49 protein-coding genes and 4 tRNA genes (1 of these 53 running past the window's edge) are annotated in these 57,671 nt (G+C 66.6%); 31 read left to right on the top strand and 22 right to left on the bottom strand.

Features of this window, described 5'->3' with window-relative positions; genetic code table 11:
• The 19 genes from FJY73_02255 to FJY73_02345 all read left to right on the top strand — a co-directional run.
• Positions 1-3,091: S8 family serine peptidase (locus tag FJY73_02255; protein MBM3319481.1), on the top strand; the 3,091-nt coding region annotated here is incomplete at its 5' end.
• 26 nt (positions 3,092-3,117) lie between these two features.
• The gene (locus tag FJY73_02260) at positions 3,118-3,765 is read left to right on the top strand and encodes a tetratricopeptide repeat protein (GenBank protein MBM3319482.1); all 648 of its coding nucleotides are present in this window, start codon (positions 3,118-3,120) and stop codon (positions 3,763-3,765) included.
• Positions 3,766-4,111: 346 nt separating this feature from the next.
• Positions 4,112-4,188 (top strand) — tRNA-Pro (locus tag FJY73_02265).
• 55 nt (positions 4,189-4,243) lie between these two features.
• The gene (locus FJY73_02270) at positions 4,244-4,927 is read left to right on the top strand and encodes a glycosyltransferase family 2 protein (protein ID MBM3319483.1); all 684 of its coding nucleotides are present in this window, start codon (positions 4,244-4,246) and stop codon (positions 4,925-4,927) included.
• The gene (gene surE, locus FJY73_02275) at positions 4,915-5,673 is read left to right on the top strand and encodes a 5'/3'-nucleotidase SurE (protein ID MBM3319484.1); all 759 of its coding nucleotides are present in this window, start codon (positions 4,915-4,917) and stop codon (positions 5,671-5,673) included. Before FJY73_02270 ends, surE begins: the two co-directional genes overlap by 13 nt.
• The gene (locus FJY73_02280; protein MBM3319485.1) at positions 5,670-6,470 is read left to right on the top strand and encodes a protein-L-isoaspartate(D-aspartate) O-methyltransferase; all 801 of its coding nucleotides are present in this window, start codon (positions 5,670-5,672) and stop codon (positions 6,468-6,470) included. Before surE ends, FJY73_02280 begins: the two co-directional genes overlap by 4 nt.
• A 124-nt stretch (positions 6,471-6,594) precedes the next feature.
• Positions 6,595-6,671, top strand: a tRNA-Pro gene (locus tag FJY73_02285).
• Positions 6,672-7,003: 332 nt separating this feature from the next.
• Complete coding sequence (locus FJY73_02290; GenBank protein ID MBM3319486.1) at positions 7,004-7,453, top strand: TIGR00725 family protein; 450 nt, start codon at positions 7,004-7,006, stop codon at positions 7,451-7,453.
• Complete coding sequence (locus tag FJY73_02295; protein MBM3319487.1) at positions 7,450-7,734, top strand: acylphosphatase; 285 nt, start codon at positions 7,450-7,452, stop codon at positions 7,732-7,734. Before FJY73_02290 ends, FJY73_02295 begins: the two co-directional genes overlap by 4 nt.
• 32 nt (positions 7,735-7,766) lie before the next feature.
• Positions 7,767-8,795 carry a sigma-70 family RNA polymerase sigma factor gene (locus FJY73_02300; protein ID MBM3319488.1) on the top strand — a complete coding sequence of 343 codons (1,029 nt, stop codon included), beginning with the start codon at positions 7,767-7,769 and terminating at the stop codon, positions 8,793-8,795.
• Positions 8,796-8,882: 87 nt separating this feature from the next.
• A complete protein-coding gene (locus tag FJY73_02305; GenBank protein MBM3319489.1) occupies positions 8,883-9,404 on the top strand; it encodes an adenine phosphoribosyltransferase in 522 nt (173 codons plus the stop codon).
• Positions 9,405-9,411: 7 nt separating this feature from the next.
• Positions 9,412-9,485 (top strand) — tRNA-Arg (locus FJY73_02310).
• Positions 9,486-9,506: 21 nt separating this feature from the next.
• Positions 9,507-9,869, top strand: a complete 363-nt coding sequence (locus FJY73_02315) for an STAS domain-containing protein (protein MBM3319490.1) — start codon at positions 9,507-9,509, stop codon at positions 9,867-9,869.
• A 34-nt stretch (positions 9,870-9,903) separates the two neighbouring features.
• Entirely contained in the window at positions 9,904-10,092 is a 189-nt protein-coding gene (locus FJY73_02320; protein MBM3319491.1) for a hypothetical protein, read from the top strand.
• Positions 10,093-10,308: 216 nt separating this feature from the next.
• A complete protein-coding gene (locus FJY73_02325; protein MBM3319492.1) occupies positions 10,309-11,604 on the top strand; it encodes a nucleotide sugar dehydrogenase in 1,296 nt (431 codons plus the stop codon).
• Between the two features lie 51 nt (positions 11,605-11,655).
• Positions 11,656-12,636, top strand: coding sequence for an SDR family oxidoreductase (locus tag FJY73_02330; GenBank protein ID MBM3319493.1), 981 nt, complete (start codon positions 11,656-11,658; stop codon positions 12,634-12,636).
• Positions 12,633-13,778, top strand: coding sequence for a PAS domain-containing protein (locus FJY73_02335; GenBank protein ID MBM3319494.1), 1,146 nt, complete (start codon positions 12,633-12,635; stop codon positions 13,776-13,778). Before FJY73_02330 ends, FJY73_02335 begins: the two co-directional genes overlap by 4 nt.
• A gap of 37 nt (positions 13,779-13,815) precedes the next feature.
• Positions 13,816-15,168, top strand: a complete 1,353-nt coding sequence (locus FJY73_02340; GenBank protein ID MBM3319495.1) for a sigma-54-dependent Fis family transcriptional regulator — start codon at positions 13,816-13,818, stop codon at positions 15,166-15,168.
• Positions 15,078-15,674 (top strand): LptE family protein, encoded by a 597-nt coding sequence (locus tag FJY73_02345; protein ID MBM3319496.1) that lies wholly within the window; start codon positions 15,078-15,080, stop codon positions 15,672-15,674. The genes FJY73_02340 and FJY73_02345 overlap by 91 nt, the downstream gene beginning before the upstream one ends.
• 475 nt (positions 15,675-16,149) lie before the next feature.
• Here FJY73_02345 and FJY73_02350 read toward each other — a convergent pair whose 3' ends face one another.
• Positions 16,150-16,851 carry a hypothetical protein gene (locus FJY73_02350; GenBank protein ID MBM3319497.1) on the bottom strand — a complete coding sequence of 234 codons (702 nt, stop codon included), beginning with the start codon at positions 16,849-16,851 and terminating at the stop codon, positions 16,150-16,152.
• Positions 16,852-17,102: 251 nt separating this feature from the next.
• On the opposite strand from FJY73_02350, the gene FJY73_02355 reads away from it, so the two are divergent.
• Positions 17,103-19,631 (top strand): SpoIIE family protein phosphatase, encoded by a 2,529-nt coding sequence (locus FJY73_02355; GenBank protein ID MBM3319498.1) that lies wholly within the window; start codon positions 17,103-17,105, stop codon positions 19,629-19,631.
• Positions 19,632-20,203: 572 nt separating this feature from the next.
• Here FJY73_02355 and FJY73_02360 read toward each other — a convergent pair.
• The 11 genes from FJY73_02360 to FJY73_02410 all read right to left on the bottom strand — a co-directional run bounded on the left by FJY73_02360 (position 20,204) and on the right by FJY73_02410 (position 29,503).
• The gene (locus FJY73_02360) at positions 20,204-20,512 is read right to left on the bottom strand and encodes a hypothetical protein (GenBank protein MBM3319499.1); all 309 of its coding nucleotides are present in this window, start codon (positions 20,510-20,512) and stop codon (positions 20,204-20,206) included.
• A gap of 134 nt (positions 20,513-20,646) precedes the next feature.
• Positions 20,647-21,399, bottom strand: coding sequence for a hypothetical protein (locus tag FJY73_02365; GenBank protein MBM3319500.1), 753 nt, complete (start codon positions 21,397-21,399; stop codon positions 20,647-20,649).
• A complete protein-coding gene (locus FJY73_02370; GenBank protein ID MBM3319501.1) occupies positions 21,396-22,256 on the bottom strand; it encodes a FliA/WhiG family RNA polymerase sigma factor in 861 nt (286 codons plus the stop codon). The genes FJY73_02365 and FJY73_02370 overlap by 4 nt, the downstream gene beginning before the upstream one ends.
• Positions 22,257-22,695: 439 nt before the next feature.
• Positions 22,696-24,081, bottom strand: a complete 1,386-nt coding sequence (locus FJY73_02375; protein MBM3319502.1) for a sigma-54-dependent Fis family transcriptional regulator — start codon at positions 24,079-24,081, stop codon at positions 22,696-22,698.
• A complete protein-coding gene (locus FJY73_02380) occupies positions 24,078-24,746 on the bottom strand; it encodes a PilZ domain-containing protein (GenBank protein ID MBM3319503.1) in 669 nt (222 codons plus the stop codon). The genes FJY73_02375 and FJY73_02380 overlap by 4 nt, the downstream gene beginning before the upstream one ends.
• Positions 24,747-24,827: 81 nt before the next feature.
• Positions 24,828-25,007 carry a hypothetical protein gene (locus tag FJY73_02385; GenBank protein ID MBM3319504.1) on the bottom strand — a complete coding sequence of 60 codons (180 nt, stop codon included), beginning with the start codon at positions 25,005-25,007 and terminating at the stop codon, positions 24,828-24,830.
• 172 nt (positions 25,008-25,179) lie between these two features.
• Complete coding sequence (locus FJY73_02390; protein MBM3319505.1) at positions 25,180-25,638, bottom strand: tetratricopeptide repeat protein; 459 nt, start codon at positions 25,636-25,638, stop codon at positions 25,180-25,182.
• Between the two features lie 346 nt (positions 25,639-25,984).
• Positions 25,985-26,854: a sigma-70 family RNA polymerase sigma factor gene (locus FJY73_02395; protein MBM3319506.1), complete on the bottom strand. Its 870-nt coding sequence runs from the start codon at positions 26,852-26,854 to the stop codon at positions 25,985-25,987.
• Between the two features lie 359 nt (positions 26,855-27,213).
• Positions 27,214-27,606: a PilZ domain-containing protein gene (locus tag FJY73_02400; protein MBM3319507.1), complete on the bottom strand. Its 393-nt coding sequence runs from the start codon at positions 27,604-27,606 to the stop codon at positions 27,214-27,216.
• 173 nt (positions 27,607-27,779) lie between these two features.
• A complete protein-coding gene (locus FJY73_02405) occupies positions 27,780-28,358 on the bottom strand; it encodes a hypothetical protein (protein ID MBM3319508.1) in 579 nt (192 codons plus the stop codon).
• Between the two features lie 140 nt (positions 28,359-28,498).
• The gene (locus tag FJY73_02410; GenBank protein MBM3319509.1) at positions 28,499-29,503 is read right to left on the bottom strand and encodes a hypothetical protein; all 1,005 of its coding nucleotides are present in this window, start codon (positions 29,501-29,503) and stop codon (positions 28,499-28,501) included.
• Positions 29,504-29,771: 268 nt separating this feature from the next.
• Here FJY73_02410 and FJY73_02415 point away from each other — a divergent pair, with 268 nt between their 5' ends.
• From FJY73_02415 to FJY73_02445, 7 genes are all read left to right on the top strand, one after another.
• Complete coding sequence (locus FJY73_02415; protein MBM3319510.1) at positions 29,772-30,818, top strand: hydroxymethylglutaryl-CoA synthase; 1,047 nt, start codon at positions 29,772-29,774, stop codon at positions 30,816-30,818.
• Positions 30,819-30,827: 9 nt separating this feature from the next.
• Positions 30,828-31,985: a thiolase domain-containing protein gene (locus tag FJY73_02420; GenBank protein MBM3319511.1), complete on the top strand. Its 1,158-nt coding sequence runs from the start codon at positions 30,828-30,830 to the stop codon at positions 31,983-31,985.
• Between the two features lies 1 nt (position 31,986).
• A complete protein-coding gene (locus FJY73_02425) occupies positions 31,987-32,376 on the top strand; it encodes a Zn-ribbon domain-containing OB-fold protein (GenBank protein ID MBM3319512.1) in 390 nt (129 codons plus the stop codon).
• A 142-nt stretch (positions 32,377-32,518) separates the two neighbouring features.
• Positions 32,519-34,066: a methylcrotonoyl-CoA carboxylase gene (locus FJY73_02430; GenBank protein ID MBM3319513.1), complete on the top strand. Its 1,548-nt coding sequence runs from the start codon at positions 32,519-32,521 to the stop codon at positions 34,064-34,066.
• Positions 34,067-34,094: 28 nt separating this feature from the next.
• A complete protein-coding gene (locus FJY73_02435; protein ID MBM3319514.1) occupies positions 34,095-34,886 on the top strand; it encodes an enoyl-CoA hydratase/isomerase family protein in 792 nt (263 codons plus the stop codon).
• Between the two features lie 41 nt (positions 34,887-34,927).
• Positions 34,928-36,424, top strand: a complete 1,497-nt coding sequence (locus tag FJY73_02440) for an acetyl-CoA carboxylase biotin carboxylase subunit (GenBank protein MBM3319515.1) — start codon at positions 34,928-34,930, stop codon at positions 36,422-36,424.
• A 9-nt stretch (positions 36,425-36,433) separates the two neighbouring features.
• Entirely contained in the window at positions 36,434-36,937 is a 504-nt protein-coding gene (locus tag FJY73_02445; GenBank protein MBM3319516.1) for a hypothetical protein, read from the top strand.
• A gap of 217 nt (positions 36,938-37,154) precedes the next feature.
• On the opposite strand, the gene FJY73_02450 is transcribed toward FJY73_02445, so the two are convergent.
• The 6 genes from FJY73_02450 to FJY73_02475 form a co-directional block, all read right to left on the bottom strand.
• A complete protein-coding gene (locus FJY73_02450; protein ID MBM3319517.1) occupies positions 37,155-37,322 on the bottom strand; it encodes a DUF1931 domain-containing protein in 168 nt (55 codons plus the stop codon).
• A gap of 236 nt (positions 37,323-37,558) precedes the next feature.
• Entirely contained in the window at positions 37,559-39,511 is a 1,953-nt protein-coding gene (locus FJY73_02455; protein MBM3319518.1) for a CPBP family intramembrane metalloprotease, read from the bottom strand.
• A complete protein-coding gene (locus FJY73_02460; GenBank protein MBM3319519.1) occupies positions 39,508-40,251 on the bottom strand; it encodes an ATP-binding cassette domain-containing protein in 744 nt (247 codons plus the stop codon). The genes FJY73_02455 and FJY73_02460 overlap by 4 nt, the downstream gene beginning before the upstream one ends.
• On the bottom strand, positions 40,248-41,507 hold the full coding sequence (locus FJY73_02465; protein MBM3319520.1) for an ABC transporter permease: 1,260 nt from the start codon (positions 41,505-41,507) through the stop codon (positions 40,248-40,250). Before FJY73_02465 ends, FJY73_02460 begins: the two co-directional genes overlap by 4 nt.
• A 121-nt stretch (positions 41,508-41,628) precedes the next feature.
• Positions 41,629-41,910 (bottom strand): MGMT family protein, encoded by a 282-nt coding sequence (locus FJY73_02470; GenBank protein MBM3319521.1) that lies wholly within the window; start codon positions 41,908-41,910, stop codon positions 41,629-41,631.
• Between the two features lie 1,318 nt (positions 41,911-43,228).
• Positions 43,229-44,623 carry a sigma 54-interacting transcriptional regulator gene (locus FJY73_02475; protein ID MBM3319522.1) on the bottom strand — a complete coding sequence of 465 codons (1,395 nt, stop codon included), beginning with the start codon at positions 44,621-44,623 and terminating at the stop codon, positions 43,229-43,231.
• A 255-nt stretch (positions 44,624-44,878) separates the two neighbouring features.
• Here FJY73_02475 and FJY73_02480 point away from each other — a divergent pair.
• Positions 44,879-44,955 (top strand) — tRNA-Glu (locus FJY73_02480).
• A gap of 110 nt (positions 44,956-45,065) precedes the next feature.
• Here FJY73_02480 and FJY73_02485 read toward each other — a convergent pair.
• Positions 45,066-46,094 carry a 6-phosphofructokinase gene (locus FJY73_02485; protein MBM3319523.1) on the bottom strand — a complete coding sequence of 343 codons (1,029 nt, stop codon included), beginning with the start codon at positions 46,092-46,094 and terminating at the stop codon, positions 45,066-45,068.
• A gap of 203 nt (positions 46,095-46,297) precedes the next feature.
• Here FJY73_02485 and FJY73_02490 point away from each other — a divergent pair, with 203 nt between their 5' ends.
• A complete protein-coding gene (locus FJY73_02490; protein MBM3319524.1) occupies positions 46,298-46,993 on the top strand; it encodes a hypothetical protein in 696 nt (231 codons plus the stop codon).
• A gap of 62 nt (positions 46,994-47,055) precedes the next feature.
• On the opposite strand, the gene FJY73_02495 is transcribed toward FJY73_02490, so the two are convergent.
• A complete protein-coding gene (locus FJY73_02495) occupies positions 47,056-48,390 on the bottom strand; it encodes a DUF512 domain-containing protein (GenBank protein MBM3319525.1) in 1,335 nt (444 codons plus the stop codon).
• Positions 48,391-48,706: 316 nt separating this feature from the next.
• On the opposite strand from FJY73_02495, the gene FJY73_02500 reads away from it, so the two are divergent.
• Positions 48,707-48,943: a hypothetical protein gene (locus tag FJY73_02500; protein MBM3319526.1), complete on the top strand. Its 237-nt coding sequence runs from the start codon at positions 48,707-48,709 to the stop codon at positions 48,941-48,943.
• Between the two features lie 103 nt (positions 48,944-49,046).
• Here FJY73_02500 and FJY73_02505 read toward each other — a convergent pair whose 3' ends face one another.
• Together FJY73_02505 and FJY73_02510 are read right to left on the bottom strand one after the other, a co-directional pair.
• Positions 49,047-51,983: a T9SS type A sorting domain-containing protein gene (locus tag FJY73_02505; protein MBM3319527.1), complete on the bottom strand. Its 2,937-nt coding sequence runs from the start codon at positions 51,981-51,983 to the stop codon at positions 49,047-49,049.
• Between the two features lie 145 nt (positions 51,984-52,128).
• Positions 52,129-53,817 (bottom strand): sulfatase-like hydrolase/transferase, encoded by a 1,689-nt coding sequence (locus tag FJY73_02510; GenBank protein MBM3319528.1) that lies wholly within the window; start codon positions 53,815-53,817, stop codon positions 52,129-52,131.
• A 276-nt stretch (positions 53,818-54,093) separates the two neighbouring features.
• Between FJY73_02510 and FJY73_02515 the strand changes: the two genes are divergently transcribed.
• Positions 54,094-57,671 carry the 5' portion of a T9SS type A sorting domain-containing protein gene (locus tag FJY73_02515; protein MBM3319529.1) on the top strand. It continues 1,204 nt past the right edge of the window, so the window shows 3,578 of its 4,782 coding nt (coding positions 1-3,578); its start codon is at positions 54,094-54,096; its stop codon lies beyond the right edge, outside the window.

Consider the following 57,671-nt stretch of genomic DNA (forward strand, 5'->3'; position numbering starts at 1 on the left):
GCGGCACCTCATGATGCAAGGCACCAGCATGGCCGCCCCACACGTCACGGGCGCCGTCGCTCTCCTCCTCGAGCTCGACCCCACCCTCGACGCTGCGGAGATCAAGCAGATCCTCCAGCAGACGGCCAGGCAGGACGCGTTTACGGGAGCGGTGCCGAACAACAAGTGGGGATACGGAAAGCTGGATATCATGGCCGCCTGCGACAAGGTGGCGCCTCCGGGGCCGGTCACAGGGTTCACGGCAACCCCCGGAACGGGGGCCGCCACTCTTTCGTGGACGAATCCCCTGAGCGGTGACTTCGCCCGTACGGTCATTCGGTTCTCGACCACGTCCTACCCTGTCGGCCCGACCAACGGGAGCCCGGTTCCGAACGGTGCCGGCGGATCCTTCAGCGGGTCGCCGGGCTCGGCGGGCTCATTCACCCACAATGGTCTCCAGGATGACCTCACCTACTACTACTCGGCCTTCGCCTACGACTCGGATGCAAAGCACTCGATCGCGGCAAACACGTTCGTGGTTATCCCCGATGTGACCCCTCCGGCGCCGGTGACGCAATTCACGGCTCACGCGGGAGACTCGACGATCACGTTGACCTGGCTGAATCCGGCCACGGCCGACTTCCAGGGTGTGTACATCGCCTACTCGACGAGCACGTATCCAAACACGATCCTTGATGGGATCCCTCTTCCGAACGGGAACAACGGTTTCATTCCCGGAGTTCCGGGGGAGCGCGACACGGTCTACGGGTCAGGCCTTCCGAACGGGGTGACGCACTACTTCTCCGCCTTCGCTTATGACGAGGTCCCGAACTACTCCACGAAGGCGACAACGTTCGGAACCCCTCAGGATGTCACGGCTCCGAGCCCCGTTCTCTCGTTCACGGCGGTGTCGGGAAACGGCCAGGCCACCCTTTCCTGGGCGAACCCGTCCGATCCGGACTTCACCGGAACCGTGGTCCGGTTTTCGACCAGTTCCTATCCCTCGACCCCGACCGCGGGGACGGCCGTTCCGAACGGCAGCAACGGGGACTTCGCCGGGGCCCCCGGATCCAACGGGTCCTTCACCCACACCGGGCTCGCGAACGGGACCACTTACTACTACTCGGCCTTCGCGCATGACGAGGTCCCCAACTACTCCGCCGCGGCGAACGCTCAGGCTGTCCCGGGTGACGCGACCCCTCCGGACCCTGTGACCGCGTTCACGGCACGGAAGGGGGACAGGGAAGTACTGCTTTCCTGGACCAACCCCTCCACGGCGGATTTCAGCGCGACGACGATCCGGTTCTCGACGAGCGCCTATCCGTCCGGGCCGACCGATGGCACCGCCGCCCCGAACGGCAGCTCGGGAGTCTTCTCCGGCAGTCCCGGCTCGGCCGGGTCCTTCACCCATTCGGGGCTGACGAACGGAACAACGTACTACTACTCGGCGTTCGCCGCGGATGTATCGAACAACTACGCCTCCGCCGTCCAGGCGAGCGCGATCCCTGCGGACACGCTCGCGCCTTCTGTGGTCACGAACTTCCAGGCCCAAGCAGGCGACGGGCAGGTAGCGTTGAGCTGGAGGAACCCGAGCGACTCCGATTTCGCGGGGACCCTCGTTCGGTTCTCGACGACCTCGACTCCTGCAGGTCCGACGAGCGGACAGGCGGTCCCGAACGGGAACGAGGGAAGGTTCACTGGGTCGCCGGGCTCAAACGGCACCTACACGCATGCTGGGCTCACCAACGGAACGGTTTACTACTACGCGGCCTTCGCCTACGACGAGGTCCCTAACTACGCATCGGGCGCCTCGGGGACTGCGACACCGCAGGACGTGACCCCTCCAGGCGCCCCGACCTCCTTCACGGCTACAGCGGGAGAGGGAGAGGTCAAGCTCCGCTGGAATCACCCGGCCGACGCGGATGTCGCCGGAACCCTTATCCGCTTCTCGACAGTCGGCACCCCCGCGAGCCCAACCTCCGGGTCCCCCGTGCCCAACGGAAGCGACGGGAAATTCACGGGCTCCCCGGCCGCCGCCGATTCGTTCGCCCACACGGGGCTCACGAACGGAACTACTTACTACTACGCCGCCTTTGCCTACGACGAAGTCCCGAACTACTCGACGGCCGCCACGGCCTCGGCTTTGCCCCAAGACACCGTCGCGCCCACCCTCACCATTGGTGTTCTCCAGAACCCCTACTTCACGGCGAACCTGGATCTCTACCTGGTCGCTTCCGAGCCCCTGAACTCGGGGAGCGTGTCGATGACGGTGGGAGGCGCGCCGGTGGGCCTTCAGCTGAACGACTCGGAGGAGAACGTCTGGAAGGGGGACTACGCCATCTTGGGGAGTGGGGTGATCGCGCTGGCGGCAAGCGCCGAGGACCTGGCCGGCAATCAGGCGAGCGTGTCCGGCAGCTTCACGGCGAAGATGCTCCTCGCGCGGGTGGGGGGCACGGTCACCAGCCCGGACGGGGTGATGGAGCTTAGGATCGGGCCGGGTGTTCTGGGGGCGGACGCCTGTTTCCTCATGATCCCGAGCGGGCTGACGGCCGGGGCTGGGAAGGCGACGATCCGTTCGCTGAGACCGGGATCGTACGAAGTCTATCCGAAGATCGAACTCCGGGGACGCGAAGCGGAGGTCGTGTTCCGCTACCGTGTGGCGGGTCTTGCCAGCGAACAGGCGGATCGTCTGTATGTCCGGGATGATCAGACCGGACGCGCCCTCCCGTCCTTCGTCGACCTCACCGTGGGGACGGTGTCCGCCGGCATCACCGAGATCAGCACGTACTCGCTGCAGATCGGCCAGCCCGGTTCGAGCGTGCCGGCAGACCCCTCCTACGCGCTTCTCGAGCAGAACCGGCCGAATCCGTTCAACCCGGTGACCACGATCGGCTTCGAGATCCGCGCGTCCCAACTCGTTCGTCTGGATATCTTCGGGATCACGGGCGACAAGACCTGCACGCTCGTCGATTCCTACCTGCCAGCGGGCACTCACTCGGTGAGTTGGGACGGCACCGATGAGAGTGGGGAGGCGGTCCCGAGCGGTGTGTACTTCTATCGCTTGCGAACTCAACGAACCATGGACACCAAGAAGATGCTTCTGATCCGCTAGTACTGAGGATGGAGGGGGAGAAAGTCATGAGGGGAACCGGACTCAGGACGAGGGCCGCATGGTTCGGGGGCGCGACGACCGTGTTGGGCGTGCTCCTCACGCTTGGATGCGGCGGAGGGGGAGGAGGCGGTGGTGGAACCGGGCCGACGAACGAGGACTTGGCCGCAGAATACACAGCGGATGGATGGGATGCTTTTGAGCAGGGGAACTACGCGGCCGCTCGTGGGCACTTCGAGGACGCGCTCGAGAAGGTGGGTACTTACGGACAGGCTTATCTCGGGCTTGGGTGGTGCCAGGCGGCCGCTGGGGAGTACCTCTCGGCGAAGACGAGCTTCGATCAAGCCATCTCCAACGGTGTGACTGGAGCCGACCCCTATGCGGGGAAGGCGGCCGCTCTTCGCGACGCGAACCCTCCCGACTACTCGGGCACGATCTCGGCCGCGTCTGCGGCTCTCAGCGCCGCTCCGACCTACCAGTTCAGCCACGACACGTCCTTCGACTGGCGGGATCTTCGGCTGATCATGGCTCAGTGCTACTTCGCACTCGGCGAATACGAATCGGCGAACGAGCAGGTCGGGCTCCTCGGCGGGGACGAACAGGACGAGCAGTCCCCGACGTTCGTGGAAAACCTACTGGCGGAGCTGGAGAATCTGGGGTCCGCGATCCGCTCGTAGAGGCAGGGTGCGCTTTCGGTTGTTCCTCATTCTCGACCCGATCGAGAGGGACTCCGGGCTTTGGTGGGAGTCGCTGCGGATCGAGCTCAACGATCGAGAGCTCTGCCTGCCCGATCGGGCAGGTCTTCGATAGCACTTGAACCCACGCCGTTCTCCGCTCTGAACGAGATGCGGGCCTGGATCGAGACGACTCTGGATGCGGATTCCCCCGTTTCTCTACCCGGTCTTTGCTGCGCCCGGAGAGCACGTTTCGATCCTTGCCGCGCTCCGGACGCTTTGCTATACTGCGCGCGAAGAGCACGCTCGGCCGCGTTCGCCGGCGTGAGAAACCCGCGTCCGTAACGGTCGGGGCGTGGGGCAGTCCGGTAGCCCACTAGCATGGGGCGCTAGGAGTCGCTGGTTCAAATCCAGTCGCCCCGACCATCTCCTCTCGCGCCTCCGCGGAAGCCGGGCCGCGGTCTCAAGGAATCGAACCGCGATGCGCCTTCTCGTTCTCATCCCCGCCTTCAACGTGGAACGATCGCTCGCCGGCGTGCTTCGCGAGGTTCGGCGAGCGGCGCCGGAGGCGGATGTTCTCGTCGTGGACGACGGATCGACCGACCGGACCGCCGCCGTCGCGAGCGAAGAGGGGACGCGCCTCCTCTCCCACGGGACGAACCGGGGGAAGGGAGCCGCGCTTCGAAGCGGGTTCGACGTCGCGATCCGCGAGGGGTACGATGCGGTCGCAACGCTCGACGGGGACGGGCAGCATCCTCCGGAGTGGATCCCGGGGTTCATCCGGAAGGTGGAGGAGACCGGAGCGGATCTCGTCGTCGGATCCCGCCGCGGCGATCACGAGCGGATGCCGCCCCTCCGGCGCCTCTCGAACCGCCTCACGACGTGGCTCGCCTCCCGCGCGGCGGGCGCGCGTCTTCCGGACAGCCAGTCCGGGTATCGCCTGATCCGGACCGGCGTGCTCCGAGCGGTCCCTCTCCGGACCGCGCACTACGAGACCGAAACCGAGCTTCTCGTCGGCGCGGCCCGGAAGGGCTTCCGCATCGACTCAATCCCGATCCCCGCGGTCTACGCCGACGAGACGAGCCACATCTCCGTCTGGCGGGACACGATACGCTTCCTCAAGCTGCTCGCCTCGATGCGAAGGAGAGACGATTGGAAATCCTGATCACGAACGACGACGGCCTCGATTCCGAAGGGCTCCAGGTCCTCGCGCGCGCGGCCGCGGCGCTTGGGAACGTCACCGTGGTCGCCCCCGAGAAGGAACAGAGCGCCTCGAGCCACGCGATCACGCTCGGCGCCCCGCTTCGCGCGCGAAGACGCCCCGACGGCCGGATCGGCGTGAGCGGCACGCCGACCGACTGCGTCTTTTTAGCGATGAACGGTCTCGTTTCGAATCGTCCTGATCTCGTTCTTTCAGGCATCAATCACGGCGCGAACATGGGGGACGACATCACTTACTCGGGGACCGTGGCCGCCGCCATCGAGGCAACCCTGATCGGCGTCCCCGCGATCGCCTTCTCGGTCGCCGCGCGGAGCGGGCATCTCTTCGAGGCGCCCGAGCGCCTCATCGGAGGGATCGTCGAGAAGATGATCGCCGATCCTCCTCCCCGAAGGACGTTTTGGAACGTGAACTTCCCGAACCTGCCGTTCGAAGAGATCCGCGGGATCCGCGTCACGGTGCTCGGGACCCATCGCTACCAGAACGCGCTCGTCCGCGAGCCCGCGTCGGCGGGCGAGGAGATCTACCGCGTCGGGGGCGGGGAGCTGATGTGGGAAGAGAACCCGGAGGCGGACTTCACGACCGTTCTCCGCAACCGCTCGGTCTCCGTGACCCCAGTTCATTTGGACCTCAATCATTACGAGATGATCCACGAGATGCGCCGCTGGCGGTGGGACGGACCGGAACGATGAGGCCCTATCGGGGCGCGGAGGAATACCGGACCGCGCGCGAGCGGATGGTGCGAACCGAGGCGATCGAGAAGGGGATCCGGGATCCGCGGGTGCTCCGGGCGCTTCTCGAGGTCCCGCGCCATCTCTTCGCCGAAGAGGCGCTCGCCTCGCGCGCCTACGGGGCCCATGCGCTCCCGATCGGCCGCGGGCAGACCCTCAGCCAGCCCTATATGGTCGCGCGGATGACCGAGGCGCTCGAGCTCCGGGGAGGAGAGAAGGTCCTCGAGGTGGGGACGGGGAGCGGCTACCAGGCGGCGGTTCTCGCCCGAGCCGGCTGCCGCGTCTTCTCGGTCGAGCGGATTCCCGAGCTCGCGCAGCGCGCGCGAAAGATCCTCGACGCGATCGGGGCGGCGAACGTCGTCGTGCGGATCGGCGACGGGTCGGAAGGGTGGCCCGAGTTCGCTCCGTTCGATCGCATCCTTCTGACGGCGGGGGGGCGCGCGATTCCTACATCCCTCAAGGATCAACTGGGGGAGGGGGGCATCGTCGTGGCCCCGGTGGGAGAGCGCCGTCAGGAGCTCCTGCGCGTTCGGAAGGAGAGAGGAGGGGAGCGGGTCGAGACGCTCGGCCCCTGCCGGTTCGTTCCCCTCGTGACCGGAGAGGGCCGGCGGCGAAAGACGGATCGAGCGGAGCCGGCGGGGGAGACGGATTCTCCCCGGCGCCCGCAGGACCTCCCGGCGCCGAGAGGGGCGGCGGACTTCCGAGCGCGAAAAAAAGGGAAACTGGGGGGTTTTCACCCTCCCACGAACCCGCTATAATCCCTTCGCTCCCGGCTGTCCGCCGCCGGGACCTCGCGCGCCGGGCCATCGACCCGCCCGCGGAGGTCCGGGCGCGCGGAGCCTCCCCGAGGAGGCAGGCCGGCGACGACGCGAAAACTCGGGTCGGGGCGTAGCGCAGCCCGGTAGCGCACCTGCTTCGGGAGCAGGGTGTCGGAGGTTCAAATCCTCTCGCCCCGACCACCTTTCCGTGCCCGAGAATGAAACGGGGTCGAGGAGGTTCCGTTCCGACAGGGGTCGATGGAGGGCCGAAGGCCCGACAGCGACTCGAATCGATTCGCCCCGCCGGAGCGGAAGCGGAGGCGGGGAAATCCTCTCGCCCCGACCACCTCCACTCAACGATCGTTTCGACATCAAGAACTTGGTCGCGGCGGCCGGGATCGAGAATCGAGGAAGGCCGGGAGGAGTTTCGGCTCCCGCCGATCCGCCCGCCGCGAGCAGACACTCCGCGCGAGCCGCTTCGCAGAACGAGCCCAGGCGGCGGACGTCCCGGGAGGCGAGGAGGCGGACGGACGATGCAGGTCGGCGTGATCGGGGCGGGACGCTGCGATGCGGCGACCGCCGAGAAGGCGGAGAGGGTCGGGCGTCTCCTCGCGCGGAGAGGCGCCGTCCTCGTGTGCGGAGGGATGGGCGGGGTGATGGAAGCGGCGTCGAGAGGAGCGCGGGCGGAAGGGGGGATCGCGGTCGGCATCCTTCCCGGGCGGAATCCGGCCGAGGGGAACGCCCACCTCACGGTCCGCATCGCCACCGGGTTCGGGGACGGCCGGAACATCCTCATCCCGCAGTCGTGCGACGGGGTGATCGCGATCGCGGGCTCTTACGGCACCCTCTCCGAGATCGCTTTCGCGAGGAAGCTCGGGATCCCCCTGGTCGGGATCTCCACATGGGAACTAGACGGTTCCTTCCCCGTGACGGATGATCCGGAGGAGGCGGTCGAGCTCCTGCTCGGGAGGATCGGCGGATGAACGAACGAGAAGTCCGCAAGCGCGTGATCGTCTCCGGGCGCGTCCAAGGGGTCGGTTTCCGCTACCACGCGAGGCGCGCGGCGGAGAACCACGACGTGTCCGGCTTCGTCCGCAACCTCGACGACGGATCGGTCGAGGTCGAGGCGCAGGGTCTCCCCGCGGAGGTGGATGCCTTCCTCGCGGAGGTGCGGAGAGGCCCGCATGGCTCGCGCGTGATCGACTTCCGAGCGGAGCCGGCGCCGCTCGAGCCTGAGGCTCGCGGGTTCCGAATCCGCTACTGATTCCGATGACACGCATCTCGAAACGTAAGCACTTGGAAGGCCTCGCGAAGGAGAGCCGGAATCTCCTCCGCCGCGGGGCGGAGCGCGGCTTCCTCCGCTCCGAGGAGGTGGACGACCTGGCCTCCTCGGGGCGTCTGGAGGAAGGAGAGCTCGAGTCGTTCCTCGATGCGGTCGACACGCTCTCCATCCCGATCGAGGATCAGGAGAAGGAGGAAGAGCGCGAGCTCCGCCCCAAGGCGGCCGCCGAACCGCTCCGCATCTATCTCGACGAGATCGGGAAGATCGCTCGGCTCACGCCGAGCGAAGAGGTGGTGCTCTCCGCGCGCGTACGCCAAGGAGACGATGAGGCGAGGAAGCGGATGATCCTCGCCAACCTCCGGCTCGTGGTGACGATCGCCCGCCACTACTGGAGCCGCGGCCACTCGTTTCTCGACCTCATCGAGGAAGGAAACATGGGGCTCATCCGCGCGGTGGAGAAATTTGACGGATCGAAAGGTTATCGATTCAGCACCTATGGGTCGTGGTGGATCCGACAGGCGATCTCGCGCGCGATCGTGAACCACGGGCGGATCATCCGGATCCCGATCTACGTCATCCAGCTCGTCGGGCGATACGAGCAGGCGCGGCGCCGGCTCCTTCACGCGAAGAAGAGGGAGCCCGGAGTCCGGGCGGTCGCGCGGGAGCTCGGCATCTCCGAGAAGAAGGCGCGGATGATCGCTCACCTCATCGAGAACGTCCGCGCGCTCGATTCGGTGGCGAGCGTGGAGACGATGCAGCGGATCGTGCACCAGGTTCCGGACCGGAGAGAGCCGTCGCCGTACGATCTCGTCGATCTCCATCTCGAGCACGAGCGCCTCGGCCGGCTGCTCCAGCGCCTCTCCTCGCGCGAGCAGGCGATCCTCCGGATCCGCTTCGGGCTCGACACCGGCCTCCCGAAGTCGCTCTCGGAGACCGGGGACGAGTTCGGCCTCTCGCGGGAGAGGATTCGCCAGATCGAGAGGCGCGCCCTCGGGAAGCTCCGCCGACTTCTCGAGGTGGGAGGCGGGCGACCGCCCCAGTGACGCGGGCGCCGCCCCGCGCGGACCCCGGGCCGAACCCCTTGTCCCGGCGGCGGTCCGGTGCTATCGTCCCGCGGGGATGGGAGCTGGATGGACCTCAAGAGCCGCATCCGAAACGTCCCGGACTTCCCCAAGCAGGGGATCGTCTTTCGGGACATTACCACGCTCCTCGAGGACGCCGAAGCGTTTCGGGCGGCGGTCGACGCGCTGGAGAAGCTCCTCGCGGGGCGGCCGGTCGAGAAGGTGGTCTGCGTCGAATCGAGGGGGTTCCTCTTCGGCGCGCCGCTCGCGCTTCGCCTCGGGTGCGGCCTTGTTCCGCTCCGGAAACCGGGCAAGCTCCCCGCGGAGACGATTCGCGAGACCTACTCACTCGAGTACGGAACGGACGCGATCGAGATGCACCGCGGCGCCGTGAAGAAGGGAGAGCGGGTCGTGATCGTGGACGACCTCCTCGCCACCGGCGGCACCGCGGCGGCGGCGGCTCGGCTTGTCGAGTCGGCCGGAGGCCGCGTCGCCTGCATGCTCTTTCTCGTCGAGCTCGCTTTCCTCGGAGGGAGAGAGAAGCTGAAAGACCGGGAGGTCCTCGCGGCGGTCCGTTATGATTCGGAATGAGGAACGAGCCCCCGTAGCTCAGTCAGGATAGAGCGCCGGTTTCCTAAACCGGGAGCCCAAGTTCGAGTCTTGGCGGGGGCATTCTCGATTGGAGGACGTTCGTTGAAGCTGAACCGGGGGGAGAGAGACGGGGTCGTGATCCTCGACCTCGAGGGGAAGGTTCTCGGCGGGGAGGAGTCGGAGGTTCTACGCCAGGCGATCGACCGCGCGGTGAGGGAGAAGACGCCGGCGCTCCTTCTCGATCTTCGGGGGGTTCCCTGGCTCAACAGCTCGGGGCTCGGCATCCTGCTCTCCGGATATCTTCGCCTCAAGGAGGAGGGGGGAGAGCTGAAGTTCCTGCGCCCGGCGGAACGCGTCCAGGGGATTCTCGCCACGACCAAGCTCATCCATGTCCTCGAGGTGTTCGATGATGAGGAGAAGGCCGTTCGAAGCTTCATCCGAAGAGGATCCGAATCGGTCCCATAGACCCTCCAGCCCGCTTGCGGCGTGGATCCGCCTCGTGCTCTTCCTCGCGGGGGCCGGCATGCTCGCCTACGCTCTTGTTTTATATGTTAAGGTGATTCACCCCCACCTCCCCAGGTCCCCGCTCCGCCCGCTTCTTCCCGGGGTGTTCCTCCTCGCGGCGATCTGGTTCCTCTGGGGGGCTTTCAAGGAGATCCGAAGAACGCGCGGAAACGCCGGCCGATGATCGGAGCCCGATCCGAGATCCGCGGCGCGCCGGTCGCCCCCGCCGTGCGCCCCGGGGGCGGGGGAGAGGGCGGCTCCAGAAGAGCGCCCGGCGAGTCGAGAAGAAGGGGTAGAAGATCCCGCGGGGCGCTGCGGCCGCGCGCGGAAGACCGCGGAGCGCGGGAAGCAAAAGGCGGAAAGGATGCGGCGCGGAGCCGCTCCCCCGTTAGGTGATGGTATGACGCTCAAGGAAAAGCTGCAGGCTCGCGAGGCGAAGGTGGGCGTGATCGGCCTCGGGTATGTCGGCCTCCCGCTGGCGATCGAGTTCGCCCGCGCCGGCTTCTCGGTCACGGGGATCGACACGAACGAGAAGAAGATCGCGCTCCTTCGCGAGGGACAATCGTACGTGCGCGACGTTCCGGACGCGGACGTGCGGGAGGCGGTCCGCGCGGGACGGCTCCACGCGACGACCGATTTCGACCGGTTGTCCGATCTCGACAGCATCAACATCTGCGTTCCGACCCCCCTCAGCAAGACCGGCGACCCGGATATCTCCCACATCCACGCGGCGGTCCATGAGATTCAGTCGCGCCTCCGCGCGGATCGGCTCGTCATCCTCGACAGCACGACCTATCCGGGCACCACCGAGGAGGTGATCCTCCCGATCCTCTCCTCGGGGGGACTTCATGTCGGCAAGGACTTCTATCTGGCCTTCTCTCCCGAGCGGGTCGACCCGGGGAACCCGATCTACAAGACACGCAACATCCCGAAGGTCGTCGGCGGGGTCACGCCGGCCTGCACCGAACACGCGATGGCGCTCTACGGCGCCTGCATGGAACGCCTCGTCCCGGTCTCCTCGACGAAGGTGGCCGAGATGGTCAAGCTTCTCGAGAACACCTTTCGAAGCGTGAACATTGGGCTCGTCAATGAAATCGCTCTGATGAGCCACACCCTAGGGGTCAACGTCTGGGAGGTGATCGACGCCGCGAGCACGAAGCCGTTCGGCTTCATGCCGTTCTATCCGGGACCCGGCCTCGGCGGCCACTGCATCCCGATCGATCCGTTCTACCTCTCCTGGAAGGCGCGCCAATACGGGTTCGAAGCCCGGTTCATCGAGCTCGCCGGCCAAATCAACGGGTTCATGCCGCACTTCGTCGTCTCCCGCGTGAGCGACGTCCTGAATGACCGGGAGAAGAGCCTGCGAGGGTCGAGAGTTCTCGTTCTCGGGGTTACGTACAAAGCGGACACCGACGACATCCGGGAGTCCCCCGCCCTCGACGTCATCTCCCTTCTGCTCCGAAAGGGGGCCCGGGTGGAGGCGTGCGACCCGCACCTCCTTCCGGAGGACGAGGCGGCGGTCGGGTGCCCGATCCGGGAGTTCTCCGCGGAGGCGCTGCGCGAGGCCGACGTCGCGGTCGTCGTCACGAACCACGCGGTTTTCGACTACGCGACGATCCTCAAGGAAAGCGCGGAGATTGTCGATACGAGGAATGCGTTCAAAGGCTTCTCGTCCAAGAAGATACACCTCCTCTAGGGCTCGCGCGGCCCCTGGAGGAACCCGCGGGGGCCCCGCGCCGGAGTGAGGATGTCCAGATACCTGATCACGGGAGGGGCCGGGTTCATCGGGTCCCATCTCGTCCGGGCGTTCGCCCGAGACGCCGAATGGGTCCGGGTTCTCGACGACTTCTCCACGGGCCGAATGGAAAACCTCCGGGGAGCGGGGGAGAGGGTCGAGATCGTCCGAGGGGATCTTCGGGACCTCGATACGGTCCGCCGCGCCGCCCGGGGGGCCGAGTACGTTCTTCATCACGCGGCGGTCGTCTCCGTCCCCCTCTCGATCGCCGACCCGATCCGGACGAACGACGTGAACGTCGGCGGGACGATGAACGTCCTTCTCGCCGCGCGCGAGGAACGGGCGAAACGGGTCGTCTTCGCCTCCTCCACCGCCGTCTACGGCAACTCGGACCGCCTCCCGAAGCGCGAGGAGGATCCGTGCCACCCCTTCTCTCCCTACGCGGCCACCAAGCGGGTCGGCGAGGTGTACGGGGATCTCTTCCACCGTCTCTGGGACGTCCCGTTCGTCGCGCTCCGCTACTTCAACGTCTTCGGCCCGGGGCAGGACGAGAACTCCCCCTACGCCGCCGCGATCCCGCTCTTCATCCGGGCGCTCCTCCGCGGGGAGACGCCCGTGATCTACGGAGACGGCAGGCAGACGCGCGATTTCGTTTACATCGAAGATGTCATACAGGCGAACCGTCTCGCTCTGCATTGTCCAAATGCCGTCGGTCATGTATTCAATATTGCAAACGGCATCGAAATCGATCTCAATCATCTGGTCGCCGTGTTGGGCCGGTTGATCGGATCCCTCCGGAAGCCCCGCTATGCCGAGCCGCGGCCGGGAGACATCCACCGCTCCCTCGCCGACATCCGGCTCGCCCGCGAGGTCCTCGGCTTCGCCCCGGCGGTCGGTCTCGAGGAGGGGCTTCTCCGCACGATCGAATGGTACCGGGAAGCGCGGAGCGAGGAGCCCGCGCGCTCCCCGCGGCGGGAGGAGGGACGCGGATGAGCCCTTCGCGCCGCCCAGCGCTCGCCGAGCGCGTCCGGACCGAGCCGCCGCTGATCGACGCCCTCCACGTGGGGATCCTCGTGTTCGACCCGAGCGGGCGGCTTCTCGACATCAACCGGCAGGCGGCCTCTCTCTTGGAGATCCCGCGGGAGGCCGAACCGGAGGCCGTTCGGTCCGGCGAGCTTCCGCCCGGGAGCGTCGTGACGCTCGTCGCCGAGAAGACCCTGCGCGACCGCCGTCCGGTGCCGGAGACGATCGGTCCTCTCCTCGGGGACGGAAGCAACCGTCTCGCGCGCTGCACGAGCTCCGCGGTCCGCGACGCCGCCGGAAAGATCCTGGCGTTCGTCCTGGAGTTCCAGGACGTCACCGCGGTCGTCCGAATGGAGCAGGAGGTTCGTCAGCTCGACCGTCTCGCGACCGTCGGACGCTTCGCGTCGGCGATCGCCCACGAAATCCGCAACCCGCTCACCGGAATCTACGCGGGCGTTCAGTTTCTCGAGAAGACGCTTCCCGAAGGAAACGAGCAGCAGAAGATGACCTTTCGGATCGTGCGCGAAGAGGTCGAGCGGCTGAACCGGATCGTCGAGGACATGCTCGGATCCGCGCGGCCTCCGGTCCCTCGCTTTGAGAATGCCGACCCGAACGCGCTCGCGCGGAAGGCGTGCCGTCTTCTGGAGGAAGAGGGGAGGAGGCGCTCCGTCCGCATCGTGTTCCGGTGCGATGAGACGCTCCCCCCGATCCGTCTCGATCCGGATCTCATCGAGCAGGTCCTCCTCAACCTGGGGCGGAACGCGATCGAGGCGAGCCCGGACGGGGGAGAGGTTCTCCTGGAGACCTCCGCCTCGCAAGGATCGCCATTGAGGGGCGCGATTCCCTGCGTCGGCGGGCCCGGCGTCGAGTTCCGCGTGAGCGACCAGGGGCCGGGGGTCGCCCCGGGGGAGAGGGAAAGGATCTTCGAGCCGTTCCGGACCTCCAAGAAGCGCGGCACCGGGCTCGGGCTCTACATCTCGTTCCAGATCATGGAGAGGCACGGGGGAGCTCTCTGGCTTCGCACTGAGGGGGGGAAGGGGGCGGAGTTCTCCGCCTGGGTCCCCTATCGGATCCCCGGGGAAGGACCGGCCAGTGACCGCGCTCCAAGGTAGCGTGCTCATCGTCGACGATCAGGATTCGGTCCGCGAGATGCTCGCCCGCTGCCTCGAGGCGGACGGGCACGCGGTCGAGAGCGCCGCGAGCGGGGAGGAGGCGCTGCGCCTCTTCCGCGACAAGGATCCCGACATCGTTCTCTTGGATCTTGGGCTCCCCGACGCGGCCGGTCTCGACGTTCTCGACGAGATCCGGCGGATCCGCGAGGACGCGGCGGTCATCATCGTGACCGCAGAGAACGACCTCCGATCCGCCGTCGAGGCGATGCGGCGGGGGGCGTTCGACTATCTCGCCAAGCCGGTCGACACCGACTATCTCTCTCTCCAGCTCGAGCGCATCCTCCTCGCCGACCGGAAGACGCGAGAGCTCGACCACCTCAGGCGAAGCCGGCGCAAGGAGTACGGGATCGACTTCGTGATGAGCCCGAAGAGCCGAATGGCGGCGGTTCTCGGGATCGTGCGGCAGGTCGCGGAGAGCGACTCGACGAGCATGCTCATCGAGGGGGAGAGCGGCACGGGGAAGGAGCTCGTCGCCCACATCCTTCACAACTTGAGCGCGCGCGCGTCCGGACCGTTTCTCGACATCAACTGCGCGTCGCTCCCCGAGCAGCTTCTCGAAAGCGAGCTCTTCGGCCACGAGAAGGGGGCCTACACCGATGCGCACGCGCAGAAGAAGGGGCTCCTCGAGCTCGCCGACGGCGGGACCCTCTTCCTTGACGAAGTAGGGGAGATGAGCTTGACTATCCAAGTCAAGCTCCTGCGCGTGCTCGAGAAGAAATCGTTCCGGCGCGTCGGAGGGGTGAAGGATATTCAGGTCGGCGTCCGGATCGTCTCGGCGACGAACCGGGATCTTTCGGAGGAAGTGCGCGCGGGACGCTTCCGCGAGGATCTCTACTACCGGCTCAAGGTGGTCCCGCTCCGGCTGCCGCCCCTTCGGGAGAGGCCCGAGGACATCCCTCTTCTCGCGGCGCACTTCCTCGGCGTCTTCAACGCGCAGTTCCGGCGATCCTTCCGCGGGTTCTCGCCGGAGGCGGCGGAGGCGCTCCGGCGCTACCCGTGGCCCGGGAACATTCGGGAGATGCGGAACGTCCTCGAGCGGACGGTCCTGCTCGGGAGGGGGGAATGGATCGAACCGGGAGACCTTCATCTGGACTCCTCTCCGGGGAGCTCCGGAAACGGGCTTCTCGCGCGGCTCGGCGAGGCGCTGGAGGGGCGGATCGGCGAGGAGGGCTTCCCCCTCGAGGAGACGCTTCAAGAGATCGAAAAATGGATCATCCTTCAAGCATCGGAACGAACCCGTTGGAACCAGACGTCCACCGCCCGGCTCCTCCGCATGAATCGGGACAAGCTCCGCTATCGGATGAAGCAGCACGATCTCGCGCGCGACTAGTCCCGTTCCCCGCGTCCGCCGTTCTTCTCGCGGCTCTTCTCGCGACTCTTGCCTGCGGGTACGGGCTCTCCGCCCGAACGAACCCGCACATCCGCACGATCGCGGTCCCGCTCTTCCAGAACGACACGCTCGAAAAGGGGATCGAGGAGAAGCTGACCGCGGACATCATCGATGTCCTGCAGGAGAACCGGGCTCTCACCCTCACGAACGAGCGGAACGCCGACTCGGTCCTTCTCGGCAAGATCATCGAATACCAGCGCACGCCCTCGTCCTACGACCAGAGCGAGAACGTGCAGGAGTACAAGGTCACGATCATCCTCGCCGTCGACTACGAGGATCGCGTCAAGCGTCGCACGCTCTGGAGCGAGCCGCGCCTCCTCGGTTGGTCGACCTACTTCGTCGTCCCGACCCCCGGCCACGAGGCGGAGGAAGAGGAGGACGCTCAGGCCCGCGCGATCCGCAAGCTCGCCGAGGACATCAAGACCCGCACCGTCGAGGGCTGGTAGGCTCGCGCCCCCCGCACGTCATCTCTCCAGACGTCTTTCCCCGCGAGCGCTCCCGGCCTCCAGTACTATCGCCTCGCCGAAATCCGCTTCTCGTCCCGAGGCACCCCCTGGCATCCCCCGGCGGGGGGGAAGATCCTCTTGCCACCATCGGCCCCCGGGAGCCTATCCACCGTGTTTCCACACCACCCGCAGGTTTACATAATATCGATTATGCGACATACAAGATCGGGTCGATCCTGTGGATAACCGAGGGCGAGCCAAACGCGCCGCGACGGCGGGAAAGCGCGCGTGCGTGGGCTCTCGCCAAGCGAATCGTTGGGTTCTCGTAATGGATCGGGGGAGCGGCGGGCCGGACCCTCGCGCCTCCCTCCGGATGGATCACGCGGGATGTTCTCTCGGCCGAGCGCGGCAGGGTACGCCCGATCGCTCGATCGGACCGCGCGGCGTGAACGATCGACGGAACGTGATCGAGCGATCAGTTGGGAGCGGCGACGCCGGCCCGCGCGAAGTCGATCGCGGTTTTCAGAACATCGAGGTTTGCCTGATCGATCGGATCGAGCAGGGACGGATCGAGGGTTTCGAGCATCTCCGCCGCCTTCTCGACCTCTCCACCCTGGCGGTACGCGCGAGCCGCGGAGAACGCCATGTGGGCTCGGGCCGCGGCGGGCTCCTGGATCTGGGCAAGCTCCTCGTATGCGCGAGCCGCCTCCAGGGGACGACCGAGCCCCTCGGCGACCGAAGCGAGACCGGCCCGGGCAGCGAACCAGACCTCGCTTCTTTCCTTCGACTTCTCCAGCGCGAGACGATAGTGTCGGCCCGCTTCCTCCCAGCGGCTCATGTAGAAGTGGGCGTCCCCGGCGAGAAGCGCGGCGTAGGCGGCGTCCTTGTGGCGGGGGTGCGACTCGACGAACGCGGAAAGCTGGAAGGCGGCCTCCGAATAGTTCCCCGCCTGAAACATCCCGGCCCCTCGGCTCAGCTGAAGGTTCACGTCTCGGCGGGAGCCGGCTTGAAAGCGAGTGAAGAGCGCGACGACCGCGAAGAGGAAGAGAATGCCCGCGACGACGAGGGTCGCCTGGTTCTTGTGCCGCTGAAAGAAACCCGCGATCTGAAACGTCCGCGTGACGAACTGGTCTTCCTTCAGCTGGTGTTTTTTGATTCTTCCCGTTTTCGTGGCCACCGCAGCGCTCGCTCCTTTCGGTTGTCGTGACTGGGGAACGCTATCACAGGAAGCCGAATCGGGCAACCCGATCTCTCGGGCGGGTGGCGGGACCGGGGAACGCCGGCACTCCTCCGAGGTCGCGGGAGGGCGCATCGCGATTCCGCTTGACATCTCGTCGTGCATCTCCTTAGCATTTCGACACTTCGCCTGAGTGGGACGACGAGTGGGCTGCGGCCCGCGCGGGCCGCGAGCGGCGAAGGGAGGGGACTATGGACGAAGTCCGCCGGCCCCGAGGCGGCATCCTTCATCTTCTTCTCCTCCTTCTCTTCCCCCTTCTTCTCCTCTATGCCCTGCTCAGCTTCCTCGCGCTCGGACGCGCTCCCGACTTCGGGATGTCGCAGCGCCTTTTCGAGATCACGAAGATCGTCCCGAACGGTCCGGCCGCGCGCGCCGGCTTCCGTCTCGGAGACCGCGTCGAGAGCGTGAACGGCATCCCCGTGGGCGAGACGGTCCGTCTCTTCAAAGACCACGGGCGGATTCGTTCGGGACACACGGTCGCGTTCACGGTCCGACGAGGGAGCGAGACCCTCGACCTCTCCGTCACGGCCGGTGAGAAGCTCCGCGTGGAGAGGCTCCGCGATCTCGCCCGAACGGTCGTCGGTCTTTGCTTTCTTCTCGTCGGTCTCGTCGTCTACAGGAACCGCGCGGACACGGCCGCGACCGCGTTCTACCTGGTGGGCGTTCTTTTCGCGTTCTCCCTCATCGAGCCCCCCGCGACCGGAGATGTCCGCGTGCAGGCGCTCATCAAGATTGCCCGAGACGCTTCGGTTCTCTTCCTCCCCCCTCTTTTCCTCCAGTTCGTTCTTCTTTTTCCCCACGAGAAGAAGATCCCGAGGCGGCTCTTCCTTCTCCGTCCGATCCGCATGCGGGGACGCACGCTTCTCCGCTTCCCCCTTCACGCGGTCAGCCTTGCGATCTTCGCGGCGACCGCGCTGATCACCTTCCGGATCTACACGACCGGCCGGATGAACCCGGGGCTCCTCTCGCTCTTTCAGCTCCTCGCCGCGTTCTACCTCATGCTCTGCTTCGTCGGCGGCGTGGCCGCGTTCATCCATAGCTACGCGCACACCGCGAACCTCGAGATGCGGAAGAAGCTGCGCGGTGTTCTTCTCGGAACGACCGCGGCCCTCCTCCCGATCGGCGTGTACAGCGCGCTCCGCCAAGTAAACACCGGCTGGGAAGTCCGATGGGACCCGGTCCTCACGCTCCTCGTGGCTCTCCTCCCGCTCAGCTTCGGTCACGCGATCATTCGGTATCGGCTGCTCGACTTCGAGCTGATTCTGAAGAGGGGGGTCTTCTACACGCTCCTTACGGCGTTTCTGGCGACCGTCTATCTCGTCCTGGTCGATCTCGCGAGCCGCGTCCTCCGGGGCCTCGTCGCGGGAAGCGACATCCCCGCCACCCTCCTCTCGCTCTTCTTCATCGCCCTTCTCTTCTCTCCGGCCCGAGACGCGATCCAGAAATGGGTCGATCGAACGTTTTATCGTGAAAAATACGAACATCGAAAGACCCTCCACGAGTTCAGCGCGGCCCTCACGACGATTCTCGATCGGGAGACCTTGCTCCGGCTCCTCGTCGACCGGATCTCCTCCGCGCTTCATATTCCGAAGGTCGCCGTCTTCCTCCGCGATCCGAAATCGAAGGGGCTCCTCCTTCGGGCGGAGACCGGGCCGGGAGCGCTCGACGGGGGGAGCGCCCTCTTCGCGGGAGCCGAGGGACCGCGGCTTCCCGACTTCCTCCGCGAGCAAGCGGGCGTCCTTCCGATCGAGCGGATCGCGGCCGGAGGATCGGGGTGGCTCACGGACGCGGAGCGGGACGAGCTCCGGAGGCTGGACACCTCCCTCCTCCTCCCTCTCGTCTCGGGAGAGGAGACGGTCGGGATCATCTCCCTCGGGCGGAAGCGTTCCGGAGAGCTCTACTCGCACGAGGACCGGCAGCTTCTCAAGACGCTCGCGAACCAGGCGGCCCTCGCGATCGAGAACTCCGATCTCCACCACAGCGTGATCGAGAAGGAGAAGATGGAGCGGGAGCTCCGTCTCGCCCGCGAGATCCAGCTCGGGTTCCTTCCGCGCCGCGCGCCCGAGCTTGCGGAGGTCGCCATCGGCGCGCTCAACGCTCCCTGCCGCACGATCGGAGGAGATTACTACGACTTCCTCGTCACGCGCCCGCGCGGACTCGGCATCGCGATCGCGGACGCCGCGGGGCACGGCGTCCCCGCCGCCCTCCTCATGGCGAACCTCCAGGCGACGTTTCGGGTCGAGGCGCTCACGCACTCCTCCCCCGCGGAGGTCCTCTGCCGCGTAAACGCCTTCGCCGCTCGCCAGAGCCAGGAATCCCACTTCGTGACCTGCTTCTACGGCCTCATCGACCTTCGGAGCGGCATGTTCCGGTTCGCGAACGCGGGGCACATCCCGCCGCTCCTCGTCGGGGCGGACGGCTCCTGCCGCCGGCTCGAGGACTCGGATCTCCTCCTTGGCGTCGAGGACGGGATCGTCTACCGCGAGCACGCGGTCGACCTCTCGCCGGGAGATCTTCTCGTGCTGCACACGGACGGGGTGACGGACGAGCCGAACCGGAACGACGAGAGCTTCGGCTCGAAACGGTTCGAGGAGTGTGTCGTCGCGAACCGCCGTCTCGACCCTTCGGATCTTTGCAGTCTCATTCTTCGAAACGTCATGGAGTTCATGGGGGGCGAGCCGGGCGACGACATCACGCTCGTCGCCGTCCGCTACTTGTAGCGCGGCCGTCCCCCGCGCCTCCCCGCGACGACCGGGCGCCCAACCCAGGCGGGAAATCAACCGTTCGGTCAAGAAACGAGCATCTCGTCCACTTCTCTCCGCGCATCGCCTTCGACGTAATTCCCGCGTTTTCCGTCAGTTCGCGAGAATCACGCGGTTTGGCATCCAACATGCGAAAGAAAGACCGCGCGGCGCAAGGCCTCTTACGAAAATCGGGATCCTGCCGATTCTTGGAGCGGACCGTGCCGCGGGCTTCGGGCCAGAGAACGATCGAAACCCCGAAGGGGGTGAGGCCTATGGACAGCACGAGGCGATCCTCGATTCCCTGAGAAACGGGAAAGGAGGTGACCCGTGCTCCCGTTCCTGTTCACGTTCTGGGCGCTTTCGGACATTTTCTACTGGATGCACTAGGAAGGGTTCGGCGGAGCATCCGAACCCGCCTCAAGGGGGTCTCCGGTGAGATACTGGGCAGCCATGATCGGAATCAGCATCCTCGGGTTGCTGAGCATGGGCTCCGGGCTGTGGCACTGGTTCGCACGAGGCTTTCCAGGGAACTCAGCCGGGCTTCTCTTCTAGTTCTTCGTACGGCCGGGGAGGCCGAAGTCGATCGAGCGATCGCGCCCCTTCCCGGCCGCATTTCTTTGCGGGCCGCTCCTGGGCCGGCCGCCCCGATCCTCTTCGTTCGCCCCGCGCGCGTCGATGCGCGCAAGCACGAGAAAGAGACGCCGCACCGCCTCCTCCAAGGATTCCGACGCGAGGCGCGAGGCGGCGTCTAGCTCCCGGGCCGCCTCGTCCCACCGCCCCAGAAGGCGCAGCGTCCGATAGCGCCGGAGCCGGCCCTCCAGAAGGGACCCCATCTCGTCGATCGGTTCCGAATCCATCCGTTCGCCTGCGGGGGGCTCGACAGGTTGAACGCAAGGAACGGGCCGGAAGACGTTCCCACAAGTCGGGCTCGAACATGTTGATTCAAAAGGCGATGCGAGGCAAGGGCCCGCGTGTGGAGCCGTCGAGGGGGTCAAACCCCCCGGTCGGGCCGGGGATCTCCTCGATCGGTCGGGGCGGCGGGGAACAGGATCCGCCATTCTCCAAGGCCGACCGCGAGGTCGGCACCTTGACGGGCGAGGAGAGCGCGGGCGAGCGCGGCAGCCGCCTGTCGGCGCGTCGGTTCGCAGGCCCGCCCTCCCTCCCCCCGCACGCCGATGCGAACGAAGGCGCCCCCCTCCGCATCTCCGCAGGAGATCTCGACCCGGCTTCCCGGACGGGCGGCGCGGAGGCGCTCGCGAAGGACGTACCGGAGCGTGGCGCGGGTGCGGCATCTCCCCCCGTGCACGCGGAGGGGGCGATCGGGCAGGGAGAGATCGAGGCCCACCCGCTTCCGTTTCGCGCGTCCGGCGAGCTCCTCCACGGCATCCCAAAGAGCGTACCGGACGTCGAACTCCTCGGTCGGGTCGCTCCTTCCCGCTTCTTCCCTCTCCGCGCAATGGAGGAGGGCGACGAGGGCGGAGAGGAACCCCGCCGCTTCCGAGGCGGCGGCCAACTCCTCGCGCTGAGGGTCGTCGAGGGGACCGCGGTCGCCGGCCAGCAGGCTTCCGATCCGCTCCTCCAGCTCGCGGGCGGGGCCGGCGAGATCCTCCGCCAGACCGCGCGCGGTCCCGTCGTCCGGCGCCGGAGAGGGGACCGGCCGCGGGCGGGGATTCCCCCACCGGCTCTTGGGGCGTCCTCCCCCGTCGATCAGCCGAAGATCGCGAAAGCCGGGTTGCTCGTTCACACGATCCCCAACGCGGCCCGTGCAAGCTCCCGCTTCTTCTCCTCGCGTTCGTTCGGCAGGCTGGCGAGCGCGTGCGGCTCGTCCTCCGCCGCCTCGAGAACCTCGGTCTCGTGCCGGAGACGCGCCCGGAGACGCATGACCGCCTTCGTGTGGATTTGGGAGACGCGGGACTCGGAGACGCCGAGGATCGCGCCGATCTCCTTCAGCGTCATCTCTTCGTAGTAGTAGAGAATGAGCACGAGGCGCTCGCGGTCCGGGAGGTGATCGAGCGATTCATCGAGGACCTTGCGCATCTTCTGAACTTCGAGAACCGCGATCGGATCGACGCAGTTCGTGTCTTGGACGGTCTCGTGGATCTCGCTTGCCGACTCCTCGTCCCCCGTCGAGCAGTGCTCGTTCAGCGAGAGAAGGGTCGCCCCGCGCACGTCCTCGAGGAGTTGGAAGTACTCGCGGAGCTCGATCGACATCTCGCTCGCGAGCTCATCGTCGCGTGCCGGGCGCCCCTGGACGCTCTCGATGCGCGCATGGGCATCCTCGAGCTGCCGGGCCTTGCGGCGGACCGAGCGGGGAACCCAATCCATCGCGCGAAGCTCGTCGAGCATCGCCCCGCGGATCCGCGAGATCGCGAAGGTCGAGAACTTGTTGTCGAGGCTCGGGTCGTAGCGCTCGACCGCGGACATCAGCCCGAGGGTGCCGGAACCGATCAGATCGTCGATTTGGACGCTGGACGGCAACCCGACGGCCAGCCTCCCCGCCACATACTTGACAAGGGGCATGTACTCGAGAACGAGCCGGTCTCGGACCCTCTTCGTCCGGCGCTTCTGATACTTCCTCCACACGACCTCGATCGAATCCATCCGGTTTCCTCCTGGCCTCGCCCCCGACGCATCCGGGCTCCCCGCCTCCGCGGAGCGGCGCTCGGCGGACGCGAAGGAACGCTCCTTCGCCCCGGGATCCGGCTCGCTCGTACGAGGGGGGTTCTTCGTCGTCTTGGGCATGTTCTCCACCTGCTCCCCGGCCACGCGGGGCGGGACAGGCAAGAGCAACGGGCATGCCACGGATCGGACGCGGCAGGATCCGCACGAATCCGTTGTGAAATCGGAAGTTAAGCGAATTCCTCGTGGGGCCTCCCGGAGAGGAGGTTGGGAAGGACCGGAGCAGTCGATCGGAAGGAACTGAACAATTCGTTGCAATCGCAGAAGATACAGGGACAGATCGGGTTGATCAGTTTTCGACCAGCGGAAAGAAAGGAGCCGTGGCCCTCGCGCGGTCGGGCGGCCGCGGTCCGGAATCCGGTCAGCTCGAGGCCCGACCCGCTTCGTACTGGCGCAGCTTCTCCCGCAAAGTCTGCCTCGAGATCCCCAGCGTGCGGGCGGCCTTCGTCTTGTTCCCCCGGGCCCACTCGATCGTCTTCAGGATCTGGACCCTTTCCGCCTCGGAGAGCGGGACGGGGACGAAGTCCTCAGGCTCCTCCATCTCGAACGACTCGACCATCCCCGCGGAGATTTCCAGCGGCAGATGCTCGAGGAGGATGAGGTCCTCGCTCTCGAGAAGGATCGCGCGCTCGATCACGTTGCGAAGCTCGCGCACGTTTCCCGGCCAGTTGTACTCCTGAAGCCGCGCCCGGGCGGACGGGGAAAGGCCGCGGATATTCTTTGAAAGATCTTTATTAAAGACATCTATAAAATAACTCGCAAGAACCGGAAGATCCTCCGGGCGCTCTCGGAGGGGCGGGACGTGGATCGGCACGACGTTCAGGCGGTAGTAGAGATCCTTGCGAAACCGCTTCTCCGCGACCGCCTTTCGAAGATCCTGGTTCGTCGCCGCGATGATGCGGAGGTTCACCTCGATATCCTCGGTTCCTCCGACGCGCTTGAACCGCTTGGTCTCGATCACGCGAAGAAGAACCGCCTGCAGCTCGATCGGCATCTCTCCGATCTCGTCGAGGAAAAGCGTCCCCCCCGTCGCCGTTTCGATCAGCCCCTTCTTCAAGGTCTTCGCGTCGGTGAAGGCTCCCTTCTCGTGCCCGAAGAGCTCGCTCTCGAGAAGGCTGGCGGGGAGCGAACCGCAGTTGATCTCCATGAACGGGCCGCTCCGCCCCGGCGTTCCATGGTGAATCGCCTTGGCGATCATCTCCTTCCCCGTCCCGCTCTCCCCTTCGATCAGCACGGTGGCGCGCGGGCTCGCGGCGACTCGCTCGACGATCCGGTAGACCTCCTGCATCTTCTTGCTTCGGCCGAGGATGAGCCGGTCGCTCTGGCGGTTCCCGACGACGATCGGCTCGATCCGCTGCACTTCCTGCCGGATCTCGGTGTCGGCGAGAAGGTTCATCGCCATCGCGGCAAGCCTCTGCGGGTTGATCGGCTTTTCGAGAGAATGACAACCGCCGAGGCGCGACGCCTCGGAGACGGCCTCGCGAAGGCGCGGGGGAACGAGAAGAAGGATGAGGACATTCGGATCCGCCTCGCGGATCCGCCGGACGCAGTCCATGACGGGAAGATCGGCGAGCTCCGCGTCGAGGACGACCAGGGCGGTTGAGCGATCACGGGCGGCGGCGATTCCCTCGCTCCCTTCCTGCGCCTCCTCCACCGAGTAGCCGGCCTCGATCAGGGCCGCCCCCACCCCCCACCGAAGCCTCTTCTCGCCGCCGATCAGAAGGACACGGGACGATACGCCGCTCACTCGGCCTCCCCGGGGCCGAGGCCCCCGCGCTCCTCGGCCTCGGCTCCGCGAGGGCTGAGCAGCGTGCGAAGAAGACGGCGCTCGGTCGCCCCATCCAGGTTCTCGATCCGAAAATCCAGGGCGTATCGCGACCCGTCCTCCGGATCGCGACGCACATGCCGGACCCGTCCCTCGAGGGACAGAGGCTTCCCGTCGCAGTCCTCGATCTCGATCCGGAGGCACGTTCCCGGGTCGATCGGCTCGGGAACCCGAAAGAGCGCCAGGAGGCTCTCCCCGTTCCCCTCTTCCGCGTCGGCCGGGTGGATCGGCGGCGCCACCTTGAGAACGTAATTCGCCCGGAGCTCCGCGCGCACGCGCGCACGCGCCTCCCTCCGAAGCGGCTCGAGACTCGAGGGATGGCGGATCACGAGATACGGAGAGGAATCCTTGAAATGCTCGGCCAGCTTCGATGCGCCGAGGTGCGGCTCGCCTTTCCATGTCGTGCGAAGCGTCACGCCGGTTCCCTTGAGGAGATCGACGAAGCCCAGCGGATCGAAACCCGGGACGTGAAGGACCAGATGATGATCGTCCACCTGCGCGACCTGGGCCCGATACAGCCGATTGTCGATTCGCTCCCCGACCGCGATCTCGAGGATTTGGCCGGTATGGAACGGTTCCCGTTTCATTCTCCTACCGACCTCGTTCGGGGGGACGCTGTCTATCGGCATTCTAGTGCCGGGCCATCCGCGGGTCAACGGGAATTCCGCCTAAGGCACTCGGCGGGGTCCGTTCCCGAGAAGCGCGTCCAAGATCGATTCGACGATCTCGGCGCGGATCTCCGGTCGGTCGTAGTAACCTTTGTCGATTCTTCGTTGGATTCGACGGATTCGCCAGAGGGTCTCTCTCGCCTTCCGGCTGCGGCTCAGCCGGGCTTCCGCTTCCGCCATGATGTTCCCCTCGCGAGCTCGCGGATTCGAGCGGGCCGCTCCGCCGCGCGCCGTCTCGTCCGTCCGCACAGCGGACGAAGAACAGGCGGAAAGCGGCGACGGCCTCCACCACCCGGGGAGAGCTACCCCACCTGAGGATCGTCGGCGAACGGAAATGCTTGAGGCCGGCCGATCAGCCCTCCGCCCCCTCGCAGAGTCGCATCACCCTCCGGACGCGACTCCTCAGGAGACGGCTTTCCGGACGGCAGGAGAGCGCGCGGATGTAGGCGTCGGCGGCGGACCAGAGGTAGCCCTGGCGAAGAAGGCAGTCCCCCATGCGGACGTATCCGCGCGGGCTCGTGGGGCGTAGGGCTTGGTAGCGCTCGCAGAAGCGGACGGCGTCTTCGTGACGGCCGAGGATCGCGAGCCATTCGGCTGCACGGAGAAGGAGCGCCGGCTGGGCAGGATCGACCGTCAGGCTCTCGAAGACGCACTCCAGCGCTTCCTCGAAACGTCCCTCCGCCGCGAGGCACTTCGAGAGGCTCCTGAGCAGGCGGGGCGCCGAGCGGTACTCGATGAGCGCCCGCCGGAATCGGTCGTGCCGGTCCGGCGCGCGCAGCGAGTCGTCTCTTTGGTTCGTCTCGGCCGACATCGCCCCGACTCCTCCTTCTTGCCTTTGGTGCTTTGCATGGGGCATGCCACCGACGGGCGCTCTGCTTCCCGCGCGCCGGGCCGCGCGCGTTCGCCCGAACCGAACCGGGTTTCCGCGCCTTGCGGCGGAACGATCCGCGTGTCCCCCGCGCGCACCCCGCGGGAGCCCGTCCGATTCCTAGCCGGCGAAACGGAATCGGCCGCTCCTCGTCTGGATGGTGCATGCGTTTTCGTCGCGACAAGATCCAAGCGCGCCACGGGTCCCGGCTCGAGGAAGCGGCGAAGGAAGGAAGGACTCTTGAGGCCGAGATCCAAGGCCGCAGTAGGAAACGCGCGCATCATCGAGACTAGGAAGCGAGGTAACTCTTCAGGGCGTCTCCGCGGGCCGACTGCCGCAACCGGCGGATCGCCTGATCCTTGATCTGTCGTACTCTCTCACGCGAGAGCTTCATCTTCTTACCGATTTCCTCGAGCGTCTGCTTCCGATCCGAATCGAAGCCGAAGTACGAGCGGAGAACCGCCTCCTCGCGCGGCCCCAGGGAACGGAGCGCGCGCCCCACCTCCCTCCGGAGTCCCGTCTCGATCAGCTCCGTGTCCGGCGCCGGGCTCAGCGTGTCCTCCAAGAAGTCGCGCAGGGAGGACTCTCCGTCCGGCCCGTTCTCGGGGGCGTCGAGTGAGCGCATGCGGGAGGCCGCGTTCAGCGTCTCGCGGATCTCCGCCTCCGAGAGGGCGACCGCCTCGGCGACCTCGCGGTCGGTCGGCTCGCGGCCGAACGCCTGGCGGAGCTTCTCCGTCTCGCGAAGGATCCGCTGGACCGTTCCGGCGCGTCCGAGGGGAATGCGGATCATCCGCGCCTGCTCCGCGAGCGCCTTCAGGATCGACTGCTTGATCCACCAGACGGCGTACGAGATGAACCGGTTCCCCCTCCGCTCGTCGAAACGGCGCACCGCCTCCAAGAGCCCCAGGTTCCCCTCGTCGATCAGATCGGAAAACGAAAGCCCCTGGTTCCGATACCTCTTCGCGACGGAGACGACGAAGCGGAGGTTCGCGCGCACGAGCGCCTCGCGCGCCTCGGGATCCCCCTCTCGGCTCCTCCGCGCCAGATCGACCTCCTCCTCCCGATCGAGGAGCGGGACCTTCGCGATCTCGCGGAGGTACAGATGGAGGGATCGACCCTCGTCCATCCCGCCGATCGAACCTCCGGACCTTTCGTCCATCTCGTTCTCCTTGAACCCGATCCCCTCGCCGCCTTCGTCGGGTTCTCCTCTACCTCTCAAGACTCGTACCAACATCGATCGAAAGAGGGGAGATTGTATCCGCTTGTCGCTCTTTGAGTTGCGCGTTCACCTCCGGGGTTCCTCCTTTCCGGGAACCCTGGGGGCGCCCTTTTCATGCCATTTTGGCGGATTGGTTCCCTCAGAGACGCCGCGAGGCCGGAGCGGAAAGCGGGAGCGAGGCCCGGAAACGGTGACAGACACCGTGCGACGCAAGGGGGATCGACGCCATGTCCGCGGGGCACCGCCTTGCCCCGGGCCCCGACCGAGAACACACCCGTCGAGTTTCTGTCGACTTGAGCTTACACGCGCGCGCCCTGGCCGGCGTGGTTCAGGTAGCGTTGAAGAAGAAGCTTGCTCGGCTCTTCCAGGAAGAGAAAGGAACAGCCGATCTGATACGAACCGCAGCCGGGGATCTCCGACTCGGGATCCGTCCAGACCACGATCATTTCCGTATCAAGGATCTCCTCGACCGGTGCGCCCCCTTCGGCGGGGGGGATCGGGAGGACGAGGGTTCCTTTCAGCTTGGTCATCACGGGGACGAAATGCGGGACTCGGCAGTAGATTCCCCCGAGGCTGATGTTGAGCCCTTCGGCGGCGATCGCGTCGCGCCCGGGGACTCCTTCCGCGCCGAGCCGGAGCCCGAACCGCGAGTCGGTCCGCCGGTGTCTTCTCCGCTCCTCATGTTTCGGCATCGTGTCCTCCTGCGCTCGATCGACGCCTGTATTCTGCCATCTCGGCTCGCGCGGGTCCACTCTTTCTTTCGGCCCGCGGGATGAAGACCGGCCACCTCTGTTTCTTACCAAGAGAATGAGCCCGCCGGCGTGCGGCGGGCTCGAGTCGTTCGTGTCCGTGCTCCGGTCGATCGCTAGCCGACGGCCGCCGTTAGGGAAACGGCGTCCAAGAGGCACTCCCCTTCCGGTGTCGCGAGGAGGCATCCCCCCTCCCCCTTCTTCGCGGTCTCCTGCCAGGAATGGACCATCTTCTTTGCGGTCTTCCCGTCGACGTCCATGTAGAGACCGTCGGTCGCCTCACCGATCCTGCTCTTCACGTGATGCTCGGCGTCGAGGATCCGGGCGCTCTTCTCGAGAAAGCCGCGCCCTGTCTCCTTGCACCCGAGCGCATAGAGGCGGAAGCCGGACTTCGTCTCGACCACCTGCACCGTCAGGAGGACCTTCCCCGAGGTCGGGCAGAGGATCGCCTGACCGGACTTCGCCTTCTCGCCGGTCGCGTGAAGACAGCCGGCCGAGGCGGCGGAGGCTCCCTTCATTCCCGCGCACCCGGGCGTGGCGCTCGCCTTCATCATCGAGGAGCAGCCGGAAGAGGCCTTCGCCTTCTGGACTCCGCTCTTGGCCCCCTCGCACGCTCCCGCGGGTCCCGCCCCCGCGACAAGCAGGAAAGCAAGCCCGACCGCCGACCATGCCGCTCGAACCGCGAAATGCCTCATGAACTCAACTCCTTGTTGTCAGGGTTTCTTTCGTCCGCCGGCCAGGGGAGCAGGCCGCCGGATAGCGTAACGACACTCCGTTCTTAATAAGAGAATCAGCCGGAGTCAAGTCCACCGGCCGATTCTCCTTGCATCGACTCTCAGCGCCCTCTCGGCTGCTTCGCCCCCGCCGAACCGGACGATCGGCTCGATGAAGGCGGCGCGGAGGATCGGGACGCGCTCGGCGCCGGCGAGGATCCCCTCGTCGCGTGCGACCGGCTCGGCGCGATTCGCTCCGAGGAACGCGTGCTCGAGGGAGCGGAGACCTGCGGCGAGGCGGCTTCGCTCCGAACCCGCTTCTTGGTCGGGGAGACCGTGCTCGCGCTCGGCGCGCGTGCCTCGCTTCCGTGAGGCGATCCGCGGGTCTTCTTCTGCGACACGGTCGACGCGGCCGGAGCGCGCTCGGCCCCTCGATACCGCGCGGAACGGTACGCCGGCGCATCGGCCTCCGCGGAACGCACCGTCGTCTTCTTCTTCCAGTAGCTCTCCCGAGCCGCGGCGGTGCTGTACGTATGGCGATAGTCCCAATAATGGTGCCCGCGATGGCCGCACCACCAATACCGGTCGTGCCAGTAGCCCCACGAGTACGGGCTGTGCCACGCCCACGCGAAATGCCAGCCGGGGCGATACCAAGGATAGTAACGATAGGAAACGTAGAAATACGAATCCCACCACCACGGGTCCCAGAACCAGGGATCCGAATCGACGTACACGTACGCCATGCTCGGAACCGACCACGGGACCATGCGCACTTGGACGTACCGGGGATGGCTGTAGCGCAGGAAACCGAGGTGCGAGGGGACGACCGCCGCAACGGCCCCCTCCTCCTCGTACCCCTCCTCGGTTTCGAGCGAACCGTACCCCGACCCGCTCCGAATCATCGCCTCGAGGATCCTCTCGCTCACGCCCATCTCCTCGAGACGGACGATCTCGGAGGTCGTGAGGCCGAAGTCGGAGCCGCTCTCCTCGATCTGGGCGAGGATCACTCGCTCGCTGACACCGGCCTCGAGAAGATCGAGGACATCGTCGACATCCATCGGCGTCCCGGCGAACGCGACGGGCGCGAAAAGAACCAGCAACAGTGCGGGGAATCTCGCTCGGCCCATGACGCGATCCTTTCCTTGAGGGGAGAGGAGTCCCTTTCGAATACCCACTCCTCTCTTAGATTACCCCAGATCCGCATCCTTGACAACCCGATCCGCTTCGTCCGGTTCCGGGGCGGCCGGCGCTTCCCGGCGAGGGGGACGCGCCTCCGACGGATCCAGAAACCCTTGCCCGACCGGCCGCCGGTGTGATACTTCTTATTCTATCGGGAACGGGCATTCTCGTCGAACTGTCAGGTCAGAGCATCATCTGCAAGGAAGGAGAACCGGCATGGTAGGCGTGATCGGTTACGGTGCCTACATCCCTCGGTACCGGATTCGCGTGGAGGAGATCGCGAAGACGTGGGGAGCGGACGCTCCGAGCTACAAGCGCGGCCTCCTCCTCAAGGAAAAATCCGTCCCTGCGCCCGACCAGGACACGATCACGATGTCCGTCGAGGCCTCCCGGTACGCCGTGCGGCGGGCCGGGATCGATCCGACGCGGATCGGCGCGGTCTACATCGGCTCGGAGTCGCACCCGTACGCGGTGAAGCCGAGCGGAACCGTCCTCGCGGAGGCGCTCGGCGCCACGCCGGAGGCGCACACGGCCGACTTCGAGTTCGCGTGCAAGGCCGGCTCTGAGGGGATGTTCGTCGCGATGGGTCTCGTGCGGGCCGGGCTCGTCGAGTACGGCCTGGGGGTCGGCGCCGACACCTCGCAAGGGGCGCCGGGGGATGCGCTCGAGTACTCCGCCTCGGCCGGCGCTGCCGCCTTCCTTTTCGGCACGGAGAAGGTCCTTGCGGAAGTCGAGGAGACCTACACGTACATGACCGACACTCCCGATTTCTGGCGGCGCGAGCACCAGTACTACCCGCAGCACGCCGGCCGCTTCACCGGCGAGCCGGCGTACTTCAAGCACACGCTCGGCGCGGCGAAGGGGATCTTGAAGAAGGCGGGCGCGACCGCGAAGGATTTCGCGTTCGCCGTCTTTCACCAACCGAACGGGAAGTTCCCGCAGAAGGTGGGCGAGATGCTCGGCTTCACCAAGCAACAGTTCGAGACGGGACTCCTCTCCCCCACGCTCGGGAACACCTACTCCGGCGCCTCTCCGATCGGGCTCACCGCGATCCTCGACGTCGCCAAGCCGGGCGACCGGATCCTGATGGTCTCCTACGGATCGGGCGCGGGGAGCGACGCGTTCATCTTCCGCGCGACCGACCTCCTGCCGAAGGCCCAGGATCTCGCGCCGAAGACGCGTCCCCAACTGGACGAGAACAAGTTCTACCTCGATTACGGCACCTACGCCAAGTTCCGCGGCAAGATCCGCAAGGCCGGATAGGAGGAAGCGATGAGAGAAGTCGCAATCGTGGGCGTCGGCATGACGCGCTGGGGCGAGCTGTGGGAGAAATCCCTGCGCGACATCTACGTCGAAACCGCTCTTCTCGCGATGGAGGACGCCGGCGTCGACAGGATCGACTCGATGGTCGTCGGGTGCATGTCGAGCGGTCTCTTCGTCGGGCAAGAGCACCTCGGTTCGGTCCTCGCGGACTACCTCGGCCAGGCTCCGGTTCCGGCGACGCGCGTGGAGAGCGCGTGCGCCTCGGGCGGCCTCGCGATCCGGACTGGGTTCATGGAGGTCGCCTCGGGAATGAGCGACATCGTGCTCGTCTCCGGCGTCGAGAAAATGACCGACGTCGACGGAGGGGACGCGACCTACGCGCTCGGGACGGCGGCGGATCAGGAGTACGAGTGCTACCACGGGATCACGTTCCCGGGGCTCTACGCGATGATGGCGCGGGCGTACATGCATCAGTACGGCCTCACGCGCGAGGAGCTCGCCGCGGTCGCGGTGAAGAACCACGAGAACGGATCGAAGAACCCTCTCGCACAGTTCCCGATGCAGGTCACGATCGAGCAAGTGATCGGATCCGTACTGGTGGCCGATCCGCTTCGCATTCTCGACTGCTCGCCGATCACCGACGGCGCGGCGGCGATCATCCTCTGCCCCCTCGACCAGGCGAAGAAGATCTCGAAGAACCGTCCGGTGAAGATCATCGGAAGCGGCCACGCGACCGACAGCATCGCGTACCACTCGCGCGAGGATCTCACCTCTCTCGAGGCGGTCGCGAAGGCGGCCGAGCGGGCGTACAAGATGGCCGGCGTCGGCCCGGACGCGATCGACGCGGTCGAGGTCCACGACTGCTTCACGATCGCCGAGATCCTCGCGATCGAGGCGCTCGGTCTCGTGGAGCGCGGGAAGGGACGGACCGCCGCCTCCTCGGGGCTCACCGCGATCGGCGGAAAGATCCCCGTGAACCCGAGCGGCGGCCTCAAGTCGAAGGGACACCCGGTCGGCGCCACCGGCGTCGCCCAGGTGATCGAGCTCGTCAAGCAGCTTCGCGGCGAGTGCGGCGAGCGACAGGTGAAGAACGCGCGCCGCGCGCTCGCGCAGAACATGGGCGGTTCCGGCGGATCCTCGATCGTGCACATCCTGGAGGTGGGCTAACATGTTCTCGTCCCGATATTGGAGAGAGATCCCGCAGCGCTACCGAATGGAAGCGGCGAAATGCTCAGGCTGCGGAACCGTTTCCTTCCCTCCCCGGCTCATCTGCCCGAAGTGCAAGGGGCGGACATTCGAGAAGGTTCGCCTTCCCGACCAAGGGAAGGTCCTCACGTACACGGTGATCCACGTCCCGGCGACCCCGTTCAAGGACGAGGTCCCCTTTGCGATCGCCGTGGTCGAGCTGGATGGAGGCGTCCGGATCACGTCGCAGGTCGTCGATTGCGACCCCGCGACGATCCGGATCGGCCAGCGCGTGCGGACCGAGTTCCGCAAGCTGCAAGAGGTCGGCGACGCCGGGGTTCTCTGTTACGGATACAAGTGCGTTCCGGCTTAGCCTGGATCATGCACGCGTCTCCTGCTGCGGACGGACGCAGGACGCGTGGCCACGAGACGGACGGAGGGGATGGAATCGCGTGTACAGAATCGAAAGCCGAGCGGACGTCAAGGGAGACGCCTTTCGTGAGAACCGCGAGTCGATGCTTCGCCTCGTGGAGCAGCTTCGATCCGTTCTCGCCGAAGCGAGGAAGGGAGGACCGCCCGAGGCGATCGAGCGCCACAAGAAGCGCGGCAAGCTGACCGCCCGCGAAAGGCTCGACCTCCTCTTCGATCGCAACACCCCGTTCCTCGAGCTGAACGCTCTGGCCGCGTGCGGCATGTATGACGACCAGGCGCCCGCCGCCGGCATGGTGACGGGGGTCGGCGTGGTGCACGGCCGCGAGGTCGCCGTCGTGGCGAACGACGCGACCGTGAAGGGCGGGACCTACTTCCCGATGACGATCAAGAAGCACATCCGCCTTCAGGAGGTGGCGCTTCAGAATCGCCTGCCGTGCATCTATCTCGTCGACTCGGGAGGCATCTTCCTCCCCGAGCAGGCGGGCACGTTCCCCGACAAGGAGCATTTCGGGCGGATCTTCTACAACCAGGCGCGCCTCTCCGCCGAGGGGATCGCGCAGATCGCGATCGTGCAGGGATTCTGCACCGCGGGGGGCGCGTACGTTCCCGCGATGAGCGACGAGACGGTGATCGTGCGGAAACAGGGAACGATCTACATCGGCGGCCCTCCGCTCGTGAAGGCGGCGACCGGCGAGGTCGTGAGCGCGGAGGAGCTCGGCGGCGCGGATGTCCACTGCCGGATCTCCGGCGTCGCGGATCACTACGCGGTCGACGACAAGCACGCCCTCGGCATCGCCCGGAACATCATCGAGAACCTCGACCCGCCCCGGCGCTTCGCGCTCGAACGCCGCGAGCCGGAGGATCCTTACTACGACCCGGAGGAGATCTACGGCGTCGTGCCGAGCGATCTCCGCCGGCCGTACGACGCGCGCGAGGTGATCGCGCGTATCGTCGACGGGAGCCGCTTCCACGAGTTCAAGGAGCTCTACGGGACGACGCTCGTCTGCGGCTTCGCGCACATCCTCGGCTATCCGGTCGGGATCCTCGCGAACAACGGGGTTCTCTTCTCGGAGTCGGCGCTGAAGGGCGCCCACTTCATCGAGCTCGCGACGATCCGCAAGATCCCCCTCCTCTTTCTGCAGAACATCACCGGCTTCATCGTCGGAAAGCAGTACGAGCATGGCGGGATCGCGCGCGACGGCGCGAAGATGGTGCACGCGGTCGCGAACGCGGACGTCCCCAAGTTCACGGTGGTCGTCGGCGGATCGTACGGCGCGGGGAACTACGCGATGTGCGGCCGCGCATACAACCCGCGCCTCCTCTGGATGTGGCCGAACGCGCGGATCTCGGTGATGGGGGGCGAGCAGGCGGCGAACGTCCTTCTTCAAGTCAAGATGGAGCAGATGGCGGCGAAGGGGGAAACCCCGATGGGCGAGAAGGACCAAGAGGAGTTCAAGAGGCCGACCCTCGAGAAGTACGAGCGGGAAGGGAGCCCCTACTACAGCACGGCGCGCCTTTGGGACGACGGTATTCTCGACCCGCTCGACACCCGGAAGGCGCTCGCGCTCGCCATCGCCATGTCCTTGAACGCGCCGATCCCGGACCAGAAGTACGGCGTGTTCCGCATGTAGCCGATCGGTCGCGAAGCGGAGGGGGACGATGACGAAGGAGTACAAGAACCTGACGCTTCACGCGGCGGACCGCGTCGCCACCCTGACGCTGAACCGCCCGGAAGTTCACAACGCGTTCGACGACGCCATGCTCGGCGAGCTTCAGGACGCCTTCGAACGGCTCGCCGGCGACGAGAGCGTGCGTGTGGTGGTTCTCACCGGCGCGGGGCGCTCTTTCTCCGCGGGGGCGGACCTCGGCTGGATGAAGCGGATGGTCCGCTACACGCTCGAGGAGAACCTCGCCGACGCGCGGCGTCTCGCCGACTGTCTCGACCGCCTCCACCGGCTGCCGAAGCCGACGATCGCCCGCGTAAACGGCGCCGCGATCGGCGGCGGCATGGGGCTCGTGGCCGCCTGCGACCTCGCGATCGCGTCGGAAAAGGCGGTGCTCGGCCTCTCCGAGGTGAAGCTCGGGCTCGTCCCGGCGGTGATCTCGCCGTACGTCGTGCGGCGCGCGGGCGAGGGGAAGTGCCGCGAGTTCTTTCTCACGGGCGAGAGGCTCTCCGCAGCGAAAGCTCTCGAGGCGGGACTCGTTCACCGGTGCGTGCCGGAGGAGGAGCTCGACCGCGCGGTCGCCGAGACCGCCGCGTCTCTCCTCTCGAGCGGGCCTCGCGCGCTCGCGGCGTGCAAGACGCTCCTCGACACGGTGTCCGAGACGCCTCTCGATCGGGTGAACGAGATCACGCTCCGAATGATCGCGGAGATGCGCGTCGGAGAGGAAGCGCAAGAAGGGATGGCCGCGTTCTTCGAGAAGCGGAAGCCCTCTTGGAGCGGTTCCTGATACCCTATTTCGGAAATAGGGTATCAGGTACCGAAAGGGAGATGAGCGTGTTTCGAAAGATCCTCGTCGCGAACCGGGGGGAGATCGCGATCCGCGTTCTCCGGGCGGCGCGGGAGCTCGGCATCCCCACCGTCGCGGTCTATTCGGAAGCGGACGCGGACGCCCCGCACGTCCGTTTCGCCGGCGAGTCGGTCTGCATCGGTCCCGCGGAGCCGTCGAAGAGTTACTTGAGCTTCGAACGGATCTTCGAGGCGGCGCGCACGACCGATGCCGACGCGGTGCATCCCGGCTACGGGTTCCTCGCGGAGAATCACGAGTTCGCCGCCGCGTGCGAGGAACGGAAGATCGTCTTCATCGGATCGAACGCCGAATCGATCCGGCTCCTCGGATCGAAGACCGAATCGCGGCGAACGATGGCCGCCGCCGGAGTCCCCGTCATCGCGGGGATGCAGATCGGCGGCGATTCGATCGAGACCTTCGCCGCCGAGGCGAAGAAGGTCGGGTATCCGGTCCTCATCAAGGCGTCGGGCGGAGGGGGCGGGAAGGGGATGCGGATCGTGCGCGGGCCCGAGACGCTCGTGGAATCGGTCGAAGCGGCCCGGCGCGAGGCGCTCTCCGCGTTCGGCAACGACTCGGTCTATCTCGAGAAGCTGATCGAGAAGCCGCGGCACGTCGAGTTCCAAGTGATCGGCGATCACGACGGGAACGTCGTTCATCTTTTCGAGCGCGAATGCTCGATCCAGCGAAGACATCAGAAGATCGTCGAGGAGAGCCCCTCGACCGCGCTCGATCCGGAGCTCCGGCGCCGGATGGGCGAGACGGCGATCCGGGTCGTCCGCGCCGCCGGCTACACGAACGCGGGAACGGTCGAGTTCCTCCTCGACGCGAGCGGCTCCTTCTACTTCCTCGAGGTGAACACGCGTATTCAGGTCGAGCACCCGGTCACGGAGATGCTTGCCGGCGTCGATCTCGTGAAGACGCAGATCCGGGTCGCCGCCGGGGAGCGGCTCCCTTGGAAACAGGAGGACCTCTCCGCGCGCGGCCACGCGATCGAATGCCGCGTCTATGCCGAGGATCCGGAGACCGGGTTCCTTCCCTCCGCCGGCACGATTCTCTTCACGCGCGAACCTTCCGGTCCCGGCGTGCGCGTCGATTCGGGGATCGAGTCGGGGTACTCCGTTCCGGTCCACTACGATCCGATCCTCTCCAAGGTGATCGTGTGGGCGGAGGACCGCCCCGCCGCGATCCGGAAGATGCGCCTCGCCCTCGCCGATTACCCGATTCTCGGAATCCGGACGATCGTGCCGTTCCTTATCGCCGTGCTCGATCATCCGGAGTTCGCGGCGGGCCGGACGCACACCGGATTCATCGAGGAGCACCTTCCGGGTTGGAAGATGGCCGCGGATCCGTCCGATCTCGATGCGGCGCTTCTCGCGGCCGCCCTCGCGGCGGACCGACCGGCGCCCGAGGAGACGGGCCTCGCGGCGCGCGCCCCGACCCCCTGGCAAACCCTCGGCAAATGGGAGATCGCCACGTAGGACGGACCGATGGAAATCGAGCTCATCTTTCGAGGAGAGACCTTCCGCGTTGAGGTCGAGCGCGCGAAGGAGAAGACCGAGGCCAGGATCAACGAGCGCGCGCTCGAGGTCCGCGTTTCGCGCGTCCTCGCGAACGAGAGCGTGATCGAAGCGAACGGCGCCCGCCGCACCGCGTACTTCGTCCGGCGCGACGGGAAGATCCACGTCCATTTGGACGGCCGCGTGTTCGAGTTCGAGGAGGCCGGCGCCGGCGGCGAGGACGCGTTCTCCGGTGCGGCCCACGCGATCGGCGGCGACTCAGTCTCTTCATCGATGCCGGGTCTTCTCGTCAAGGTCCTCGTGGAGATCGGGGAGGCGGTGGAGCGCGGCCGGCCGCTCGTCATTGTCGAGGCGATGAAGATGGAGACCCCCCTTCTCTCCCCCGCGGCAGGCCGAGTGAAGAAGATCCACTACTCCCCGGGAGATCTCGTCGAGGCGGGGAAGCCGATCATCGAGATCGACGAAGGCGCGTAAGCTCGAGCCGGGTTCCTAACCTCGCCCTTCTGCGATCGGATGCGACGCTCGCTCCGCGTCCTCGCGACGAAAACGCAGGCATCGTCTCGGCGACCGGTCCGGGAACAAGCACCTTCGCATGCGAGCGTTCGAAGCAGAAAGAAACGGCCCGGCGGAACCGAGGGATCGTATCCCCGCTCCGCCGGGCCGGCGCGTCGATCGGAAGATAGTTGAGATCTTACAGATCGTTCGGCTTCAGGGTTTTCCTCTTGTTGCCCATCGCGCGCCGCTCGGCCTCGGCGATCATGTCGCGGACCTTCTTGTCCAGCGCCCCGTAGAAATCGCTTGAAACGTTGCACTTCTTCGCCGCCGCCTTCGTGCGCGACTTGGAGATGATGAGCTCCACACCGGGTTTCTTCTTCGTGGCCATTCCCACATTCCTCCCAAACGTTCGTTTGTCTCTTCCGGGGCCTTCCCGTTTCGCGTGTAAAGTAGAGGATCCGAAGAAACGCTGTCAACCGAAAAAAGGCGCGAGGGGCTCTCTCGCGGCCGTTCTCGGCCGGTTCGGCCCGCTGTTGGTAGGCGGAAGAACACGGATCCGCTCCGGACGGGCGGTCGCGGAGCGCGCCGACCTCGTGCCCATCATCCGTCTCCCCCTCCCCATTCCCTCTCCCTCAGGAGGAGGAGAGCTCCCGCCGCGAGAAGGACCGCCCCCGCGACCAACGGCGCGGAGAGGATCTCCCCTTCGAGGGCCCCCCCGGCGCCGCCCGCCCAAATGCCGATGCCGTTGTAGACCGCGTGCAGGAACATCGCCGGTACGATCGATCGGGTCCGCAGGACGAGCCACCCGGCGATAATCCCGAGCAGCGCGGTCGGCAGGAACCGGTAGATGCTGAGGTGGAAGAGCCCGAAGAGGAGCCCCCCCGCGAGGATGGCTCGGGCCGGCGAGAGAACCCTCCGGTACTGTCCGAGAAGAAGGCCCCGGAAGAGCATCTCCTCGCAGATCCCCGGGCTCACCGCGACCGCAAACAGGACGAAGACGAGGCCCCCCTCTCCGCTGTCCAGCAGCCTCTCGAAGGTCTCCATCATTTCTTCCGGGACGGGAAGGAACCGGCTCTGCGCGTGGAAGAGCAGGTTCGCCGCGAGAAGCGATGCCGGCGCGAGAAGAACCCCCGCGAGGAGATGCCGCGGGCTCGGCAGCCGGAGGGAGAAATCACGGCGGAAGTCGAGGCGAACCCATCGCGCGAAGACGAGCGTCGGGAGAAGGAGAAACCCCCACAGCGTGAGGATCACGCCCGAGAGAAGATCCCTCGACTGGACGAAAGACCCGAGATAGTAGAGAACGAGAATCTCGAACGCGAAGAAGACCGTCGCCTCGCGCGCCCTTGGGCGGTCGGCGGGGAGAACCCCCTGCTCTCTTCGCGCTTCTCCATAGACCGTCCGCTCGCTCGAGAGAAACGCGCGCGCCCATCGAAGGACCGCGTACGCCCCGATCGAGTTCGAGAGAACGACGAGCCCGAGAAAGAGGACCGGGTAGTTCCCGAGAAGCGCCTCCCGCACGGCCACGGCGACGTTCGCGATCGGCACGATCGCGACGATCGATTCGAGCCGCACGCCCGGGGCGACCGAGGCGGCTGCGGGGACCACGCCGAGAAGAAGCGAAGGAAGAAGGAGAGTCTGCGCTTCGCGGTAGGTCCGCGCGTGGCTCGAGATGAGGACGAGGACCGCGGAAAGAAGAAACGCGAGAGGGAGCGAGATCGCGAAGACGACCGCGGCGGAGAGGGGCGACACGGACCACGCGTCATGGAGTCCCTCTCCCCCCGCCCATCGCACGCGCGTGAAGAAAAAACTCGAGGCAAGAAAGAGGAGCGTGGCGATCACGGCCGAGACGGCGACCGCGAGGAACTTGCCGGCCACGATCGAGGAGCGCGGAGCGAGCGACGTGAGAAGGGTCTCGATCGTCTTCCGTTCGCGCTCCCCCGCAAAGAGATCGACCGCCGCGAAGGAGGCTCCGTTCAGGAGGAGAAACACGATCAGGATCGGAAGGAGCTTCCCCAGCTTCCCCCCCGCCATCCGCTCCTCCGACGCGACGTTCTTCTCCTCCACCGGGAGAACGCGCTTCAGCTCCGCGGCGCCCAAGCTGTCGAGGCGCGCCTCGCGAACCTCCGTCTTCCATTCGTCCACGATCCGGGCGACCCTCTCCCTCGCCTCGCCGGAGAGACCGCTGGAAGCGTCGTAGAAGAGAACCGCTTCCGGCTCTCCGCCGGCGGTGATCGCGAGGTCTTCCGGAAGCCGAACGCCGACATCGGCGCGGCCGGAGCGAACCGCCTCGCCCGGATCGCGGGCGCGGAGCGGCCGGACGCCGGGCGAGGAGACGATTCGCTCGCGAAGATCCGGAAGGCCCCCCTCGACGACCGCCGTCACCGTCTCCTCCTTGAGCCGGTTCTCTCCGTACGACGAAAGGCGCGCGGAGCCGAAGATCAGGATCGGATGGATGAGAACGGGGAAGACGATCATCGCCAGGACCGACCGGCGATCGCGGAGAAGGTCGATCATCTCCTTGCGGAAGACGAGTAGCGTGTCTCCGGCGCTCATCCTTCCCCCCCGCCCCGAACGAGAGAGAGGAAGATCTTCTCGAGAAAGCGCTGCCCCGTCCGCGCGCGAAGCTCCTCGAGCGAGCCGACCGAGAGAATCCGGCCGCGGTGGATGACGGCGATCCGGTCGCAGATCCGCTCCGCCTCGCTCATCACGTGGGTGGAGAAGACGACGCACTTCCCTTGGCCCCGGCACTGCTCGATGTAGGTGAGAAGCGCGTCCGCGACGAGAATATCGAGGCCGGCCGTCGGCTCGTCGAAGATGAGGATCGGAGGGTCGTGGACCACCGCGCGCGCGATCGATACCTTCTGGCGCATCCCCGTCGAGAGCTTCTCGCAGCGGACATCGGCGAACTCGTGCATGTCGAAGAGAGCAACGAGATCGCGGATGCGCTCCTCGAGCGCGTCTTTCGGGTAACGGTTGAGGAGGCCGAAGTAGCGGAGGATCTCGCGCGGGGTGAGGCGCGCGTAAAGGCCGGTCTCCCCCGAGAGGTAGCCGATCGAGCCGCGCACCTTCTCCGGCTCGCGGACGATGTCGTAGCCGTTGAGGAGTGCGCTTCCCGACGTCGGCCCGAGAATCGTCGCGAGCATACGGAGCGCCGTCGTCTTCCCCGCCCCGTTCGGCCCCAGGATCCCGAAGATCTCCCCCTCGACGCAATCGAACGAGATCGCATCGACCGCGACGACATCCCCACGCTTCGCGTCCGAATAGATCTTCTTCAGGCGGTCCGCGGCGATCATCTGCGCCATCGATCTCTCCTTCCGGCGATCGCCCGCGCCGGACGAAGCGCGAGCCGCAGCTGGCCGGTCCCCCGCACCCGCCCCTGGACGACCCCTTCCCGCCCGAGGATCTTCTCCGCAGCGAGGAGGACCGCGAACAGATAGAGGAGAAGCGAGAGGAGCGTGATCGCGGTCGGGAGCGGCGGGAAGCTCCCGACGAGCGCGCTCCGAAGGAGGAGAGTCGCGTTCGTCAGGGGGATGAGGGCGGTGAACGGCCCGAACTCGACTCCGGGGGAGGCGCCCGCGACCGCGGGAAGAAGGGAGAGGATGTAGAAGGGGGTGAGGTATCCCTGTCCTTCCTTGAAGGTCCGCGCCGGAGACGCGACGAGGATCATCGACGCGGAGAAGAACGCGCCGAGGAGGAGCCCGCCTCCGAGGATGACGGGGATCGCGCTCCAGGGAACCCCGATCGAGAACTCTCCCTCGCCTCCGAAAAGACCCGCTTGATGTCTCAAGGTGAGGATCATGCTCGCGAGGTTCACCAGAAGCGCCGCGAGCGAGGCGGCGAGCACCGAGAGGAACTTGCCGGCGACGAGGCTCGCGCGCGGCGCGCCCGACGCGAGTAGGCTCTCCAGGGTCCGCCTCTCCCTCTCGCCGACCAGGACGTCGATCGCGGGATACATCGCGCCCATCGAGAGCATGATCACGAGGATCATCGGAAGAAGGAGAGACAGCACGTACCGCCCCATCGCTTCCGGCGAGGCGATGTTCTCCTCGCGCACGGCGAGGACGCTCAGAACCGCCTCGGTCGCCCCGTAGGCGGCCGCCCGCTCGCGGAGGAGGGCGCGCCTCGTCTCCTCCCATCGCTCCCGGAGACGCTCGCGCGCCGTGAGGGAGCGATCGCTCGAGAGGTCGAAGAACGCCTCGATCGCGGGGCCGCGATCATCGGCCGAATGGACGCGAAGAAACGCATCGAGCGTCCCCTCGGCGACCGCCTCCTCTCCGGATTCCTGGCGGACGATTTCGAAGCGCGGATCCTTCCGGAGCTCCGCGAAGAGACGCGTCGATGCCTCCTCGCCTTCCCAGGCGATCCGCGCGGTCTGACGCTCGAGAGCGCCGGCCCGATACTGCATCACCTGGCCGAACAACAAGAGCATGACCGGATAGAGGAAGATCGGAAGAACGAGCGAATAGACGACGACGTGCCGGTCGCGAAGAGCGGAGCGGGTCTCCGTGCGAAACACCGCGGCGGTCAGGGAGAAATCCTTGAGGATCAAAACATCTCCTCGGGGCGGCGCCCTCGTGCGGACGCGCGATCCCGCTTTCTCTCTCCCGCCGCGCCGAAACGCATCCCGCCTCTACGGCGAGAGGAGCCGAGTTTCGATCCTTCGGAGGGAGTCATGGGCGGGAGTGGAAGAGATCGCCCATCCCTTCAAGGGAGAGAAGCTTCTTCTTCAGGGCCACGCCTCCCGAGAACCCTCCGAGGGAGCCGGTCCGGGCGATCACGCGGTGGCAGGGAACAACGACCGGAAGCGGGTTCCGCGAGAGAGCGCCTCCGACCGCCCGCATCGCCCCGGGCCTTCCCACCGCTTCGGCGAGCTGCTTGTAGCATCGGACGGTGCCGTAGGGGATCCGCGCGCACGCGTCGAGAACCGCCGCGCGGAAAGAGCTCGCCCCCATCAGCCGGTAGGGGAACGTGAAGCGCTTGCGGCGCCCGGCGAAGTACTCCAAAAGCTCACGCCGCGCCGCGCGGAGAGCTCCGGGGTCGGTTCGCGCTCGGCGGACGCCGAGGGGCGCCGTCTCTCGGAGCCAATCCGACTCGTTCCGCTTTCCGAAGACCGTTCCGACCACGACCCCCTCGAGGGACGCGGCGCCGAACCAGCCGAGCGGGGTCTCGAACGAGTCGACGAGAAGGAGCCCGCCCCCGCGCGCGGGCGCCTCCCGGAGAACCCTCTTCTGCATCTTCTTCCATTCGGAGGCACGGAGAACCGCGCCGTGGAGCCGCCGAAAGGCGCGAACCGCTGAGAGCGTCTCCCTCGCCACGCGATCGCCGACCTCTCCCTCCTCGATTCCGGCCCCCTCCGGTGCCGCGAGGATCTTGCGGAGAGATTCTCCCCTCGCGCGGCCGCGCGGCGCGGCGGGGAGACGCTTCCTTCCCGCCCGCTCCCGTTCGAAGAGAAGAAGGCCGTGTTCCGCCGCCCCGATGGGATCCCCTGCCTTTTTACCGAGCGCCGCCGCGACCTCGGTCTCCGGCCGTTCGAAGCCGACGAGAAGGGCGATCGCGCATCGCTCGGCGAGCGGAACGGAGCTCCACGCGCGGAGGAGCGCCGCTTCCTCCGAGCCCGCGCCTCGGACGCCGTCATCGACCTCGACCGGGCGGTAGTGGCTGCGGCCGAGCGCGCGGAGATGCCCCCTCGCCCGCACGAGAGCGGAGCGGAAAACCGCGGCCTCGGAGACATCCCCGGACGAGCGGTCCGCCGGAAGCCGAAGCACCTCGCCGTAGAAGAGATCCTCGGCATCGAGCGGGTCGGGAACCAAGAGGAGGAAGAGGCGCGCGAGGTCTTCCCCGAGCCGGTCGACGAAAGGAACGAGGTCGGGAGGGGTGTGAGCGCGTGCCATTGGAAGTTCCCCGCTTCGCCTTCGACTCTATCGAATCCCGAGGCGGCGGGGAAGAGAATCCTCGGAGCGACCGAGGTGCGGGAGTCGACGAAATCGCCTTCTCTGCATATAGTGGGAACAGAAGCTCCGGCTCGCCCCCTCCGCTCCCCCGAACCGGAAGGACGTCCTCTCCCCCGCCCGCGCGGTCTCCCAGAAAGGCGCGAAGCAAGCAAACCCGCAGTAGACGGATGTTCCGGCCGGCGGATCGGCCGTATCGCAGCGCCCCTGCGGCTGCCGTGAACCTCGATGCCCGACCCGAGTTGCTCGATGCTTACCCCCTGGTTGCGAGGTCGAGGGTCTCACGCTTCGCGCGGGGGCCTTCTTTCGTCCGATCGAGAGGTCAGGCGCCGAGGGGTCTCCCCTTCTCCTTCCGCCGCACCGAGTCCAAGCCGTGTTTCTTGAAGAGATGCCACATGCTCCGCTCGCTGATCCCGAGCTTGCGCGCGGCCTTCGCCTGCACCCATCCCGTTTCCTCGAGGGCGGAGACGAGAAGGTTCTTCTCATACTCCTCCGTCCGCCGGCGGAACGACGAGAAATCCTCACCGGTCCCCTCGTCGGATTCCGCCGCCTCGCGAATCGCGGCGGGAAGATCCTGGGGCCGGACCACGGCGCCGTCCCCGACGACCACCGCTCTCTCGATCGCGTTCTCCAGCTCGCGGATGTTGCCGGGCCAGCGGTAGCGAAGAAGAAGGTCGAGCGCCTTTCGGGAGATCCTCTTCGGCGGAAGCCCGTTCATGCGGCAGTAATGGTCGATGAAGTACTCGACGAGAGGCTCGATGTCCTCGACCCGCTCACGGAGCGGCGGGATCCGGATCGTGATCACGTTCAGGCGGTAGTAGAGGTCCTCCCGAAAGCGCTTCTCGCGGATCTCCCGATCGAGGTCCTTGTTCGTGGCCGCGATCACGCGAACCCGGACGCGGATCGGGCGCGTCCCCCCCACCCGTTCGAACTCCCTCTCCTGCAGGATCCGGAGGACCTTCGACTGCGTGAGGAGGCTCATGTCGCCGATCTCGTCGAGGAAGATCGTGCCGCCGTCGGCGAGCTCGAACTTCCCGATCCGCTTGTCCACGTTCGTCGCGATGTTCTTTTCGATCCCGAAGAGCTCGCTCTCGAGGAGGGTCTCGGGGATCGCCGCGCAGTTCACCTTCACGAACGGCTTCTTGAGCCGAACGCTTTCGTGATGAACCATTGATGCGATGAGCTCCTTGCCGGTCCCGCTCTCCCCGACGATGAGGACCGAAGAGTTCACGTTGAGGACCTTGCGCGCGTTTCGAAGAACCTCGAAAATCCCTCGCGAGCGCCCGATGACCGGGCGCGCGAAGTTGCGCGCCTCCTCCCTCTCCTCGGCGGCGCGATCGGACGCGGCGCCCCCGAGCCACCCGTTTCTCCAGCACGCGAGCTCGATGAGGTAGAGGAGCGACGGAAGATCCTTCTCCGGAACGACCGTGACGCTGCGGAGGAGATCCTCGTCCGGACTCCGGCCCGCGGTCTTGCGGATCCAGACGAGCGGGAGATCTCCCAGGCGCCGATTCCTCCAGCTCTGAAAGAACGGGTCCTCGAACAGGTCGCCGAGAACGACCACAAGGCTCGGGGTCGGGCGGGGGAGCACCTGCGGGAGCCGCTCCGGCTCCTCCGCCAGGCTGAAGCGGAGAGGGATGCGGGAGCGTTTCTCGACAAGCAGGCGGACTCTCTCCGCGCCCTCGCCGCAGATCAGGATTTGGGGAGTGCTCACCATGATGCTCCGATGCCCTTCGCATGAGGCATCCGCCGGAACCGCAGGATCTTACGATGGGGAGCTCGCGACCACGATCGGGTATCTCGCAGCGTTTCGCATATAGTATAAGGGGTTCCGGCCGGGATTGTCAACGAAGCACGCGGGCGGGTCGCGGCGGCTCGGGCAAGAGGGTCCATCGGGCGCGGCGGTTGACACCCCCCTCGGATTCCCCTATCTTCACCGGGAGCCCGCCTTTCCGAGGAAGGACCGGTCGGCGTCCCCATCGTCTAGCCAGGTCAGGACACCGCCCTTTCACGGCGGCAACACGGGTTCGAATCCCGTTGGGGACGCCAAGCCAGGAGTGCCGACCGGCGTGGAGCTTCCCGAAACGAAGACGAAAAGTCGCCGGGGGAGCAGAATCCCCGGCGCCGATTTTTGATCTCTGAAGTTTCCAGCCGCGCCGCTATCCGAAGAAGACCTCCGCGACCTTGAAGAGAGTCTCGTCCACCCGCTTCGGCCCGCGAATCGCCTTCTCGAGCGGGACAAGCTCGATCGCCTCCCCCTTCAGCGCGACCATGCGGCCGAAGTCTCCATCGTGCACCGCCTCGACCGCGCGCACGCCGAACCGGGTGCCGAGGATCCTGTCGTACGCGGTCGGGGTTCCCCCCCGCTGGATGTAACCGAGCATCGTGACACGCGTCTGGATTCCGGTCCGCTCCTCGATCTGCCGGGCGAGGACCGAACCGATGCCGCCGAGATGGACGTGGCCGAACTCGTCCAGCTTGTGCGATTGGACGACCGGTTCGTCTTGCCCCCTCTCGAGAGCCCCCTCGGCGACGACCACGATCGAGAAGGGCTTCACCTCGTGGCGTTTCTTGAGAATGCCGCAGAGCTCGTCGATGTCGTAAGGATTCTCCGGGATGAGGATCGCGTCCGCGCCCCCCGCGAGGCCGCTCATCACGGCGATCCAGCCGGTGTGCCGGCCCATCACCTCAACGACCATGATCCGATGATGCGATTCGGCCGTCGTGTGAAGACGGTCGATCGCCTCGGTCACGATGTGCACCGCCGTGTGGAAACCGAACGTGTAGTCGGTCTCGGCGATGTCGTTGTCGATCGTCTTGGGAACGCCCACGACCTTCGCGCCGCTCCTGTAAAGCTCGTTACAGACGCGGAGCGTGTCGTCCCCGCCGATCGCGATGACCGCGTCGAGCTCCTGCCGCTTCATCGTCTCCAGGATCTTCTCCATCTGATCCGGCTTCCCGATCGGGTTCGTCCGGGACGTCCCAAGAATCGTCCCCCCGCGAGGGAGAATCCCCGAGACGCTCGCGAGCTTCAGCTCGATCGATTCGTTCTGAAGAAGACCCTTCCAACCGTTCCGTATCCCGATGACGGTGTCGCCGTACGATACGATCGCCTTGCGCGTCACTGCACGGATCACCGCGTTCAGACCGGGGCAATCGCCCCCGCCGGTGAGCATTCCGATCTTCATCTGCGCTCTTTCCTCCGTGCGCCCCTCCAGGCGCTCGCGCGTGTTTCCCTCTCCGTCGGTAGGGAGGAAAAGTAAACCAAAACGCCCGATGCGGCAACGGTTTATTTGCCCTTTGCGGACGTTCGTTCCGTTCCTCCTTGACGCTCGTCAACGGCCGGTCTACGTTGAGGTTAGATTCTCTCTTCTTCGAGTGGGAGGTCGTCATGGCGCATGTGAAGGCTCGTCCCGGCTCCGGCTTCTCCGCGGCCGCTCTCTTCCTGGCCCTCCACCTCTCTCCGAATCTCGCCGAGGCGGTCGAGCCGAAGGGAACCGTCCCCCCTCGTCTCACGACGCGGCCCGGCGCGAGCGAGCCGACCGTTTCGAGCCCGATCCGGGAGGCGGCGAATGTTTATGTGTTCGAGGACGACCGCCACCGGATCGAGTTCATGGAGGAGGGCTGGCTTCTCCGGTTCAAGCCGGACGAACGCTCCGCGGTCGCCTATTGGCTCGTGGAGGTCTACGGAGATCGAGGACCCGTCCTCTGGACGCGAGAGCGGGGTCTTCTCAGCTTCGGAACGAAGGAAGGGGCCGTGCGTTACGTGAGGACCCCGCTTCTCACGGAGGAGTACCAAGTCGACCGATACGGCATCCGCCAGGTCTGGCGCTTCTCCGACAACCCGGCGTGGGAAGGGGGCGACATCCTGATCGTGGGCGAGATGCTGACGCCGTTCGAGGTCCGCCTCATCGACGGGAAGATCCACTTCTTCGATCGCGAAGGATGGGTCGGCTCCTTCTGCGCGTTCGAGGCGCAAGGCCCCGAGGGAGACGCTCTCCCTCTCGCACCGAAACTGGAAGGGAAGAAGATCACGCTGGCGGTTCCGGGGAGTTGGCTCTATCGCCTCGGGCGCCCGCGCATGTGACCCCTCGGCGCCGCGCTTCCCCCTGTGTCAGGTACATCCGCCGGACGCATCCGCACGCGGACCTATCCGCCGTACGAGCCCTTGCCGGCCCCCTCGAGCGGACCTTCGCGCAGAATGCGGAAGAGATCGGCCGGGCCTTCCGCGAGGCAGAGGTGTTCCAGACCGCCCTCGCTCCGCACTCGTTCGGGAGTGTAGTCATCGATGAGGAGCCCGTTCGCGCGCGAAACCGCCTCCGCCGGGAGAACGCCGACCCCGCCCGCCCCCTCCCGCCGGAGCGCGCGGACGATGTCCGCCCCCGGAAGAAGCCCCGCGACCTCGACCGCCGTCCCGAGAAAGCGGTTCGTGACCGGGAGGAGCCGAATGCGAAGGGCGAGCTCCCGCTCGACCCGCCGGAGAAGGGGCGCGAGAACAGGAGCGAAGAGCGTCCCCGTCACGACCGTGAGATCATCGAGAACCGGCACCCGCCCTCTCTTCTTCCTTCTCTCGGCCTCGAAACCGTCGACGAAGCGGCGAACCATCCCGATGCCGTCCTCGATCATTCCGAACTCCTCGTACTCCTCCGCCGGCGGGATCGGAAGCTCCGCCCGGAGAAAGAACTCGTCCGCGGCGAAGACGAAGCGGCTTCCGACGCGCGCGAGAAGCATGCGCTGATGCCGGGCGATCCGCTCGACGATCGCGCGGGCGATCTCGGCGGTCACGGGACGGAGAAGCGGATGCGGGCGAGCACGCTCCGAGAGGCTGACCGGAACGACGGCGAGCCCCCGGAAGCGCGGGTGGCGCCGCGCGAGCTCCTCGATCGTCTCGTCGAGCACGGTCCCGTCGTTCACGCCGGGACAAAGCACCACCTGCCCCCAGATCTCGATCCCCTCGGCGAGAAGGCGATCCATCGTTGGGAGAAGAGGCCGCCTCGGCCGCCGGCCGAGCAGCACGGCCCGCACCTCGTCATCGACGGCGTGCACGGAAACATAGAGCGGCGAAAGGCGCTGCTCGACGATGCGCTCGATCTCCCGTTCCCTGAGCGTGGAGAGCGTGATGTAGTTGCCGTGAAGAAAGGAGAGACGATAGTCCTCGTCCTTCACAAGAAGCGACGGGCGGACGCCGGGCGGAAGCTGATCGACGAAACAGAAGATACAGTCCGAGCCGCAGACCTTCGGGCGGATCTCCGCGAGGGTGACCCCCCGCAACGGGAATTCTTCGTCGGGAAGACGGGTTCGAATCCGCTCCCCCTCTCGATCGAGAAGAAGATCGATCTCTCCGATCGCCGCGTGGAAGCGGACGTCGAGATGGTCCTCCACCTCCCTCCCGTTCACCTCGAGAAGGCGGTCCCCGACTCGGACGCCGCTCCGCGCCGCCGGCGATTCCGCGTCGAGCCGCTCTACCCGCACGCCTCGCGCCATCGACTCTCCTCCGCTCCCCCGTAGTATAGCCGGGGAGGAACCCATGCGGCCCCCTCGCGTTCTGCAACCGCCTCGGTCTCATCTGCAACGAAACCCGAGGGCCGTTTGTTCAGGAATTCAACAAGCGGCCTCCCGGAGAACCGTCGGGCCGCCCTCCCCGCGCGGCCCGAGTCGGCGGAGATCCCGAAGAAGATTGGAGTTCCGCGCGCCCGCGTGCCGTGGCTTTTCCGAGCCCGGTCCCTGGCACATGCCTTGCCATGGAACCGCCCGGACCTCAAACAACAGGCTCTGCATGCTCCATAAGGAGGGGTCGATCATGAGATCACGGAAACGGCTGGTGGCGCTCGTCCTCGTTCTCGCTCTCCTCGTTCCGTACGCGGCTCTCGCCGGGGAGAGACCCGGGGCGCAGGTAACGAACACGCGCACGGACGATTCGGGAGTCATCACCGGCCAGCAGGACATCCGCGGCCGGACCGCGATGGGCGGGCTCCTTTTCTGGTACCAGTACTTCCAGATGCTCCGTTGCTTCTCCCGCTGGGGGATCGCGTTCTAGCGGGGAGTGCGAGCCCTCTCGGGCCCGGCGCCCGAGAGACGAAGGGGAAAGGCGGTGAGACCCGTGCGTCTCACCGCCTCGACTTCTTCCCGGCCGCGCGGCTCTACCGAAGAAGCATGATCCGCCGGGTCTCGGCGGCATCGCCGCTCTTGAGACGGCAGAAGTAGAGTCCTGAAGCAACGGGCCGCCCGGATCGATCGGTCCCGTCCCACGCCGCCTGATGAACCCCCGCTTCCTGCACCCCGTCGACGAGCGAGCGGACGAGTCGGCCGCTCACGCTGAAGATATCCAACGAGACCCGCGCCTTGGCGGGAATCGTGTAGGAGAAGGTCGTGTGCGGGTTGAACGGGTTCGGACGGTTCTCCCCGAGGGCGAACACGAGCGGCGCGCCGCCCGTCTCAACCGCCTGGACCGACGTTGAAATGTCGCTCCAGACGAGGATCCGCATCTCGTCGATCGCCGCGTGGATTCGGGTCGCGCTTCCCGTGTCCTGGGCCGCGAAGCGGAACCGGACCTGATCCGGGAACGCGAAGAGGGAGTCGATCTCCACCTCGACTTCCACCCACGACTCGGTCCCCTCGTTCGTGTCCTCGACGCTCACCCAGGTTCCGCCGCCGTCGTTCGAGACATCGACCTTCCAGTAGTCGTCGCGGCCGACGAGCGGCCCCACCGCCTCGAAGTCGTTCGAATACCAGCGCGCGTACCGGACCACGACTCCTTGCTTGCCGAAGAGGTCGTAGACCGGCGAGAAGAGCGTCGTCTTTCCGTTGTTCACATTGGCCGTGTTCCCCGTGACGAAGCAGTCTTCTCCGTCGCCCGAGGTCGCGTCGTATTCGGGCCGCGTCTCGTTTCCGATCGGCTCGGCGTTGATCCAAATGCCGGCAGTCGCGTTGTCGGTCGAGTCCCCGATCGTCCAGCTCCCCAAGCTCTCGCACGGATCGTAGTGGAACACGACGTCGTAGCGATGGAGCGCGACCGGAGCGTTCGTTGGGCTCCAATCGACGTGCGAGGCGGAATCGGCCGCCTCGATGTAATACTCGACGCGCGCGTTCCGGGAGACGGCCGGGATCTCCGCTTCGTACTCATCGGGAGATCCGGTCGGCGCCATCGGGATCTCGTCGAACGAGCCCCCGGAGACCCGAACCCAAAGCTTTACCGATGAAGGATCGATGCCGGTCGAGAGTCCCTCCACCGTCGCGACGACGTTTCGCGCGAGGAGTGTGTCGGTCGTCGAGGGGAGGCCGGCGTGCGTGATCCGCACCCCCTCGCTCACGACCGGCGCCGCGAACCCTCGGCGAACCGCCGCGCTCGCGAGATCGGCGAAGTTCGGCGTGCCGTTGTCGAGGTTCCCGTCCGGATCGTCGTAGAGAAAGACCCAGGTCACCTGGTCCTGCATGTTTGCCGGGAGGCCTGCCTTCCGCGAGAAGTGCCAGAGATGCTTGAGGATCGAATCGGCAACTGCCGATCCGTAGTTCGTCACGAGGTTCGTGCGGGCCTCCCAGAAGAAGCCGCTGACGAGCTGCCCATCGTGGTGCCCCTGGCCGTTCTGATCGTCCGGGTACATCATCGAGTGGTTCGCGGTGCGGATCCCCAGGTGGCATTCACCGCTATAGAAGTTCGTTCCGAGCATCGCGTTTCGCAGCATGAGAAGCGGCAGGATGTCTGAGTTCCCCTCGCTCACCGCCCCGTCATACGAGTAGTTTCCGTAGAGCCGCTGGGTCACGCCGTGGCCGTACTCGTGATAGACAACGTCCCCGAGCCGGGCGGTGTTCGAGTAGTTCGATCCCTCCTTGCAGAAGTTCATGTGCTGGCCGTCCCACCAGGCGTTGCCCGGACAATAGCCGTCGGTGCGGTTCACACGGACGCGCATCCGGTAGTCGAGGCCGGTGAAGGACGGATCGAGCGTCTTCATGAAGTCGCGAACGATGTTCGCGTGGTGCCAGCCGTCCCTCTCGGCGATGTGCGAGTTCGCGTCGTCCCAATGGAAGGAGGCGGGAGAACCGGGCAGAACCCGGACCGTGTCCCGGGCGCTCGGGCCGTCGTAGTTCTCGACGAGGAAGCGCGGCCCGTAGAAGCGCGTCCAGATGTCCACCGAATCGGAACCGGCGTGGGCGATGAGGAACGATCCGTCCGCTCCCGACGTGGCGCTCGCCCCGCCGACGACCTGGACGCTCGCCTCTTTCACCGGGCGTGTCTCCGCAGACACGCAGGGGCTCGGATCATCGACCGTCGAGGTCAACATCCCGATCACGTCGACGAACTCGTAGAGGTTTCTCCTGCCGAAGATCTCTCCGGTGCGCGCGTCCACCCACGACTCCCAATTCCCGAGCGGCTCGACCATCTCGGTGCGGACGCGCCACGAGAGACGGTACTCGTATCGCGTCTCCCCGCGGATCGGGTAGATCCAGAGAGAAGCCTCGCGCGCGCCGTCCCTCCCCTCGACGTAGCCGAGCTCGAGCCCGGCGATCGCGACCGCTTCCTCGCGGCCGAGCGAGGGGACCGTGCTCATCTCGAGATCCGGGTGAAAATCGCTCCCCACCGCGTAGATCCTCCCCTCGCGCGTGAAGAGCACGTGCGCGCGCCCGCCGAGAACGGGGACCCCCTCATGGACTTCGGGGAAGAGCACTGCCCACCGATCCATCGCGAAGACTGCCGACGGCTCCCCGAACCGGCGCGGGTCCGCCCGAAGAAGATCCGCGTGCTCGGCGAGGAAGACCTCGGCGATCTCCGCCGCCCGCTCCTCAGTGTCGATCGCGCCGGCCGCGTACTCGATGCCGCTTCCAACGAGCTGATGGGGCGTCCCGAGAAGAGGGTCTCTCTGAACGGCCCAGGCGCCCCCGACCCGGCGCGCGAAGCGATCGAGATCCGCGTCGATCCCCTCCTCGCCGCGGACGAAGCGCCCGTAGGAGAGCGGCTCCGTCGCGGGGGCGAGGATCTCCCATTCCGCGCTCGGGCGCTCCGGCGGAAGAACGGCGAAGGCCTGGAAGGCCGAACATGCGAAGAACGAGACAAACAGCGCGGCGCGTGCAGAGCGCGACATGGCATCTCCTTCCCGGTTGTGCGTTCGGGGAGACTTCAGAGGACGCTCCTGCCGCAAGGACGGGCGTCCGCCCGCGGTGCGAATCGGGAGAACCCGCGGGTTCGCGTGCAATTATAGCAAACGGAAGGCCGCGGGGCAATTCGTTCTAGTATTCGACATACCCGAGCGCGCGGAGCCTCTCGCGGGTCGCCTCGTCGACCTCGATCGTGTCCACCCGCTCGGGAGCGTAGGTCGAGATCTCCTGGATGAGAGCAGCGAGCAGGTTGCGGTGGCGGATCGCCTCCTCGGGATGGGTGTCGAACGCGGTTCTCGTCTCGCCCGGATCGTCCTGGAGATCGAAGAAGGCGTCCCCGACGTCCGTGTTTCCTTTGGAGTTCAACGTCATCACGTACTTGAAACGCTCGGTGCGGAGGCCCCGGAGATCGTACGGGCCGTAGCGGGTGAGGATCTGCTCCAGATACGCCAGCCTCTCCGGCCCTTCGTCCTTCCGGCCGAACGCGGGAGCAAGAAGGCTCCGGCCCCGCGCGCGGGGATCGGGCGGGATCCGGAGGAACTCGAGGATCGTCGGGACAATGTCCACGCTCGAAGCGACCGGATCGACGACCCGCGAGGTCCGCTTGAGCGGGGGGAACCGGATCGGAAGCGGGAACGAAAAGACAAGCGGGACACGGATCGACTCCTCATAGAGGGTCCGGTTGTGTCCCCACTTTCCGTGCTCCCAAAACTCCTCCCCGTGGTCCGCCGTGTAGACGAACAGCGCGTTCTGGAAGAGCCTCCGTTCCTCGAGGACGCGCATGAGCTCGCGGAGCTCCGCGTCCCAATAGGCGATCGTTCCGTCGTACTGCGCGAGGAGATGAAAGAGGGTTCTCTCCTCCGGCTTATTGTTCGGCCCCTGATACCAATCGGTGATCGGCTCCCCCGGCCACTCGGGGTCGAAGAGCCGCTGGAACGGAGGAGGGGACACGTACGGGTTGTGCGGATCGACATAGAAGAGAAATCCGAAAATGGGCGGCTCGTTCCCCTCGTCGATCCACATCAAGAGGCGGTCGTTCACCATCCCGGCGGGGGTGTGCGCCCAGCCCGGATCGAACTCGTATGCGTCGAAACCCTGCGCGAACCCGTTGTACGGCCCGAGATGCGGGTTCGTCGTGTAGCCGTAGGTCTTGTACCCGTGGTCGAGCAGGTATTCCGGGAGGAGCGCGAAGCGCTCCGACAACACATGATGGTAGTTCGTCATCCCGTGCTCGCTCGGGTAGCACGAGGCGAGGATGCACGGCGTCGTGACGATCGTGTGCGATCCTTGCGACATGGCATTCCGGAAGACGACCGACTCCCTTCCCATCTCCCGGAGGAAGGGGGTCGTGTCCCGCTCGTAGCCGTAGAGTGAGAGGTGGTCCGCGCGGGTCGCGTCGGTCACGAAGAGAAAGACGTTCGGTAAACCGCGGAGGTTCAGCGGAACGAAGACGGCGAAGAAGAGGACGGGGAGGGCCGCCCCGAGCACGAGGATCACCGAACGGCGCGCGCCCCGCGCCGCGAGAAGCGCATGGAAGAGCGCGCCCCCCGCCGCCGCGAGAAGCGCCCCGCACGCGAGGAAGAAGCCGAAGTAGGGGACCCTCTGGTCTCCTGCGATCTCTCCGAACCGGAGAAGAGCGATCTCAGCGACCGCGGCGGCAAGCCCGATCGCCGCGCCGAGAAGAAGTAGCGTGAGAAGGCTCGCCCGGGGGAACTCCTCCCGCGGGTGTTCGGCCTCGCCGGGTCCGTTCAGGTTCGTCAGGGTCGGAATCTCCTCTCGCCTCCGGGGAAGCGCCGTTTTTTCCCGTGAACGATACCACACGCGCCCCCGCCGGGCGGAAGAAAAGCCCCCCCTCGCTTGGGGGACCCGGGCACCTTCATGCTCCTCTCCTCCGGGCCGATCCTTGGAAGGTCCCCTCTCCTTGTGGCCCGCTCCCTGCATGCGTTCTCGGGACGGGGAGAGGCCGGTCGGTCTCCGACCAAGACCATGCAAATGAAGGCCTTTCGGTCCCGGTACGTCGGGGGTCCCTCCCCGCTGTTCATTCCTTGCGCACGCTGACCCAAAGAAGGTCGGCTCGTCGAAAGGAAGTCGTCTCTCGTGCGTTGCCGGCGCGCTCTTCTCGCGGTCCTCCTCGCGCTTGCGCTTTCGTCGACCGGCGAAGCGGCCAGACGCCCCCCCGATGTCTACCCTCTCCTCTTCCAAACGATGCCCGGGAGGCTCGAGCCCTCCGACTTCCCGAAGCTCGCCCGGTACGACATCATCGAGCTCAACACCTACGCCACCGACACGGCGAACCGCAATCTCGATTCGCTCCGCGCCATCCGCGCTCGGAACCCCGATCTCATCGTGCTGGTCAACCTCAGCGGATCAATCACCTGCTCGAACTGGGGAAGCCGGGAGTTCCACAACCGGGACGCGTGGGCCGACGCGGTCGCGGCCCACGCCGACACGTGGCTCCTCCGCGACACGGACGGAGACCTCTACCTCATGAACGACCTAGACACGCTCTGCGAAGGAGGCCGTCTCAACTACTACAGCCTCGACATGGCGAGGGCGTTCGCCCGCTTCCTCGCCGAGGCGACTGTCCTCCGCTTCCCGAACGACATCGACGGAATCCGGATTGACGACATCGTCGACAACATTTACTACATGAACAAATGGGCGTCGAGCCGCGCCCCGGGCGTCGACTCGATCGACGTGAACCAGGACGGGATCGCGGACACGAGCGAGGAGCTCGGGATCTGGTGGAGCGCCGGCGTGGACACATTTCTCGCCACGCTCCGCGGCCTTATCGGGCCGGAGAAGGTGCTCACCGTGAACGGTTACATTCCCCTGGAAGCGTACCGCTGGGTGAACGGACGCTTTCACGAAGGGTACCCGCACGAGCACGGGGACGGCTGGTGGGTGGGGATGACCCACAGGAAGAGGGGGTTCCTCGGCGGCGACACGCTCTACTCGAACACGCCGTTTCGGCTCTCGGGGCTCCCTACGTTCAACGCTTCGGACGGGTATGATTTCGATCCGAACCATCTCTCGACGAAGGAGGCCCCGTTCCCGCACCCGGGCTTCCCCGGGTTCCTCCGCTTCACGCTCGCCTCGTGTCTCTTGGGCGAGGGATACTACGGAATGACCGGATGGGGGACTGCGGTCGACTGGAAGGGCGACCCGGTCCCCTATCTCTATCAGACCCTCTGGTGGTTCCCTGTCTACGACACGCTCCGCACCTACCTCGGTACGCCCGTGGAAAAGGCGGTCCGCGACACGGACCCGCACGGGCGCGAGCGGTGGCGGCGGACCTTCACCGGAGGGCGCACGCGCGTCTTCCCCACCTTGCGCCGCGGGATCCTCGACCTTCGGCCGATCCCCTCCTTCACCGCGGGAATACCGGCCGTGGTCCACGCCGGCACGACCGTTCCGGTTCGCGTCGGGTCCTTCGATCCGAACGGGAGCGCCGAGGCGCTCGATCTCGAGCTTCGTCTCTCGCGGGACGGCGGCCTCACGTTTCCGGAGATCATCGCCACGGGAGGAATTCGGGACTCGGTCTTCGAGTGGACCGCGGACGGCCCCGCGGAATCGTGCCTCTTCCGGCTCGCGGCGACCGACACGTCGGGGCTCACGGGGACGGCTCTCAGCGTCCCCTTCCGGATCGAGGCGCCTCCCGCGTCGGGCGGTCTCGCCGAGATCCGGCCGGACGCGTGGATCGCCCACAGCCCCTCGGTTCTCTGCACGCTCTCCGTCTGGACGCCGGACGAGGGGATCCCGGCCGCGGGTTGGGATCGAATCGCGGTTGCTCTTCCCGAGGGTGTGCACCTCCTCTCCTTCGCGGGAGCGGAGCGGAACGGCGTCCCGATCGCTGCGAGCGCACTGGAGGCTTCGGACACGCTCCGCATCGCCCTGGGGACACCGGCGGTTCCGCCGGCCCGTGTGCGCGCCCGCTTCTTCGTCAACGCGCCGGCCCCCTCGGACGGCGATTCGCTTCGCTTCGCGGTCCTCGTCGGCGGATCGGAGAGCGGCGCTCCCCTCGTCCTGCTCGTCGCGGGGGACGCGAACGGGAACCCGAACGACGCGAACGCGCTCGCGGTCACCTGCGCGTTCGGCCCTCCGGCGCGGCTCGCCGTCGAACCGGAGGAGGTCGCGCTCGCCGCGGGGGACACGGCTCGGTTCGTCCTTTCCGGATACGACGCCGCGGGGAACGCCCTCGACCTGGATCCCGTCTGGACCGCGAGCGACACGCTCGGGACGATCGACGCCTCCGGCCTCTTCCTGGCGATCCGCCCCGGCTCGCTCGAGGTCGTCGGCTCGGTCGGGGACCTGGACGTCGTCGCCCGCGTGTCGATCGTTCCCGGTCCACCCGATTCCATTCAAGTGGTTCCTGAGAGTCTGAGCGTAACCACCGATGATACAGTCGGATATATCGCGCTCGTCTGGGACCATCTTCTGAACGTGATCCAAGACGCGCCGGTCGCGTGGTTTCTCGAGGACACGCTCGGCACGATCGACGCGGCCGGGCGCCTCGTCCCGAAGCGTCCCGGGACGACGAGCGTGCGCGCGAAGTCCGGGGACGCGGTCGGCCGCTCTCTTCTTCGCGTCGAGACCGGCGCGCCCGATTCGGTCCGCGCCTCGCCGCGCCCCTCGTGGATCGCGGTCGGGGACACGGTCCGCTTCCGGGCGGAAATCCTTGACCGTTGGAAGAATGCGATCGCAATGGCTCCTGTATGGACCGTTACGGACTCGCTCGGCGTCATCGACTCCACGGGGCTCTTCCGCGCGACCGGGGTAGGGATCGGATGGGCGATCGCGCGCGCGGGGAGCGCGGCCGATTCGGTCGTTCTCGATTGCGCCCCGGCCCCGCCGATCGCTTTCCTCATCGACCCGCGCGACCCGATCGCGACGGTCGACTCCCTCCTCTCCTTCACGCTCTTCGGGATCTCGGCCTTCGCGGACACCTTCCCGATCCTCGCGGAGTGGGCGGTCCGCGGAGACGCGGGGACGATCGAGAACGGGGTCTTCGTGCCGCGGCGCGCGGGGAGCGCGGTCGTCGTCGGCTCGTGCGCGGAAGGAAGCGACTCGACGAGCATCACCATTCTTCCGGGAGCCCCCGTCCTTCTCCGCATCGAGCCGGACTCCGCCTCGGTCGCCGCCGGCGAGACGCTCCAGGTCCGCGCGGCGCTCCTCGACCGGAACGGGGATCTCGCGGAGGGGAGGCCCGCCCTCCGCGCGGAAGGACCGTGCGAAGGAGCGATCGACTCGTTCTTCGTCTGCGAGCGAGTGGGGAGCGGGTGGATCCAGGGATCGTTCGGATCGCTCCGCGACTCGATCCCGCTCCGCGTGCGGGCGGCCGAGGCGCGCTCGCTGGTCGTCGCGCCCCGCTCCGTCGCCGCTCCGGTCGGGTCGACCGTCCTCTTCACGGCCGAGGCGGCCGACGCGTACGGCAACGCGGTCGATTCCCTGGTCGTCTGGGAGAGCGCCGGCGGGATCGGCTCGATCGACGCGGCGGGGCTCTTCACGGCGCTCGCGCCGGGAAGCGGCCTCGTCGTCGCGCGCTCGGGAACCCTTGCCGACACCGCCCAGGTCGCCGTTCACGAACCGATCGGAGGTCCCGATCCCGAGGAGCCGCCCGCGTGTTCTCTCGTCGTTCGAGCCGTGGAGGAATCGTACGACGCATCCCTCTGGCC

The organism is Candidatus Eisenbacteria bacterium (genome assembly GCA_016867715.1).
GTDB lineage: Bacteria > Orphanbacterota > Orphanbacteria > Orphanbacterales > Orphanbacteraceae > VGIW01.

What these genes read in the sequence shown, in the direction of transcription:
- FJY73_02440 (MBM3319515.1), top strand. Translation starts at nt 34,928, where the DNA reads ATGAGCGTGTTTCGAAAGATCCTCGTCGCGAACCGGGGGGAGATCGCG.
- FJY73_02330 (MBM3319493.1), top strand. Translation starts at nt 11,656, where the DNA reads ATGTCCAGATACCTGATCACGGGAGGGGCCGGGTTCATCGGGTCCCAT.
- FJY73_02325 (MBM3319492.1), top strand. Translation starts at nt 10,309, where the DNA reads ATGACGCTCAAGGAAAAGCTGCAGGCTCGCGAGGCGAAGGTGGGCGTG.
- FJY73_02395 (MBM3319506.1), bottom strand. Translation starts at nt 26,854, where the DNA reads ATGGACGAAAGGTCCGGAGGTTCGATCGGCGGGATGGACGAGGGTCGA.
- FJY73_02370 (MBM3319501.1), bottom strand. Translation starts at nt 22,256, where the DNA reads ATGGATTCGATCGAGGTCGTGTGGAGGAAGTATCAGAAGCGCCGGACG.
- FJY73_02435 (MBM3319514.1), top strand. Translation starts at nt 34,095, where the DNA reads ATGACGAAGGAGTACAAGAACCTGACGCTTCACGCGGCGGACCGCGTC.
- FJY73_02445 (MBM3319516.1), top strand. Translation starts at nt 36,434, where the DNA reads ATGGAAATCGAGCTCATCTTTCGAGGAGAGACCTTCCGCGTTGAGGTC.
- FJY73_02400 (MBM3319507.1), bottom strand. Translation starts at nt 27,606, where the DNA reads ATGCCGAAACATGAGGAGCGGAGAAGACACCGGCGGACCGACTCGCGG.
- FJY73_02420 (MBM3319511.1), top strand. Translation starts at nt 30,828, where the DNA reads ATGAGAGAAGTCGCAATCGTGGGCGTCGGCATGACGCGCTGGGGCGAG.
- FJY73_02485 (MBM3319523.1), bottom strand. Translation starts at nt 46,094, where the DNA reads ATGAAGATCGGAATGCTCACCGGCGGGGGCGATTGCCCCGGTCTGAAC.
- FJY73_02490 (MBM3319524.1), top strand. Translation starts at nt 46,298, where the DNA reads ATGGCGCATGTGAAGGCTCGTCCCGGCTCCGGCTTCTCCGCGGCCGCT.
- FJY73_02355 (MBM3319498.1), top strand. Translation starts at nt 17,103, where the DNA reads ATGGACGAAGTCCGCCGGCCCCGAGGCGGCATCCTTCATCTTCTTCTC.
- FJY73_02360 (MBM3319499.1), bottom strand. Translation starts at nt 20,512, where the DNA reads ATGGATTCGGAACCGATCGACGAGATGGGGTCCCTTCTGGAGGGCCGG.
- FJY73_02455 (MBM3319518.1), bottom strand. Translation starts at nt 39,511, where the DNA reads ATGAGCGCCGGAGACACGCTACTCGTCTTCCGCAAGGAGATGATCGAC.
- FJY73_02385 (MBM3319504.1), bottom strand. Translation starts at nt 25,007, where the DNA reads ATGGCGGAAGCGGAAGCCCGGCTGAGCCGCAGCCGGAAGGCGAGAGAG.
- FJY73_02335 (MBM3319494.1), top strand. Translation starts at nt 12,633, where the DNA reads ATGAGCCCTTCGCGCCGCCCAGCGCTCGCCGAGCGCGTCCGGACCGAG.
- FJY73_02270 (MBM3319483.1), top strand. Translation starts at nt 4,244, where the DNA reads ATGCGCCTTCTCGTTCTCATCCCCGCCTTCAACGTGGAACGATCGCTC.
- FJY73_02430 (MBM3319513.1), top strand. Translation starts at nt 32,519, where the DNA reads ATGCTTCGCCTCGTGGAGCAGCTTCGATCCGTTCTCGCCGAAGCGAGG.
- FJY73_02280 (MBM3319485.1), top strand. Translation starts at nt 5,670, where the DNA reads ATGAGGCCCTATCGGGGCGCGGAGGAATACCGGACCGCGCGCGAGCGG.
- FJY73_02405 (MBM3319508.1), bottom strand. Translation starts at nt 28,358, where the DNA reads ATGAGGCATTTCGCGGTTCGAGCGGCATGGTCGGCGGTCGGGCTTGCT.
- FJY73_02290 (MBM3319486.1), top strand. Translation starts at nt 7,004, where the DNA reads ATGCAGGTCGGCGTGATCGGGGCGGGACGCTGCGATGCGGCGACCGCC.
- FJY73_02425 (MBM3319512.1), top strand. Translation starts at nt 31,987, where the DNA reads ATGTTCTCGTCCCGATATTGGAGAGAGATCCCGCAGCGCTACCGAATG.
- FJY73_02340 (MBM3319495.1), top strand. Translation starts at nt 13,816, where the DNA reads ATGCTCGCCCGCTGCCTCGAGGCGGACGGGCACGCGGTCGAGAGCGCC.
- FJY73_02410 (MBM3319509.1), bottom strand. Translation starts at nt 29,503, where the DNA reads ATGGGCCGAGCGAGATTCCCCGCACTGTTGCTGGTTCTTTTCGCGCCC.
- FJY73_02460 (MBM3319519.1), bottom strand. Translation starts at nt 40,251, where the DNA reads ATGATCGCCGCGGACCGCCTGAAGAAGATCTATTCGGACGCGAAGCGT.
- FJY73_02495 (MBM3319525.1), bottom strand. Translation starts at nt 48,390, where the DNA reads ATGGCGCGAGGCGTGCGGGTAGAGCGGCTCGACGCGGAATCGCCGGCG.
- FJY73_02470 (MBM3319521.1), bottom strand. Translation starts at nt 41,910, where the DNA reads ATGGGGGCGAGCTCTTTCCGCGCGGCGGTTCTCGACGCGTGCGCGCGG.
- FJY73_02415 (MBM3319510.1), top strand. Translation starts at nt 29,772, where the DNA reads ATGGTAGGCGTGATCGGTTACGGTGCCTACATCCCTCGGTACCGGATT.
- FJY73_02390 (MBM3319505.1), bottom strand. Translation starts at nt 25,638, where the DNA reads ATGTCGGCCGAGACGAACCAAAGAGACGACTCGCTGCGCGCGCCGGAC.
- FJY73_02305 (MBM3319489.1), top strand. Translation starts at nt 8,883, where the DNA reads ATGGACCTCAAGAGCCGCATCCGAAACGTCCCGGACTTCCCCAAGCAG.
- FJY73_02260 (MBM3319482.1), top strand. Translation starts at nt 3,118, where the DNA reads ATGAGGGGAACCGGACTCAGGACGAGGGCCGCATGGTTCGGGGGCGCG.
- FJY73_02475 (MBM3319522.1), bottom strand. Translation starts at nt 44,623, where the DNA reads ATGGTGAGCACTCCCCAAATCCTGATCTGCGGCGAGGGCGCGGAGAGA.
- FJY73_02500 (MBM3319526.1), top strand. Translation starts at nt 48,707, where the DNA reads ATGAGATCACGGAAACGGCTGGTGGCGCTCGTCCTCGTTCTCGCTCTC.
- FJY73_02380 (MBM3319503.1), bottom strand. Translation starts at nt 24,746, where the DNA reads ATGAAACGGGAACCGTTCCATACCGGCCAAATCCTCGAGATCGCGGTC.
- FJY73_02505 (MBM3319527.1), bottom strand. Translation starts at nt 51,983, where the DNA reads ATGTCGCGCTCTGCACGCGCCGCGCTGTTTGTCTCGTTCTTCGCATGT.
- FJY73_02295 (MBM3319487.1), top strand. Translation starts at nt 7,450, where the DNA reads ATGAACGAACGAGAAGTCCGCAAGCGCGTGATCGTCTCCGGGCGCGTC.